Origin of the sequence: Bradyrhizobium genosp. SA-4 str. CB756, assembly GCF_000473125.1 — a bacterium.
In the GTDB taxonomy this organism is placed as follows: domain Bacteria; phylum Pseudomonadota; class Alphaproteobacteria; order Rhizobiales; family Xanthobacteraceae; genus Bradyrhizobium; species Bradyrhizobium arachidis.
This window is the reverse complement of record NZ_KI421499.1, coordinates 7,293,706-7,347,028: the sequence shown is the minus strand read 5'-3', so window position 1 is coordinate 7,347,028 and position 53,323 is coordinate 7,293,706. Positions and strand designations below refer to the sequence as shown.

Annotated in this window: 60 protein-coding genes, 2 tRNA genes and 1 pseudogene (2 of these 63 running past the window's edge); 46 read left to right on the top strand and 17 right to left on the bottom strand. The window is 65.0% G+C overall.

What is annotated here, in order from left to right:
* The 3 genes from phnD to phnE (BRAGE_RS0135590) form a co-directional block, all read left to right on the top strand.
* A protein-coding gene (phnD, locus tag BRAGE_RS0135600) for a phosphonate ABC transporter substrate-binding protein (RefSeq protein WP_027561490.1) crosses the window boundary here: on the top strand, positions 1-517 show its 3' portion. The gene continues 419 nt to the left of window position 1, outside the view; 517 of the gene's 936 nt are visible here — the last part of the coding sequence; the start codon falls outside the window, past its left edge; the stop codon is at positions 515-517.
* Between the two features lie 80 nt (positions 518-597).
* Positions 598-1,482: a phosphonate ABC transporter, permease protein PhnE gene (phnE, locus tag BRAGE_RS0135595; protein WP_027561489.1), complete on the top strand. Its 885-nt coding sequence runs from the start codon at positions 598-600 to the stop codon at positions 1,480-1,482.
* 26 nt (positions 1,483-1,508) lie between these two features.
* Entirely contained in the window at positions 1,509-2,324 is an 816-nt protein-coding gene (gene phnE / locus BRAGE_RS0135590; protein WP_035731913.1) for a phosphonate ABC transporter, permease protein PhnE, read from the top strand.
* A gap of 129 nt (positions 2,325-2,453) precedes the next feature.
* Here phnE (BRAGE_RS0135590) and phnF read toward each other — a convergent pair whose 3' ends face one another.
* The gene (phnF, locus tag BRAGE_RS0135585; protein ID WP_027561487.1) at positions 2,454-3,182 is read right to left on the bottom strand and encodes a phosphonate metabolism transcriptional regulator PhnF; all 729 of its coding nucleotides are present in this window, start codon (positions 3,180-3,182) and stop codon (positions 2,454-2,456) included.
* A 120-nt stretch (positions 3,183-3,302) separates the two neighbouring features.
* Between phnF and phnG the strand changes: the two genes are divergently transcribed.
* From phnG to BRAGE_RS0135540, 9 genes are read left to right on the top strand one after another with little or no spacing between them, the layout of a single operon-like run.
* Positions 3,303-3,767 (top strand): phosphonate C-P lyase system protein PhnG, encoded by a 465-nt coding sequence (gene phnG / locus BRAGE_RS0135580; RefSeq protein WP_027561486.1) that lies wholly within the window; start codon positions 3,303-3,305, stop codon positions 3,765-3,767.
* A gap of 4 nt (positions 3,768-3,771) precedes the next feature.
* On the top strand, positions 3,772-4,380 hold the full coding sequence (gene phnH, locus BRAGE_RS0135575) for a phosphonate C-P lyase system protein PhnH (RefSeq protein ID WP_027561485.1): 609 nt from the start codon (positions 3,772-3,774) through the stop codon (positions 4,378-4,380).
* 3 nt (positions 4,381-4,383) lie between these two features.
* Entirely contained in the window at positions 4,384-5,487 is a 1,104-nt protein-coding gene (locus BRAGE_RS0135570) for a carbon-phosphorus lyase complex subunit PhnI (RefSeq protein WP_027561484.1), read from the top strand.
* Positions 5,484-6,380 (top strand): alpha-D-ribose 1-methylphosphonate 5-phosphate C-P-lyase PhnJ, encoded by an 897-nt coding sequence (locus tag BRAGE_RS0135565; RefSeq protein WP_027561483.1) that lies wholly within the window; start codon positions 5,484-5,486, stop codon positions 6,378-6,380. The genes BRAGE_RS0135570 and BRAGE_RS0135565 overlap by 4 nt, the downstream gene beginning before the upstream one ends.
* Positions 6,373-7,170, top strand: a complete 798-nt coding sequence (gene phnK, locus BRAGE_RS0135560; RefSeq protein WP_027561482.1) for a phosphonate C-P lyase system protein PhnK — start codon at positions 6,373-6,375, stop codon at positions 7,168-7,170. Before BRAGE_RS0135565 ends, phnK begins: the two co-directional genes overlap by 8 nt.
* Before the next feature lie 22 nt (positions 7,171-7,192).
* Positions 7,193-7,891 (top strand): phosphonate C-P lyase system protein PhnL, encoded by a 699-nt coding sequence (gene phnL / locus BRAGE_RS0135555; protein ID WP_027561481.1) that lies wholly within the window; start codon positions 7,193-7,195, stop codon positions 7,889-7,891.
* A 5-nt stretch (positions 7,892-7,896) separates the two neighbouring features.
* Positions 7,897-9,054 (top strand): alpha-D-ribose 1-methylphosphonate 5-triphosphate diphosphatase, encoded by a 1,158-nt coding sequence (locus BRAGE_RS0135550; protein WP_027561480.1) that lies wholly within the window; start codon positions 7,897-7,899, stop codon positions 9,052-9,054.
* Entirely contained in the window at positions 9,051-9,647 is a 597-nt protein-coding gene (gene phnN / locus BRAGE_RS0135545) for a phosphonate metabolism protein/1,5-bisphosphokinase (PRPP-forming) PhnN (RefSeq protein WP_027561479.1), read from the top strand. The genes BRAGE_RS0135550 and phnN overlap by 4 nt, the downstream gene beginning before the upstream one ends.
* A gap of 26 nt (positions 9,648-9,673) precedes the next feature.
* Positions 9,674-10,285, top strand: coding sequence for a pyridoxamine 5'-phosphate oxidase family protein (locus BRAGE_RS0135540; protein ID WP_027561478.1), 612 nt, complete (start codon positions 9,674-9,676; stop codon positions 10,283-10,285).
* A gap of 339 nt (positions 10,286-10,624) precedes the next feature.
* Here BRAGE_RS0135540 and BRAGE_RS0135535 read toward each other — a convergent pair whose 3' ends face one another.
* Positions 10,625-11,356 carry an SDR family NAD(P)-dependent oxidoreductase gene (locus tag BRAGE_RS0135535; RefSeq protein WP_027561477.1) on the bottom strand — a complete coding sequence of 244 codons (732 nt, stop codon included), beginning with the start codon at positions 11,354-11,356 and terminating at the stop codon, positions 10,625-10,627.
* Between the two features lie 390 nt (positions 11,357-11,746).
* Here BRAGE_RS0135535 and BRAGE_RS0135530 point away from each other — a divergent pair, with 390 nt between their 5' ends.
* Together BRAGE_RS0135530 and BRAGE_RS0135525 are read left to right on the top strand one after the other, a co-directional pair.
* Entirely contained in the window at positions 11,747-11,968 is a 222-nt protein-coding gene (locus BRAGE_RS0135530) for a hypothetical protein (RefSeq protein WP_027561476.1), read from the top strand.
* A 21-nt stretch (positions 11,969-11,989) separates the two neighbouring features.
* Positions 11,990-12,943, top strand: coding sequence for an aliphatic sulfonate ABC transporter substrate-binding protein (locus tag BRAGE_RS0135525; RefSeq protein ID WP_027561475.1), 954 nt, complete (start codon positions 11,990-11,992; stop codon positions 12,941-12,943).
* 236 nt (positions 12,944-13,179) lie between these two features.
* On the opposite strand, the gene BRAGE_RS0135515 is transcribed toward BRAGE_RS0135525, so the two are convergent.
* From BRAGE_RS0135515 to BRAGE_RS0135500, 4 genes are all read right to left on the bottom strand, one after another.
* Positions 13,180-13,683 (bottom strand): DUF6496 domain-containing protein, encoded by a 504-nt coding sequence (locus tag BRAGE_RS0135515; protein ID WP_027561473.1) that lies wholly within the window; start codon positions 13,681-13,683, stop codon positions 13,180-13,182.
* 64 nt (positions 13,684-13,747) lie between these two features.
* Positions 13,748-14,533 (bottom strand): alpha/beta fold hydrolase, encoded by a 786-nt coding sequence (locus BRAGE_RS0135510; RefSeq protein WP_027561472.1) that lies wholly within the window; start codon positions 14,531-14,533, stop codon positions 13,748-13,750.
* Between the two features lie 4 nt (positions 14,534-14,537).
* Positions 14,538-15,833, bottom strand: a complete 1,296-nt coding sequence (locus BRAGE_RS0135505; protein WP_027561471.1) for an O-acetylhomoserine aminocarboxypropyltransferase — start codon at positions 15,831-15,833, stop codon at positions 14,538-14,540.
* A 228-nt stretch (positions 15,834-16,061) separates the two neighbouring features.
* Positions 16,062-16,853, bottom strand: a complete 792-nt coding sequence (locus BRAGE_RS0135500; protein WP_027561470.1) for an IclR family transcriptional regulator — start codon at positions 16,851-16,853, stop codon at positions 16,062-16,064.
* Between the two features lie 128 nt (positions 16,854-16,981).
* Here BRAGE_RS0135500 and BRAGE_RS0135495 point away from each other — a divergent pair, with 128 nt between their 5' ends.
* The 7 genes from BRAGE_RS0135495 (at position 16,982) to BRAGE_RS0135465 (ending at position 23,527) form a co-directional block, all read left to right on the top strand.
* Positions 16,982-17,947, top strand: coding sequence for a Bug family tripartite tricarboxylate transporter substrate binding protein (locus tag BRAGE_RS0135495; protein ID WP_027561469.1), 966 nt, complete (start codon positions 16,982-16,984; stop codon positions 17,945-17,947).
* A gap of 4 nt (positions 17,948-17,951) precedes the next feature.
* The gene (locus BRAGE_RS0135490; RefSeq protein ID WP_027561468.1) at positions 17,952-18,569 is read left to right on the top strand and encodes a flavin reductase family protein; all 618 of its coding nucleotides are present in this window, start codon (positions 17,952-17,954) and stop codon (positions 18,567-18,569) included.
* Between the two features lie 53 nt (positions 18,570-18,622).
* Complete coding sequence (locus BRAGE_RS0135485) at positions 18,623-19,483, top strand: fumarylacetoacetate hydrolase family protein (protein WP_027561467.1); 861 nt, start codon at positions 18,623-18,625, stop codon at positions 19,481-19,483.
* A 3-nt stretch (positions 19,484-19,486) separates the two neighbouring features.
* Positions 19,487-20,290, top strand: coding sequence for a 2-oxo-hept-4-ene-1,7-dioate hydratase (gene hpaH, locus BRAGE_RS0135480; RefSeq protein ID WP_027561466.1), 804 nt, complete (start codon positions 19,487-19,489; stop codon positions 20,288-20,290).
* Positions 20,291-20,315: 25 nt separating this feature from the next.
* Positions 20,316-20,699, top strand: coding sequence for a RidA family protein (locus BRAGE_RS0135475; RefSeq protein ID WP_027561465.1), 384 nt, complete (start codon positions 20,316-20,318; stop codon positions 20,697-20,699).
* Positions 20,700-20,712: 13 nt separating this feature from the next.
* A complete protein-coding gene (locus BRAGE_RS0135470) occupies positions 20,713-21,588 on the top strand; it encodes an amidohydrolase family protein (protein WP_027561464.1) in 876 nt (291 codons plus the stop codon).
* Positions 21,589-21,817: 229 nt separating this feature from the next.
* The gene (locus tag BRAGE_RS0135465) at positions 21,818-23,527 is read left to right on the top strand and encodes a methyl-accepting chemotaxis protein (RefSeq protein WP_051378256.1); all 1,710 of its coding nucleotides are present in this window, start codon (positions 21,818-21,820) and stop codon (positions 23,525-23,527) included.
* A 144-nt stretch (positions 23,528-23,671) separates the two neighbouring features.
* Here the strand turns inward: BRAGE_RS0135465 and BRAGE_RS0135460 are convergent, their stop codons facing one another.
* Entirely contained in the window at positions 23,672-24,685 is a 1,014-nt protein-coding gene (locus BRAGE_RS0135460; RefSeq protein WP_027561462.1) for an LLM class flavin-dependent oxidoreductase, read from the bottom strand.
* Positions 24,686-24,940: 255 nt separating this feature from the next.
* On the opposite strand from BRAGE_RS0135460, the gene BRAGE_RS56210 reads away from it, so the two are divergent.
* From BRAGE_RS56210 to BRAGE_RS0135440, 4 genes are all read left to right on the top strand, one after another.
* Positions 24,941-25,117, top strand: a complete 177-nt coding sequence (locus tag BRAGE_RS56210; RefSeq protein ID WP_167336542.1) for a hypothetical protein — start codon at positions 24,941-24,943, stop codon at positions 25,115-25,117.
* A 200-nt stretch (positions 25,118-25,317) separates the two neighbouring features.
* Positions 25,318-25,806: a twin-arginine translocation pathway signal gene (locus BRAGE_RS0135450; RefSeq protein ID WP_027561461.1), complete on the top strand. Its 489-nt coding sequence runs from the start codon at positions 25,318-25,320 to the stop codon at positions 25,804-25,806.
* A gap of 12 nt (positions 25,807-25,818) precedes the next feature.
* A complete protein-coding gene (locus BRAGE_RS0135445) occupies positions 25,819-26,451 on the top strand; it encodes a ferric reductase-like transmembrane domain-containing protein (RefSeq protein WP_027561460.1) in 633 nt (210 codons plus the stop codon).
* Positions 26,452-26,581: 130 nt separating this feature from the next.
* Positions 26,582-27,055, top strand: coding sequence for a Crp/Fnr family transcriptional regulator (locus BRAGE_RS0135440; RefSeq protein ID WP_027561459.1), 474 nt, complete (start codon positions 26,582-26,584; stop codon positions 27,053-27,055).
* 1,758 nt (positions 27,056-28,813) lie between these two features.
* Here BRAGE_RS0135440 and BRAGE_RS0135425 read toward each other — a convergent pair.
* Positions 28,814-28,888: transfer RNA gene (locus BRAGE_RS0135425), tRNA-Thr, on the bottom strand.
* A gap of 316 nt (positions 28,889-29,204) precedes the next feature.
* Between BRAGE_RS0135425 and BRAGE_RS0135420 the strand changes: the two genes are divergently transcribed.
* From BRAGE_RS0135420 to BRAGE_RS0135400, 5 genes are all read left to right on the top strand, one after another.
* Positions 29,205-29,393 carry a hypothetical protein gene (locus tag BRAGE_RS0135420; RefSeq protein ID WP_027561458.1) on the top strand — a complete coding sequence of 63 codons (189 nt, stop codon included), beginning with the start codon at positions 29,205-29,207 and terminating at the stop codon, positions 29,391-29,393.
* Between the two features lie 24 nt (positions 29,394-29,417).
* Complete coding sequence (locus BRAGE_RS0135415; RefSeq protein WP_027561457.1) at positions 29,418-31,124, top strand: FAD-dependent oxidoreductase; 1,707 nt, start codon at positions 29,418-29,420, stop codon at positions 31,122-31,124.
* Positions 31,125-31,450: 326 nt separating this feature from the next.
* The gene (locus BRAGE_RS0135410) at positions 31,451-31,759 is read left to right on the top strand and encodes an EthD family reductase (RefSeq protein ID WP_027561456.1); all 309 of its coding nucleotides are present in this window, start codon (positions 31,451-31,453) and stop codon (positions 31,757-31,759) included.
* 189 nt (positions 31,760-31,948) lie between these two features.
* Positions 31,949-32,458 (top strand): hypothetical protein, encoded by a 510-nt coding sequence (locus BRAGE_RS0135405; RefSeq protein WP_027561455.1) that lies wholly within the window; start codon positions 31,949-31,951, stop codon positions 32,456-32,458.
* A gap of 128 nt (positions 32,459-32,586) precedes the next feature.
* The gene (locus tag BRAGE_RS0135400) at positions 32,587-33,411 is read left to right on the top strand and encodes an alpha/beta fold hydrolase (RefSeq protein ID WP_027561454.1); all 825 of its coding nucleotides are present in this window, start codon (positions 32,587-32,589) and stop codon (positions 33,409-33,411) included.
* A gap of 163 nt (positions 33,412-33,574) precedes the next feature.
* Here BRAGE_RS0135400 and BRAGE_RS0135395 read toward each other — a convergent pair whose 3' ends face one another.
* Positions 33,575-34,216: a TetR/AcrR family transcriptional regulator gene (locus BRAGE_RS0135395; RefSeq protein ID WP_027561453.1), complete on the bottom strand. Its 642-nt coding sequence runs from the start codon at positions 34,214-34,216 to the stop codon at positions 33,575-33,577.
* A gap of 85 nt (positions 34,217-34,301) precedes the next feature.
* Here BRAGE_RS0135395 and BRAGE_RS0135390 point away from each other — a divergent pair, with 85 nt between their 5' ends.
* From BRAGE_RS0135390 to BRAGE_RS0135325, 13 genes and pseudogenes are all read left to right on the top strand, one after another.
* The gene (locus tag BRAGE_RS0135390) at positions 34,302-35,240 is read left to right on the top strand and encodes an SDR family oxidoreductase (protein ID WP_027561452.1); all 939 of its coding nucleotides are present in this window, start codon (positions 34,302-34,304) and stop codon (positions 35,238-35,240) included.
* A gap of 26 nt (positions 35,241-35,266) precedes the next feature.
* Positions 35,267-35,927: pseudogene (locus BRAGE_RS50805) on the top strand (epimerase).
* Between the two features lie 80 nt (positions 35,928-36,007).
* Positions 36,008-36,457: a DUF2948 family protein gene (locus tag BRAGE_RS0135380; RefSeq protein ID WP_027561451.1), complete on the top strand. Its 450-nt coding sequence runs from the start codon at positions 36,008-36,010 to the stop codon at positions 36,455-36,457.
* A 145-nt stretch (positions 36,458-36,602) separates the two neighbouring features.
* Positions 36,603-37,898 carry a histidinol dehydrogenase gene (gene hisD / locus BRAGE_RS0135375; RefSeq protein ID WP_027561450.1) on the top strand — a complete coding sequence of 432 codons (1,296 nt, stop codon included), beginning with the start codon at positions 36,603-36,605 and terminating at the stop codon, positions 37,896-37,898.
* On the top strand, positions 37,895-38,392 hold the full coding sequence (locus BRAGE_RS0135370) for a UPF0262 family protein (RefSeq protein WP_027561449.1): 498 nt from the start codon (positions 37,895-37,897) through the stop codon (positions 38,390-38,392). Before hisD ends, BRAGE_RS0135370 begins: the two co-directional genes overlap by 4 nt.
* A 72-nt stretch (positions 38,393-38,464) precedes the next feature.
* On the top strand, positions 38,465-38,932 hold the full coding sequence (locus BRAGE_RS0135365) for a low molecular weight phosphatase family protein (RefSeq protein ID WP_027561448.1): 468 nt from the start codon (positions 38,465-38,467) through the stop codon (positions 38,930-38,932).
* A 154-nt stretch (positions 38,933-39,086) separates the two neighbouring features.
* Positions 39,087-39,716: a Maf-like protein gene (locus BRAGE_RS0135360; RefSeq protein ID WP_027561447.1), complete on the top strand. Its 630-nt coding sequence runs from the start codon at positions 39,087-39,089 to the stop codon at positions 39,714-39,716.
* Positions 39,717-39,862: 146 nt separating this feature from the next.
* Complete coding sequence (gene yacG, locus BRAGE_RS0135355; RefSeq protein WP_027561446.1) at positions 39,863-40,045, top strand: DNA gyrase inhibitor YacG; 183 nt, start codon at positions 39,863-39,865, stop codon at positions 40,043-40,045.
* Positions 40,046-40,230: 185 nt separating this feature from the next.
* A tRNA-Phe gene (locus BRAGE_RS0135350) sits at positions 40,231-40,306 on the top strand.
* A 251-nt stretch (positions 40,307-40,557) separates the two neighbouring features.
* On the top strand, positions 40,558-41,778 hold the full coding sequence (locus tag BRAGE_RS0135345; protein ID WP_027561445.1) for an ABC transporter substrate-binding protein: 1,221 nt from the start codon (positions 40,558-40,560) through the stop codon (positions 41,776-41,778).
* 307 nt (positions 41,779-42,085) lie between these two features.
* A complete protein-coding gene (locus tag BRAGE_RS0135335) occupies positions 42,086-42,334 on the top strand; it encodes a hypothetical protein (RefSeq protein WP_027561443.1) in 249 nt (82 codons plus the stop codon).
* A 109-nt stretch (positions 42,335-42,443) separates the two neighbouring features.
* The gene (locus BRAGE_RS0135330; RefSeq protein WP_027561442.1) at positions 42,444-43,763 is read left to right on the top strand and encodes an aminotransferase class V-fold PLP-dependent enzyme; all 1,320 of its coding nucleotides are present in this window, start codon (positions 42,444-42,446) and stop codon (positions 43,761-43,763) included.
* Between the two features lie 235 nt (positions 43,764-43,998).
* The gene (locus BRAGE_RS0135325) at positions 43,999-44,502 is read left to right on the top strand and encodes a hypothetical protein (RefSeq protein ID WP_035730446.1); all 504 of its coding nucleotides are present in this window, start codon (positions 43,999-44,001) and stop codon (positions 44,500-44,502) included.
* 155 nt (positions 44,503-44,657) lie between these two features.
* On the opposite strand, the gene BRAGE_RS0135320 is transcribed toward BRAGE_RS0135325, so the two are convergent.
* Positions 44,658-45,050 carry a RidA family protein gene (locus tag BRAGE_RS0135320; RefSeq protein ID WP_027561440.1) on the bottom strand — a complete coding sequence of 131 codons (393 nt, stop codon included), beginning with the start codon at positions 45,048-45,050 and terminating at the stop codon, positions 44,658-44,660.
* Positions 45,051-45,346: 296 nt separating this feature from the next.
* On the opposite strand from BRAGE_RS0135320, the gene BRAGE_RS0135315 reads away from it, so the two are divergent.
* The 3 genes from BRAGE_RS0135315 to BRAGE_RS0135305 are packed head-to-tail and all read left to right on the top strand — an operon-like array spanning position 45,347 to position 48,035.
* The gene (locus BRAGE_RS0135315; protein WP_027561439.1) at positions 45,347-46,006 is read left to right on the top strand and encodes an FABP family protein; all 660 of its coding nucleotides are present in this window, start codon (positions 45,347-45,349) and stop codon (positions 46,004-46,006) included.
* A gap of 22 nt (positions 46,007-46,028) precedes the next feature.
* Positions 46,029-46,754 (top strand): RibD family protein, encoded by a 726-nt coding sequence (locus BRAGE_RS0135310; protein WP_027561438.1) that lies wholly within the window; start codon positions 46,029-46,031, stop codon positions 46,752-46,754.
* Positions 46,755-46,763: 9 nt separating this feature from the next.
* On the top strand, positions 46,764-48,035 hold the full coding sequence (locus tag BRAGE_RS0135305) for a flavin monoamine oxidase family protein (RefSeq protein WP_027561437.1): 1,272 nt from the start codon (positions 46,764-46,766) through the stop codon (positions 48,033-48,035).
* A 78-nt stretch (positions 48,036-48,113) separates the two neighbouring features.
* On the opposite strand, the gene BRAGE_RS0135300 is transcribed toward BRAGE_RS0135305, so the two are convergent.
* From BRAGE_RS0135300 to BRAGE_RS0135270, 7 genes are all read right to left on the bottom strand, one after another.
* A complete protein-coding gene (locus BRAGE_RS0135300) occupies positions 48,114-48,434 on the bottom strand; it encodes a hypothetical protein (protein WP_027561436.1) in 321 nt (106 codons plus the stop codon).
* Between the two features lie 164 nt (positions 48,435-48,598).
* Positions 48,599-49,168, bottom strand: coding sequence for a cysteine hydrolase family protein (locus BRAGE_RS0135295; protein ID WP_027561435.1), 570 nt, complete (start codon positions 49,166-49,168; stop codon positions 48,599-48,601).
* 108 nt (positions 49,169-49,276) lie between these two features.
* Positions 49,277-49,624: a DUF3088 domain-containing protein gene (locus tag BRAGE_RS0135290; RefSeq protein WP_027561434.1), complete on the bottom strand. Its 348-nt coding sequence runs from the start codon at positions 49,622-49,624 to the stop codon at positions 49,277-49,279.
* A 22-nt stretch (positions 49,625-49,646) separates the two neighbouring features.
* Positions 49,647-51,497: a sensor histidine kinase gene (locus BRAGE_RS0135285; protein WP_027561433.1), complete on the bottom strand. Its 1,851-nt coding sequence runs from the start codon at positions 51,495-51,497 to the stop codon at positions 49,647-49,649.
* 154 nt (positions 51,498-51,651) lie between these two features.
* Positions 51,652-52,236, bottom strand: coding sequence for a hypothetical protein (locus tag BRAGE_RS0135280; RefSeq protein WP_027561432.1), 585 nt, complete (start codon positions 52,234-52,236; stop codon positions 51,652-51,654).
* A 200-nt stretch (positions 52,237-52,436) separates the two neighbouring features.
* Positions 52,437-53,180 (bottom strand): CoA transferase, encoded by a 744-nt coding sequence (locus BRAGE_RS0135275; RefSeq protein WP_027561431.1) that lies wholly within the window; start codon positions 53,178-53,180, stop codon positions 52,437-52,439.
* Positions 53,180-53,323, bottom strand: partial view of a CoA transferase subunit A gene (locus tag BRAGE_RS0135270; RefSeq protein WP_027561430.1) — the final stretch only. 675 nt of this gene lie beyond the right edge of the window; the window shows 144 of its 819 coding nt (coding positions 676-819); the start codon falls outside the window, past its right edge — the gene reads right to left on this strand; its stop codon occupies positions 53,180-53,182. The genes BRAGE_RS0135275 and BRAGE_RS0135270 overlap by 1 nt, the downstream gene beginning before the upstream one ends.

The following is a 53,323-nucleotide window of genomic DNA, read 5'->3' as shown; positions in this document are numbered from 1 at the left end:
GAACCTCGGCCTCGTCGACCCGAACTCGACCTCCGGCAACAACGTGCCGCGCTTCGAGCTCGACAAGATGGGCATCGTGGATGCCGACAGCTATTTCAGCAAGGTCGTCTTCACCGGTAGCCACGAGAACGCCATGCTGGCGCTGTCGCAGGGCACGGTCGATGTTGCCGCCAACCAGTGGACCAGCGACGACGATTCCACGCTGGCGCAGATGCTGACCAAGGGCATGCTGAAGAACGCCGATGGCTCGGCGATGAAGAAGGACGACTTCCGTATCATCCACAAGTCGGCGCCGATCATCAACGGCCCCTATGCCTACAACTCCGACCTGCCGGAAGACGCCAAGGCCGCGATCGCCAAGGCGTTCTTCGAGGCGCCGACCAAGGACAAGGCCGCGTTCGACCGTCTCTCCGACGGCCAGAAGAAGGGTTTTCATCCCGCCACCACCAAGGACTGGGATGGCACGATCGAACTGATCAAGTTCGTCGATGCGCTGCGTAAGAAGAAGGCGTCCTGAGCTTTCGGGACGAGCTACTCGAGCCGGGTCGACGGACCCGGCTCTTTCTCTTTTTTTGACCGACCACTGTTCCTGATCCGATGACCGTCGCGGTTTCGATCCTCCCCGAGCAGCAGCTCGCCGCGCTCAACGCGGCCTACCGTCAGGCGGTCGCACGCAAGCGGCTTCGCCTTCTGTTGGGAGTCGTGATCTTCGCCGCCGCGCTGGTTCTCGCCGCCATCGGCGCCGAGGTGAACCTGCGCACGCTGTTCACCTATTTCGGCAACTTCATCAGCTATTTCGACCGCATCCTCACGCTCGACAACGGCCAGCGGGTCTGGACCGATTTCGGCGAGTGGCTCTGGGGTTGGCGCAAATGGCTGAAGATGCTGGGCGAGACCCTGCTGATCTCCTATGTCGGCACGCTGATCGGCGCGACCTTCGCCTTTGGCCTGAACTTCTTCGCCGCTGAAAACACCTCGCCGTCGTCCTGGCTGCGCTTCGCGGTCCGCCGCCTGCTCGAATTCGCGCGCACTGTGCCCGGCATCGTGTTCGCGCTGGTCTTCGTGATCGCCTTCGGGCTCGGACCAATGGCCGGCGTGCTCGCGATCGCGATCCACTCCACCGGCGCGCTCGGCAAGCTGTTTTCCGAGATCGTCGAGAACGCCGACATGAAGCCGGTCGAAGGCATCCGCTCGACCGGCGCGAGCTGGCTCGCCTGCATGCGGTTTGCGATCCTGCCGCAGGTCACCGCGGGCTACGCCAGCTATGCGCTGCTGCGCTTCGAGATCAATGTCCGCGAGGCCTCGGTGATGGGTTTCGTCGGCGCCGGCGGCATCGGCCAGGAACTCGTCGTCGCAATCCGCAAGTTCTACTACTCCGACGTCAGCGCGATCCTGCTGTTCATCATCATCACCGTCTTCATCATCGACATCTCCACCGGCTGGCTGCGTGGCCGTCTGTTCGGCAGGGAGGCGCGGACGTGACGCCGCAGGAGGTCGATACGCGCGAGATGCGTGCGCGCTACCCCGACGTGTTCGACCGGCCGGCCTCGGCGCGGCTCGCGATGCCGGCGATGATCGTCGCGGCGTTCGCGATCCTGATTTACGGCCTCGTCGATCTCGATTTCTCGCCGTCGCGGTTCTTCGCAGGCCTGAGCCAGCTCGGCTGGATCAGCCTCATGATGATCCCGCCGGATCCGGGCTCCTCGCTGCCGATCTATCTGAAGGCGCTCGGCGAGACGCTCTCGATCGCGCTGCTCGGCACCACGCTGGCGGCAGTGTTCGCGCTGCCGGTCAGCCTGCTCGCCGCGCGCAACGTAATACCCTCGCAGATCCTGCGCTTTCCCGTGCGCCGCTTCCTCGATTCGATCCGCGGTGTCGATACGCTGATCTGGGCGCTGGTGTGGATCAACGTCGTCGGGCTCGGTCCGTTCGCCGGCGTGCTCGCCATCGCCGTGTCGGATTTCGGTGCGTTCGGAAAACTGTTCTCGGAAGCGATCGAGGGCGCCGACCAGAAGCAGGTCGAGGGCATCCGCGCCTCCGGCGGCAGCGCGCTGCACGAGATCCGTTTTGGTCTGTTGCCGCAGGTCCTGCCCGTGATCGCCGGCCAGGTGCTCTATTTCATCGAATCCAACACCCGCTCGGCCACCATCATCGGCATCGTCGGCGCCGGCGGCATCGGCCTCCAGCTCGCCGAGCAGATCCGCGTCCTGGAATGGCAGAAGGTATCGTTCCTGATCCTGATGATCCTGGTCGCCGTCGCCGCGATCGATTTCATCTCGGGCAAGCTTCGGTTTGCGATCATTGGGCGAAGGGCGGTCGCCTGAGCACAGGTGCCGTAGGGTGGGCAAAGCGAAGCGTGCCCACCACTTTTCGCGAATCTCGGAAAGATGGTGGGCACGGCGCGATCGCGCCTTTGCCCACCCTACGGGTCCGGTTTCGTGGAGAGAGACCCCCTACGACTCCACCAAGAACTCCACCCGCTCCGCCGCAAAGCGTGAGTGCTTGGTCACCAGCGGCTTACCGGCGAGATCGTGGTCGGTGGCGTCGACCACCAGGATCGGCCGGCCCAGCGGCAGATCCAGCCGCGCCGCATCGGTGGCATCGACGATGCCGGCGGTGATCCGCGTCGCGCCGCGGCGATAGTCGCGCACGCCAAAATGCTCGAGCAGCTTCGTCATCGAGCGCGTTTCGGCGAACACCTCGCCGGCGCCGGGAAACAACTCCGCTGACAGCCAGGTGGTGGAGACGCAGATCGGCGTGCGGTCGGCGAGCCGGATCGCCTCGATCCGCACCAATGGCGCGCCGGTCTTCAATCCCAGCTCGCGCGCCAGCTCCCGCGTCGCGACGTCATCGGTCGCCTCGATCAGGCGGCCATGCGGCTCGCGGCCGTCAGCGCCGACGATCTCGGAGAAGCGCGTGCGCGAGCGCAAGGGATAAGCGAGCTTCTGCGCCTCGACATAGGTTCCGCTGCCGCGCTCGGCTCGCACCAGGCCACGCTCGGCAAGCGCCGCCAGCGCCCGCCGCACGGTGTGGCGGTTCACGCGATAGGTTTCGGCGATCTCGATCTCGCCCGGCAGTTTGTCGCCGGCCGCAAAGCGGCCGTCGGCAATGCCGCGTTCGATGCCATCGGCAACGAGGCGCCACAGCGCGACGCCCGAGGAGGCGGTGTCCTGCATACTCATGTCGCTGGAAAGCCTACTCCAGAAATCACACGTTTGTCACGAAACAGTCATGGCGCTTCCGTATCAAGTTGTCTATTATCATAGACAACTTGGATTCGGCAAGTTGTGTCGAAAAGCTCGGTGGATCAGGTGACCCAGCACAACAACCAGCAAGCCCAGCGCAAGGCCGCGATGGCCGTGCTGGCGCATGCGGAGGCGGGCGAGATCGCCGCCCGCCTCCGCGCTATCGCACTGCCCGATCATCAGGATCTGCGCACGCCGGAGAATGGTCTCGTGATGCTGCGCGGTCGGATCGGTGGCGACGGCGCGCCGTTCAATCTCGGCGAAGCCACGGTGTCGCGTGCTGCGGTGCGGCTTACGAGCGGCGAGGTCGGCTTCGGCTATACGCTCGGGCGCGATGGCGAGAAGGCGCGGCTGATCGCGCTGTGCGATGCGCTGGTGCAGTCGCGGGATTTCGGCGCCGCCGTCGAGCGCGACGTAATCGCGCCGTTGCGCGAGCAGCTTATGGTCGAGCGCAAGCAGGTGGCGGCGGAGACCGCCGCGACGAAGGTTGATTTCTACACCATGGTGCGCGGTGAGGGGTGAGGTCATGACCACGATTGCGGAATTGCCGCCGGGGTTCGCCGACAAGGTGTTGTCGGCGCAATCGACCTTTCGCTCGGTGATGGACGCGATGGCGCGGCCGGGCTCGGTCCAGCGTATCGTGCCGATGGCGGGCGCGCCCGACATGATGATGCGCGGCACCGCCGCGATCGCGCTCACGCTGTTCGATCACGACACGCCGCTCTGGCTCGATGCGCGGATCTCGGAAAGCTCTGACGTCACGAAATGGCTGAAGTTCCACACCGGCGCGCCGGTGATCCAGGATTCCTCGATCGCGAGCTTCGCGCTGATCAGCGACGGTGTCCTGCTGCCGGCGCTGGAGCGCTTCGCGCTCGGCACCAATGAATATCCGGATCGTTCGACCACGGTGATCATCCAGGTCGAGAGTCTCGATGCCGGCCGCGGCTTCGAGCTGCGCGGCCCCGGCATCGACGGCGTCGCGACGCTCCAGGCCTCGATCAAGCCGGCCGATTTGTTCGAGCGTCTGAAGTTCAACGAGACGCTGTTTCCGCGCGGCATCGACGTGGTGCTGGTCGCCGATGATGCCGTGGTTGCGATCCCGCGCACGACGCGTGTCGCGAACAAGGGAAGCTGAAGCATGTATGTCGCAGTCAAAGGCGGCGAACGCGCCATCGAGAACGCCCATCGCCTGCTCGCCAATGCCAGGCGCGGCGATCAAAGCGTTCCGGAGGTCACCCTCGACCAGATCTCGGAGCAGCTCGGCCTCGCCGTCGACCGTGTCATGAGCGAGGGCTCGCTCTATGACCGCGAGCTCGCGGCGCTCGCGATCAAGCAGGCCCGCGGCGATCTGATCGAGGCGATCTTCCTGGTCCGCGCCTTCCGCGCCACCTTGCCGCGCTTCGGTACGAGCGAGCCGGTCGATACCGGCGCCATGCGCGTGCAGCGGCGGGTGTCCTCGACCTTCAAGGACATCCCCGGCGGCCAGATCTTAGGGCCGACCTTCGACTATACCCACCGCCTGCTCGATCCCACGCTCGCCGAAGGCTTCGTGCCGGAGGCGCCCGCGACGGCCGAAGCCTCGAGCGCGGCGACGCCGCGCGTGACCGACATTCTCGGCCGCGACGGGCTGATCGAATCCTCGCCGCAGGCCGAGGAGGGCGCCAGCGTGGGCGATCTCACCCGCGAGCCGCTGAACTTTCCGGCTGATCGCGATCTGCGCCTGCAAAACCTCGCGCGCGGCGATGAGGGCTTCCTGCTGGCGATGGGCTATTCGACGCAGCGCGGCTATGGCCGCAACCATCCCTTCGCCGGCGAGATCCGCTTCGGCGAGGTCGAGGTCGAATTCTTCGCGGAGGACATCGGCTTCGCGGTGCCGCTCGGCTCGATCGAGCTCACGGAGTGCCAGATGGTCAACCAGTTCAAGGGCTCTGCGACGGAAGCGCCGTGCTTCACCCGCGGCTATGGCCTTGCCTTCGGCCAGAGCGAGCGCAAGACCATGTCGATGGCGCTGGTCGACCGCGCGCTGCGCGCCCGCGAGCTCGGAGAAGAGGCCGTGGCCCCCGCGCAAGATGAAGAATTCGTGATGTCGCATTCGGACAACGTCCAGGCGACCGGCTTCGTCGAGCATCTGAAGCTGCCGCATTACGTCGACTTCCAGTCCGAGCTCGGCCTGCTCCGCAAGCTGCGCAAGGAATTCGCTGATGCCAACGCGCCCGATGCCATGAAGGAGGCCGCGGAATGAACGCGCCCGCCTACAACTTCGCCTATCTCGACGAGCAGACCAAGCGGATGATCCGCCGCGCGATCCTCAAGGCGATCGCGATCCCCGGCTATCAGGTGCCGTTCGCCAGCCGCGAGATGCCGATGCCCTATGGCTGGGGCACCGGCGGCGTGCAGGTGACGGCCGCGATCCTCGGTCCCGCCGACGTGCTCAAGGTGATCGACCAGGGCTCCGACGACACCACCAACGCGATCTCGATCCGAAAGTTCTTCGCCAAGACCGCGGGCGTCGCCACGACGACGGCGACCGACGAGGCGACGGTGATCCAGACCCGTCACCGCATCCCGGAGACGACGCTGCACGCGAACCAGGTGCTGGTCTACCAGGTGCCGATCCCGGAGCCCTTACGCTTCCTCGAGCCGCGCGAGACCGAGACGCGGCGCATGCATGCGCTTGCCGAATACGGCCTGATGCATGTGAAGCTCTATGAGGACATCGCCCGCTTCGGTCACATCGCGACCGCCTATGCCTATCCGGTGAAGGTCAACGCACGCTATGTGATGGACCCGTCGCCGACGCCGAAATTCGACAATCCCAAGATGGACAATTGCGCGGCGCTGCAATTATTCGGCGCCGGCCGCGAGAAGCGCATCTACGCGATCCCGCCTTACACGCAGGTGGTGTCGCTCGATTTCGAGGATCACCCGTTCGAGCCTTACCGCTTCAACGCGCCCTGCGCGCTGTGCGGCGCCGAAAATTCCTATCTCGACGAGATCGTCACCGACGACAAGGGCGGGCGCATGTTCGTCTGCTCCGACACCGACTATTGCGAGGGCCGCCAGGGCGCGGGCCATCACGGCAGCCTCAGCGCCGCGCCGTACAAGGAGAAGGCGCAGGGGAGTTCACATGGCTGATCTCGATACGCTCGAAAGCGACCAGCCGCTGCTGGTCGCGGAGACCCTCAGCAAGTCCTATGGCCGCATCGCCGCGTGCCGCGACGTCTCCTTCGCGCTCTATCCCGGCGAGGTGCTGGCGATCGTCGGCGAGTCCGGCTCGGGCAAGTCGACACTGTTGCAGATGCTGTCGGGCCAGCTCGCGCCGACCGCGGGCCAGGTGTCGTACCGGATGCGCGACGGTGTCACCCGCGATCTCACGACGCTGGGCGAAGCCGAGCGGCGCTTTTTGTTCCGCACCGATTGGGGTTATGTGCACCAGGATCCCGCGCAGGGCCTGCGCATGGCGGTCTCGGCCGGCGCCAATGTCGGTGAGCGGCTGATGGCGGTGGGCTGGAATCACTATGGCCGCATCCGCGACACTGCCTCCGACTGGCTCACCCGCGTCGAGATCGACACAGCGCGCATCGACGATGCGCCGCGTACCTATTCCGGCGGCATGCGCCAGCGCCTCCAGATTGCGCGCAATCTCGTCACCGAGCCACGGCTGGTGTTCATGGACGAGCCGACCGGTGGCCTCGATGTTTCCGTGCAGGCCCGCCTGCTCGACCTTCTGCGTAGCCTCGTCGCCGAGCTGCATCTCGCGGTCATCATCGTCACCCACGATCTTGCGGTCGCGCGCCTGTTGTCGCACCGCGTGATGGTGATGAAGGGCGGCCGCGTCATCGAGACCGGCCTCACCGACCAGGTGCTCGACGATCCCCGCGAGCCCTATACCCAGCTCCTCGTCTCCTCGATTCTGCCGCCATGAGACTTCCAACAAGAGCCAGCCTATGACCGCCATGATCGACATCACCGACGCCGGCAAGACCTTTACGATGCACCTGCAAGGCGGCATCGAGCTGCCGGTCGTCAGCGGCGTGACGTTCCAGGTCAACCCCGGCGAATGCGTCGTGCTGTCGGGCCCATCGGGGGCGGGCAAGTCGTCGATCCTGAAGATGATCTTCGGCAATTACCGCTGCGATAGCGGCCGCATCGGCATCCGCCATCGCGGCGCGGTGGTCGATCTCGCCACCGCCGAGCCGCGCCAGGTTCTGAACATCCGCCGCTCCACCATCGGCTATGTCAGCCAGTTCCTGCGCGCCGTGCCGCGCGTTGCGACCATCGACGTCGTCGCCGAGCCGCTGATCGTGAACGGCATGAGCCGGCCTGACGCGCAGGCCCGCGCCGGCGAGCTGCTGCATCGTCTCAACATCCCCGAGCGCCTCTGGCAGCTGCCGCCCGCGACCTTCTCCGGCGGCGAGCAGCAGCGCGTCAACATCGCGCGCGGTTTCATCTCGGACCTGCCGATCCTGCTGCTGGACGAGCCGACGGCCTCGCTAGATGCCGCCAACCGCGCCGTCGTGGTCGAGCTGGTCGCCGAGAAGAAGTGCCAGGGCGTCGCCATGGTCGCCATTGTCCACGACGACGAAATCCGTCATCTGATTGCCGACCGCATCGTCGACGTCACCAGCTTTGCCGCCGCGGCCTGAAGGGAATGGAAATGAAGCCGAAGGAAACTGTGGTCGCCAACGCCAGGATCGTGCTGGCTGACCGGGTGATCGAGCAGGGCTGGCTCGCTCTTGCCGACGGACGCATCGCCGAGATCGGCGATGGGACTGCACCCGCGGGCGCGGAAGATGCCGGCGGCGACCTCATCATGCCCGGCCTGATCGAGCTCCACACCGACCATCTCGAAGCGCATTACGTGCCGCGCCCAAAAGTGTTCTGGAATCCGGTCGCCGCCGTGATCTCCTATGACGGCCAGCTCGCGACGTCAGGCATCACCACGGTTTTCGACTCGCTCCGGGTCTGGCGCGAGGACGGCGCCGAGGAGGTCGATGGCCGTGCCGGTGTGCTCGCCGCCGCGATCACGACTGCGCGCGAGGCCAGCCTGCTCCGCGCCGACCACTTCCTGCACCTACGCTGCGAGATCCCGATGCCGAGCGTGGTCGAGGAGGCCAAGGAGCTGATCGACCGTCCCGACGTCAAGCTGATGTCGCTGATGGACCACACGCCCGGCCAGCGCCAGTTCCGTGACGAGGTCAAGCTGCGCGACTATTACCGCGGCAAGGGCGGCGGCAAGACCGATGCCGAGCTCGACGAGCTGTTCGCAAAGCGTTTCGAATATCAGAGGCTCTATGCCGCGGCCAACATGCGCGAGATCGTGGCGCTGGCGCACGAGCACAACATTCCGCTCGCAAGCCACGACGACACCACCGAGGAGAACGTCGCCGACGCCGTGCGCGATCGCGTGTCGGTGGCGGAATTCCCGACCACGCTGGAGGCCGCGCGCGGCCTGCACCAGGCCGGCATCGACATTTTGATGGGCGCGCCGAACGTGGTGCGCGGCGGCTCGCACTCCGGCAACATCGCCGCGGTCGATCTCGCCCGCGAAGGCCTGCTCGACATCCTCTCGTCCGACTACATTCCGTCGAGCCTGTTGATGGCCGCGCTGCAATTGCCCGAGCATGTGCCGGCGATCAGCCTGCCGGCCGCGGTTCGCACCGTGACCAAGGCGCCGGCCGAGGCGGTCGGCCTCACCGACCGCGGCGAGATCGCGACCGGCAAGCGCGCGGACCTGATCCGCGTGCATGTCGCCGGCCACGTTCCCGTCGTCCGCAGCGTCTGGCGCGAAGGACACCGCGTCGCATGAGCGAGACGATGGCCATGGCGCAGGATGAGGCGGGCGCGATCGGCCCCGGGCGGCTCGTGCTCGTGGTCGGTCCCAGCGGCGCCGGCAAGGATACCTTGCTGCGGCTCGCACAGGCGGCCTGCATCGAGGATCACGACATCGTCTTCCCGCGCCGCGTCGTGACGCGCGAATCCTCCGCGGCCGAAGACAACATCGCGATGAGTTTTGACGACTTCCGCCGCGCGCTCGATCACGGCGATTTTGCCGTGCACTGGGAGGCGCACGGGCACTCCTACGCGCTGCCGCTCGAAATCAACGACGACATCCGCGCCGGCCGCGCCGTCGTCGTCAACGTCTCGCGCACGGTGATCGGCGCGCTGCGCAAGGCCTATGCAAACGTCGTCGTGGTCGCGATCACGGCACCGCCGGACGTGCTGGCGCAGCGGCTTGCCGCGCGGGCGCGGGTGAGTGACGGCAATATCGCGGACCGCCTCGCGCGCAGCGTCGACGATGCGGCTACGCTGGCCGATGTCACCATCCTCAATGCCGGCAGCGCGGACTACCATAGCCGCCAGCTCGTGCGCATCATCAGGAACGAATGCTGGCACGAGTAACCGCCGGCAGAACAGGAGAGAGTGGAATGTCGGTGATCGAAACGGTCGAACAGCTTGAAGCCATCTACGGCGTCACCAACGACGCCTCGACCGTGAAAGTCGCCGACCACGTCACCCCGCTCTACCGCATCTTTATCGAGAAGGCGCCGTTTGCAGCGCTCGCGACCATCGGCCCCGAGGGCATCGATTGCTCGCCGCGCGGCGATCTCCCCGGCTTCGTCCGCATCCACGATCCGAAGACGCTGATGCTGCCGGACCGCCGCGGCAACAACCGGGTCGATTCCTTGCGCAACATCGTGCGCGATCCGCGCGTGTCGCTGATGTTCCTGATTCCCGGCTCCGGCAACGCGATCCGCGCCAATGGCCGCGCCCATCTCTCGGTCGATTCCGAGCTGCTCGATTCGTTCAAGGTCGACGGCAAGGCGCCGCGCAGCGTCATGGTGATGGCGGTCGACGAGATCTACTTCCAGTGTGCCCGCGCCATCGTCCGCTCCGACCTCTGGAATCCCGACAAGCGCATCGACCCCAGGACGTTGCCGACGCCGGGCCAGATCCTTGCCGAGATGAGCGAGAACAAGGTCGGCGGCGAGGAGTACGACCGCATCTGGCCGGCGCGCGCTGCCGCCACGATGTGGTGATCTCGCTCTCTCTTCTCCCTCGCCCCGCTCTTGCGGGGAGAGGGCGGGGTGAGGGGCCTCTCTCCACACGTGAGATCGTCGTGGGACCTGTACCCCCTCACCCGGATTGCATCTTCGATGCAATCCGACCTCTCCCCGCAAGCGGGGCGAGGTGAAGAGAGAGATTCGTAGGGTGGGCAAAGGCGCATTTGCGCCGTGCCCACGAATTCTCACCAATCACACGCAAATGATGGGCATGCTTCCGCCTTCGCTCTTCGAGCTACGGCGGACAAGTCGCTTTGCCCACCCTACGATATTCCCCGAGTTGGAAGAGGGCGTGCGTCACGGGTGCTAGGCGCTCTAGTTAAACGCCATCCCGCCGCTCAGCGCGATGGTCTGCCCGGTCATGTAGGCATTCTCCACCAGCAGCATCACGGCTTTCGCCACCTCGTCCGCCGTGCCGAAACGGCCGAGCGGGATGCGGCTGACGAGTTGCGGTTGCCCGCTCATCATGTCGGTCTCGATCAGCGACGGCGCCACCGCGTTGACGGTGATGCCTTCCTTGACCAGCCGCGCGGCATAACCCCGCGTCAGGCCCTCCATGCCGGCCTTGGATGCATTGTAGTGCGGGCCGATCGAGCCGGCGCCGCGCGCCGCGCCCGAGGAGATGTTGACGATGCGGCCCCATTTGCGCGCGCGCATCGACGGCAGCACCGCCTGCGTGCACAGGAACACCGATTTCAGATTGACCAGGATGGTACGGTCGAAATCGTCCTCGGTGAGGTCGTCGACGCCGCGCGTGATGGCGATGCCGGCATTGTTCACGAGGATGTCGATGGGTCCGAGCCCGCCGCTGACGCGCTCGATCATGTCGGCCACGGCCTCGCGCTGCGAGACGTCGGCGGCAACGACGATGGCACGGCCGCCCTGCCTGCTGATCTCGCCGGCCAGCTGCTCGGCCTGTCCAATCTGCTCGCGGCAATTGATCGCCACGGCAGCGCCTGCGTCGGCAAGCGCACGACAGACGGCCGCGCCGATCCCGCGCGAGCCGCCGGTCACGAGCGCGGTGCGCCCTTTCAGATCATTCGCCATAGCCGTATCTCCCGATTTTCTCTTGTGTCCAACGGAAGCGTAGCATGCCCGCCGCTCCCGCGCGTTGAACTCATCGCGAGATGAATCCGGCTGCCGGTGCTTGCCGCGGGAGAAGCGCTCCAGCGCGCTCTCGACAAATATGGATAGCCATTTCATTGACCAATCGCACCAACCGCTCGATATTCGAAGCGTCGAAACTGCTCCTTGAGCCCTTAAGCCGTACCGTGAGAATCGATCACCAGCGCAATCCGAACGACATGCACGCTTGCATGACGCGGCGCTGTTTCTCGGCGGCAACCGGCGCCTGTTGTTGCTCCTGACCGCCGTCTAGCAGCTCCCACACCGCAAATCCCAAGACAGGAACGCCGAGACTTCGGCGAACGAGCAGCCATGTTCCAGATCCAGCCGAACGCCTACATCATCGAGATCCACGACCGTGCCGCCGGCATCATCACCCGCGATGAACGCGGCTTCCGCTTCTTCTCCTCCGAGCGCCTGTTCGACAGTCTCGAGGGCCGGCAGTTCCGCTCCGCGCGAGATGCGGAGCGCGCTGCCCGCGCCGTGTTCTCCGAGCGGAGCCGCCGCGCCAATTCCCAACTGTTCGCCACCTGATCTCATCGAAAGGACCACGATATGATTACCAGGCGCCACATCCTCGCAACGACTCTCCTGCTCGCCACCGTCCTGGCCGCCCCCGCGCACGCCGAGGACAAGCCGGCGGAAATCCGCATCGGCACGCAGAAGGGCGGCTTCTTCCCCGCGGTGCGCCAACGCCAGACGCTCGAAAATGCCTTCAAGCCGCTCGGCATCGAGATCAAATGGATCGACTTCCAGTTCGGCCCGCCGCTGCTGGAGGCCATCAATGTCGGCAGCGTCGACTTCGGCTTTGTCGGCGATACGCCGCCGATCTTCGCGCAGGCCGGCGGCGCCAAGATTCGTTACGTTGCCGCGGTGAGGTCCGAAGGCGACAACCAGGCCATCATCGTGCCGAAGGACTCGTCCATCAAGACGCTTGCCGATCTCAAGGGCAAGCGCGTCGCCTTCGGCAAGGGATCGAGCGCGCATAACCTCCTGGTCGCGTCACTCGAAAAGGCCGGCCTGTCCTGGTCCGACATCATCCCGGCGCCGCTCGCGCCGGCGGATGCGACGGCGGCCTTCGTGAAGGGCTCGGTCGACGCCTGGTCGATCTGGGATCCGTATCTGGCGCTCGCCGAATTGAAGGAGGGCGCGCGCGTTCTCGTTTTCGACAAGGACGTGCACAAGCCGAACGCGTTCTACATTGCCAACACGGATTTCGTCGAAAAATATCCGTCGCTGGTCGCCAGGCTCAACACGACCTTCGCCGCGGAAGGCGTGTGGGCGGAGGCGCACCACGAGGAAGTCGCGAAGGCGCAGTCGGAGGCGACCGGCGTCGACATCGAAGCTGTCCGTCGTTTTGTCAATCGCTCGACCTATAGCGTGGTGCCGCTCGACGCCGAGGTCATCAAGATCCAGCAGGCCGTCGCCGACCGCTTTGCAAAGCTCGGCCTGATCCCGAAACCGGTCAATGTCTCCGACATCGTCTGGAAATGGACGCCGGGTTCGTGAGCGGTGCTGTTGCAGACGGGCTCTCGGCGACTTTCCGTGCGCGCGCCTCGTCCTTCGAGACGGCGCTGACGCGCCTCCTCAGGATGAGGCTAAGCAGCAGCGGTGCTGCCGAGAATGCGGTCGCGAACTCCGACCTCATCCTGAGGAGCCCGCCAAAGCGGGCGTCTCGAAGGATGCGGCGCGGGGGAACTGTTTCTCACATGCGGCCGCGCCGGCTCCGGAATCAGCGAGGCTGATCAACCTTTGCGGCGCGCCCTGGTGCGTGCCGCCTTCTTTGCCGCAGCGGAGCGGACCTTCGCTCCCTTGGTATGACTGGCCTTCCGCGCGGCGGCCGAACGTGACGCTGCGGTGCGCTGGCTGGCGGCGCGTTTGCCCTGCTTCGACAGCGCGCTCCGGGACGCGGTCGAGCGCGGCTCCTTCTTCATGACGCCCTCGACAGCGCGCGACACTTTTGGCCGGCGCTTCGGCGTTCGTTTGCCCTGACCGACCTCATAGGCGTATTTGGCGCTGCGGCGGGTCGATTTCTTGGTGCGGCCCTTGCGCGGCGGCGGCAGGTCGACGCCGGCGCGGCGCGCCTCCGACAGGCCAATGGCAATGGCCTGTTTCGTCGAGCGCGCGCCGTGCTTGCCCTTCCTGATCTTGTCGATCTCGTCCTTGACGAACTCGCCGGCCTGCGTGCTCGCCGATTTGCCGGCACGCTTGTCCTGCTTCGCTTTGCGAATGACTTCCCGTCTTGGCATGGGTCAGAATCCCGTCTCAGTCACAGGGGTATCTGACCGCAACGCACGACGCGGAAGATTGATCCTATCGGGCCCTCAAGGCCGCCAGCAGTTCGTCAGGCCGCTCGGCCATGATCATGTGGCCCGCGCCCGGCACCACGACGGTCTTCGCATGCGGGATCGCGGCCGCGAGCGCCTTGCCCGCCTTCGCCGGTGTCATCATGTCCCGCTCGCCGAGGATCAGCGTCGTCGGTACCTTGACGCTCGCGGCGGCGGCAAGCGCGTTCGCATAAGCATTGCACGCCGACAAATCCCTGAACAGCACGCCCGGCTCGCAATGCTTCAACACCGCCTGCGCGCCGCCATGCATCCACAGACCCGGCGCGAGGCTGCCCCCGAGCTCGGCCTTGAAGCCGAGTCCCCAGATCGAGACCATGTCGTTGGCATCCTGCGAATTGGCTTCGGCAGCCTTGAGCAGATCCGGGCCGACCGTCATGGTCGCAGCCGTGCCGATCAGGCTCAGCGCGGAGACCTTGTCGGGGTGCCGTGCCGCCGTCTCCAGCGAGATCAGCGAGCCCATGGAATGTCCGATCAGATGCGCCTTCGCAGCACCCGTTGCATCGAGCAGCGCAGCCGTCCAGTCGGCCATCTCCGCAATGCTTGAAAGCGAGGGACCGGGCGAGCGGCCGTGGCCGGGCAGGTCTGGCGCCAGCACGCCATAACCGTGATGGGCGAACCAGCGTGTGTGCAGCGCCCAGCTCGAACGGTCGAAGCCGGCACCATGGAGGAAGACGACCGTAGGCAGCGACTTGTCGAAATCGCGGCCGCCGGTCGCAACAAAGACCTCGGCGCCGTTGACGGAGAGCTTCATGGTGTCAGACCTTTTGCGAGATGCGCAGCGCCTGCGCGAGATCGTCGATGATGTCGCTTGCCGTCTCGATGCCGACCGAGAGCCGCACCAGCTCTTCGCCGATGCCGGCCGCCCTGAGCTGTTCGGCGTCCATCTGTTGATGCGTGGTCGAAGCGGGGTGGATCACCAGCGTCTTGGCGTCGCCGACATTGGCAAGGTGGCTGATCATGCGCAACGACTCGATGAACTTGCGCCCCGCGGGCCGGCCGCCCTTGATGCCGAAGGAGACGATCGAGCCGGCGCCGCGCGGCAGCAGTGTCTTTGCGAGCTGGTAGTCCGTGTGATCCTCCAGCGAGGGATGCAGCACCCAGTCGACAGCCTTGTTCGACTTCAGCGCCTCCAGCACGAGATGCGTGTTCTGCATGTGCCGATCCATGCGCACGCCGAGCGTCTCGACGCCCTGCAAGAGCTGGAACGCGTTGGTCGGCGACAGGCAGGCGCCGAAATCGCGCAGCCCTTCGGTGCGGGCACGCATGATGAAGGCCGCCGTGCCGAACTGTTCGTCGAAGACGATGCCGTGATAGCCGCCATAGGGCTCGGTCAGCACGCCGAACTTGCCCGATGCGCGCCAGTCGAAGCGGCCGCCGTCTACGATCGCGCCGCCGATCGCGATGCCGTGGCCTCCGATCCATTTTGTCGCCGAATGCATGACGATGTCGGCGCCCAGCTCGATCGGGCGGCTGAGATAGGGCGTGGCAAAGGTGTTGTCGATCAGCAGCGGGATCTTTGCCTCATGCGCGATCGCCGCGACCTTGGGAATGTCGAGCACCTCGAGGCCGGGGTTGCCGATGGTCTCGCCGATCACAAGCTTCGTGTTCGGCTTGATCGCCGCGCGGAACGCATCGAGATCGCGCGGCTTCACGAACGTGGTCGTGATGCCGAAGCGCGGCAGCGTGTGCGCCAGAAGGTTGATGGTGCCGCCATAGAGCGAGCTCGACGCCACGATGTGGTCGCCGGCATTGAGCAGCGTCGCGACGGCCAGATGCAGTGCGGCCATGCCGCTCGCAGTGCAGATCGCGCCGACCCCGCCTTCGAGCGCCGCAAGCCGCTCCTCCAGCACGCCTGTGGTCGGGTTGGAGATGCGCGTATAGATGTGGCCGGCGCGCTCCAGGTTGAACAGCGCGGCGGCGTGGTCGGAATCCTGGAACACGTAGGACGTGGTCTGGTAGATCGGCACCGCGCGGGCGCCGGTCGCGGGGTCCGGATGCTGGCCCGCATGCAGGCTCAGGGTCTCGAAGGCAGGCGGTTTCGGCGCGGGCATGCGTGGCCTCGTTGGTCAGTCGGCGAGGCGGCTCTTGTGCCATAAAACGGAGCGGCACGTCAGCCCATTGACAGCGGTGATGCGCCCCTCGCCCCGCTTGCGGGGAGAGGGTTGGGGTGAGGGGGAGCCTCCCCGGGGAAGGTGAGAGTTCGATTCGCGGAGACTCCCCCTCACCCGGAATTTGCTACGCAAATTCCGGTCTCTCCCCGCACGCGGGGAGAGACGAAGCTACCCGCCGATCGCCTGCTCGATGATCCGCGCCTCCCGCAGCAGGATCTCCGCGACCTCCTGCTCACGCCTTGGCCCGAGCCTCGTCCGAACGGCGGAGACCGTCATCGCTGCCGCCGGCTGGCCATCCGGCGTCTTGATCCAGGTCGAGATCGATTTCGTGCCCTGCACGAGACCGATCTCTCTCATGTAGTAGCCGCGCTTGCGCGCCGCGGTGACCTCGCCCAGCACGGTCGCGACGTCGGTGTGATAGGCCTCGAACCGCTTCTCGTTGGCTGCGACGATTTTTCGCGCGTCCTGCGCCGGCATCGCGGCGAGGATCGCGACGCCGGCGCTGGAGACGCCGAGCGGCCGGCGCGCGCCGATCTCGATCGACAGCACCTGGATCGGATAGACCCCGATCCTGCGATCGACGCACAGCGTGTCGTTGCCGGTCCGCACCGTCAGGAACAGCGTGTCGCCGATCTCGGCGGAGGCGCGCCGCAGGGATGGATTGGCGGCCACCAGCAGCCGCGACGGCCGCGGACGCGCGAGCGCCAATTCCGGCACCTGGTTGCCGATCGCGTAGCGGCCGCTCTTCTCGTTGCGCTCGACGATGCCTTCCTCGATCAGCACATGGACGATGCGATGCACGGTCGGACGGGTGAGGCCAGTCGCCCGCACGACTTCTGTCAGCGGCACGCCGTCTTCGCGGCCTGCGGCAAGAATGCGCAGCACTGCGAGCGCGCGCCGGATCGTTTGCGCGCCTTGCCGTGGTTCCATGGCGCTGCGGGCGGATTTTGCTCTGTCCATAATATGGACAAGAACGCCACAATTCGCTCGACAGGTAAAGCGCGCATCTGGAGATTGCGCTTCCGTCGGGATGCCTTGCCACGTCGGGGCAACCGACCTGAAATTGGAAGCGCCGCCGGGAGGTTAACATGAGATTAATCTGGATTGCCATAGCTGCCGCAGCCGCGATGCTGGCGGGGCCCGCATCAGCCGAGCAATGGCCGGCGCGCAACGTCAAGCTGATCGTGCCCTATCCAGCCGGCGGCAATGTCGATAGCGCGGCGCGCATCATCGCCGACAAGCTCCAGGAAAAGCTCGGCCAGCCCTTCATCATCGAGAACAAGGCCGGCGCCGGCGGCATGATCGCGGGCGAAGCCTTCGCGAAGTCGGCACCCGACGGTTACACGCTGTTCGTCGGCGCCAACGGCCCGGTGCTGTTCGCGACCGAGATCAACAAGCGCGAGGCCTATAACTGGAAGAAGGACTTCCTCCCCATCTCGACCATCTCGATGACGCCGCTGGTGCTCGAAGTGCATCCGTCGGTGCAGGCCAACACGTTCAAGGAATTCATCGAGCTCGCCAAGCGCGAGCCCGGCAAGCTGACCATGGCCTCGCCCGGCCCCGGCACCACCAACCACCTGCTCAGCGAGCTGATGCAGTCGAACCTCGACCTGCAATGGGTCACCGCGCACTACCGCGGCAACGCGCCGGCGATCAACGACCTCCTGGGCGGCCAGGTGCAGTTCGCATTCGACCAGCTCACGGTCAGCCTCCAGCACATCAAGGCCGGCCTGTTCCGCGCACTCGCGGTCACCAGCCCGCATCGCCTGAAGTCGCTGCCTGACGTGCCGACCTTCATCGAGCTCGGCTACAAGGATTTTGACGGCCAGACCTTTACCGGCCTGTTCGCACCGGCCGGCACTCCGGCGCCGATCGTGGACAAGCTGCACGAGACGCTGGTTGCGATCCTGAAAGACCCCGGCGTGGTCGACAAGTTCGAGAAGCTCGGCGGCGAAGCAACAGCGATGACGCCCGCGGAGTTCAGGGCTTATCTCGAGCGCGAGGACGCCAAGTGGATTCCGGTCGTGCGCAAGGCCAACATCAAGGCTGACTGATCGCATGCGGATCGATCCCATCGAGCTCGGCGCGGAGCGCATCTACCGCCTGATGACCGGCATCGTGGTGCCGCGCCCGATCGCGTGGGTGACGAGCCTCTCGAGCAAGGGCGTGCTCAACCTCGCGCCGTTCAGCGCCTTCACCTTCGTCTCTCAGAAGCCGCCGATGCTGGCCATCAGCGTCGGCCGCAAGGGCGCCGACTACAAGGACACCGCGCACAACATCCTCGACACCGAGGAATATGTGATCCACATCGCCGATACCCCGCTGATGTCTGCGGTGCACGACAGCTCCGTCGAGCACCCGCCTGAAATCAGCGAGGTCGAGCATCTCGGGCTGGAGACGGTGCCATGCGAGCGCATTAGGGTGCCGCGGCTCGCAGCGGCGCCGGTCGCGATGGAATGCCGCTTCCGCCAATGCCTCGAATTCGGCGACGCCAAGAGCCGCCTCATCGTCGGCGAGGTCGTGATGTTCCATTTGCGCGACGGCCTCGTCAACGACGGCAAGGTCGAGACCAAGGCGCTCGATCCGATCGCGCGCATCGGCGGGCCGCGCTACGCCCGCCTCGGCGAGATCGTGACGCTGAACACCGTGTTCCAGACGCCCAAATCGAAAGACTGAGCGCGCGGCCAAGCGCGGCGGCCTGCGGCTGAAAATCATTGGAGGAAACGACAATGCGACTCGTAAGCTATCTCCTGGACGGAGAGCCGCGCTATGGCGCGGCCGTTGAAGGCGGCGTGGTCGATCTGACCAAGCGCATCGGCCGCGACTTTTCCGACGTGAAGGCGCTGATCGCCGCGAACGCGCTGGCCGACGCACAAGAGGCCGCGGCCGGACAGAAGCCGGATCACGCGCTGGAAGATCTCGTGCTGCTGCCGCCGGTGCTGGCGCCGGAAAAGCTCTGGTGCATCGGCGTCAACTACGCCGAGCGCAACGCCGAATACAAAGACAATTCCGACCTGCCCAAATATCCCAGCCTGTTCGTGCGCAGCATGTCGTCGATGACGGGCTCCGGCCAGCCGCTGGAGAAGCCTGACGTCTCCGACCAGCTCGATTACGAAGGTGAGCTCGTCATCGTGATCGGGCAGGGCGGTCGTCACATCCCGCGCGAGAAAGCCTGGGCGCACATCTTCGGCATGACACTGTGCAACGAGGGCACGATCCGCGACTGGCTGCGCCACGGTAAGTTCAACGTCACGCAGGGCAAGAATTTCGATCGCTCCGGCAGCATCGGGCCGTGGATCGTCACCGCGGACGAGCTCGACCCGCGCGGGCCGCATGACATTATCACCCGCGTCAACGGCGAGGTGCGGCAGCAGGACACGACCGAGCGGCTGATGTTCCCGTTCGACTTCCTGATCTCCTATCTCTCCACCTTCGCTACCCTAAAGCCCGGCGACATGATCGTGACGGGCACGCCGACGGGCGCCGGCGCGCGGTTCGACCCGCCGCGCTGGCTCAAGGTCGGCGATGTCGTCGAGGTCGAATCGACGCACCTCGGCGTGCTGCGCAACACCGTCGCCGCGGAGAGTTAAATCATGCTGGATACCGCGACGATCGAACGCCTAGCCGCGCGCCTCGACGAGGCTGAGCGCACCAAGGCGCTGATCCCGATGTTCTCGAAAGAGTATCCCGACTTCAGCATCGAGGACGCCTACGCCATCCAGCGCGCCTGGACCAAACTCCAGCTCGGCCGTGGCCGCGTCATCAGGGGGCATAAGATCGGCCTGACCTCGAAGGCGATGCAGAATGCGGTCGGCATCAACGAGCCCGATTACGGCGTGCTGTTCGCCGACATGTTCTATGCCGATGCGACGCCGATCCCGTTCGACCGCTTCCATGCGCCAAGAATCGAGGTCGAGCTCGCCTTCGTGCTGAAGGCGCCGCTGCGCGGACCCGACTGCACCATCTTCGACGTGCTCAACGCCACCGACTACGTCACGCCGGCGCTGGAGATCCTGGAGACCCGCATGCATCGCGTCGACCCCGAGACGGGCAAGACGCGCAAGGTCATGGACACGATCTCGGACAATGCGGCCAATGCCGCGCTGGTGCTCGGCGGCCGGCCGATCCGCCCGATGGATGCGGACCTGCGCTGGATCGGCGCGCTGCTGTTCCGCAGCGGCGAGGTCGAGGAGACCGGCCTTGCCGCCGGTGTGCTCAACCATCCCGCCAATGGCATCGCCTGGCTCGCCAATCGCCTCGCGCCGCATGACGAGCATCTCGCGGCCGGCGAGGTGGTGCTGGCAGGATCGTTCACGCGGCCCGTCGACATCCGCCGCGGCGACACGTTCCACGCGGACTACGGCGCGTTCGGCTCGGTGTCGTGCCAGTTCGTCTGAACCAACAACAAGCAGGGAGCGCATCATGACACGGCGCAAGAGCATCCATATCGGCGGCTTCAAGCACGCCAATCCGATCCCGAACGCCTGCCGCATCGGCAATCTCGTGATGTCCGGCGTCATCCTCGGCCGCGATGCGGCCGGCGTGATGCCCGAGAGTCTCGATGCGCAATGCGCCAACATGTTCGCGCATATGAAGGCGACGGTGGAAGCCGCCGGCGGCACCACCGACGACATCATCAAGATGACCGTGTGGCTGAAGGATCGCACGCAACGCGGCCCGGTCAATGTCGAGTGGCTGAAGATGTTTCCGGACGAGCATTCGCGCCCGGCACGCCACGCGCTGCCGATGGACAACATGGATGGCGGCGCGCTGGTGCAGTGCGACTTCACCGCCGTGATCGACTGAGGAGTTTTTGCGCATGCCGACCTATCTGCCGTTCGATCCCAATCCGCGCCGCCCGGTGAAGGCTCCGCCGCCGAAGACCGTCGACAGCCAGTTCCACGTGCTCGGTCCGATCGACAAATATCCGGAGCGTCCCGGCGCCGCCTATCGGATGCCGACGGCCACCTGGGAGGCGGCGCTCCGCATGCACAAGACGCTCGGCATCGAGCGCGGCATCATCGTGCAGACCACGACCTACGGCGCCGACCATGCCGTCGTGCTCGACGGCCTCGCCGCGATGGGCCCGAACTATCGCGGCTGCGCCAACGCGCTGGTGTTCGCCGAGGCGAGCGACTCGTATCTCGCCAAGCTGCATGACGCCGGCGTGCGCGGCGCGCGCTTCAGTTTCCGCCAGGAGCTCGGCGCCGTGCTGTCGGATGCCGACTTCGCCCGCGCCATCGCCCGGATCCGCGAGCTCGGCTGGTACGTCAAGATCCAGCCGGAGAAGGACGGCATCGTCTCCAGCGTCGCCAAGTACGAGAATCTCGACGTGCCCGTGCTGATCGACCACATGGCGCGCCCTGACCCGGAAGCCGGCAAGAACGATCCGAACCTGCGCAAGATGCTGGAGCTGCTCAAGAAGGGCAATTTCTGGGTCATGCTGTCGCTTGGTGAGAAGACCTCGAAGGCCGGCGCTCCCTACGACGACGTGATCCCGATCGCGCGCACCTATATCGAGGCGGCCATCGACCGCTGCGTCTGGGCCAGCGACTGGCCGCACCCGGTCTCCGTCAAGCAGCCGCCGAACGATGCCGATCTGCTCGAGCTGATGTACCGCTATGCGCCCGATCAGGCGGAGCTGGAGAAGATTCTGGTGCACAATCCGGCCAAGCTGTTCGGGTTTCCGGACTAGCGGTTGGACCACCGCGCTTCGCCTCGTGCCGGCCTGCGCCTGACGACGCGGAGCCGGCACGATCATTTTGGCCGGCATCTCCGTATTAATCCCGAGATAACACCCGCGGCCCATTCGTGGCGTAAATGAGTTCCTTAACAGATTTGCTCTAATTTTCGGCATTCCCACCTCGTGACGGCAGCCGCCCTGTTTTTTCGAGCGCGGCGCCCAACAACACCGAAGAGGCAGAATGCCGGCTCTCAAGAAGCTGATTTCCCTTCGTTCGATTGGCGCCAAGCTCGCTCTGATGACCATGGTCGCCGCCATCTGCATGGCGCTGGTCGCCTCGACCGTACTGTGGATCGCCCGCGGCCAGCTTGTCACCGAGCGCGTCGAGAAGGCGCACGCCGCTGTCGATATCGTGTGGAACCTCGCCGACGGCTATTACAAGACCTACAAGGCCGGCCAGATGACCGAGGAAGAGGCCAAGAAGCGCTTCCTCGAAGCCAATAATTACGTCTGGTACGAAGACCACACCAACTACGCGTACATCTACGATTACGAGACAGGGCTCTGCGTCTCCAATCCCGGCATTCCGCAATTCGTCGGCAAGGACATGCGTCCGAACAAGGATGCCAACGGCATGCTGTTCGCGGTCGCGCTGATGGACATTGCCAGAAAGGGCCAGGGCACCCTGCGCTATTCGTTCCGGCGCAGCGGCAGCGATGCCACGCCCTTGGACAAGGTCGCGTTCACGCGCGGTTTCGCGCCGTGGAACCTGATGATCGGCTCGGCCGAATACATGTCGGAGGTGGATAATTCCTTCTGGTCGATGGTGCAGACCGCCTCGATCGTCATCGCCGTCCTGATGTTGATCTCGATCGCGATCGCCTGGGCCGTCGGCCGCAGCGTGGTCAAGCCGCTGTCTGCCCTGAAGGAGCGCATGGCCTCGCTCAGCGCAGGTCAGCTCGAGGCGCCCGTCGCGCATGCCGACCGCCACGACGAGATCGGCGAGATGGCGCGGACCGTTGAAGTGTTCCGCGACGCCATGATCGAGACCGGCCGCCTGCGCGAGGAACATGCGCTCGCCGAGCAGCGTCAAGTCGAAGCGCGCAAGGCCGACATGAACCGGCTGGCCGATCAGTTCGAGCGCGAGGTCGGTGAGATCATCGAGCTCGTCTCGGTCGCGGCCGGCCAGCTCGAGACGTCGTCGACCACGTTGTCGAAGACCGCCGATACTGTCTCGCAGGTCTCGAACCGCGCCTCCACGGCGTCGGGCGAGGCGTCGTCGAACGTGCATTCGGTGGCCGCGGCGAGCGAGGAGCTTGCCTCCTCGATCGGCGAGATCAGCCGTCAGGTCGAAACCTCCGCGCGGATCGCGGGCGAGGCCGTCAGCCAGGCGCAGAAGACCGACGCGCGCATCAGCGAGCTGTCGCAGGCCGCGGGCCGGATCGGCGACGTCGTCGATCTCATCCAGACCATCGCCGGCCAAACCAATCTGCTGGCGCTCAATGCCACCATCGAGGCCGCACGCGCCGGCGATGCCGGCCGTGGCTTTGCCGTGGTCGCCTCCGAAGTGAAGTCGCTCGCCGAGCAAACCGCAAAAGCGACCGACGAGATCAGCCAGCAGATCGCCGACATCCAGTCCGCAACGCGCGATTCGGTCACGGCGATCAAGGAGATCGGGACGACCATCGGACGCATCTCGGAAATCGCCGCGGCGATCTCGACCTCGGTCGAGCAGCAGGGCTCGGCGACGCAGGAGATCTCCCGTAACGTCCAGCGTGCAGCCGCCGGCACCTCGCAGGTCGAAGCCAGCATCGCCGACGTCCAGCGCGGTGCCTCCGAGACCGGCGGTGCCTCCGCGCAGGTCCAGGCGGCCGCGCAATCGCTCGCAGGCGAAAGCGCACGCCTCAAGCGCGGCGTCGCCGGCTTCATGAACTCGATCAGGGCGGCGTGAGCGGCTTCAACGCGGCCATCCTTCGAGACGCCCGCTACGCGGACTCCTCGGGATGAGGTCCTGTGTTGCTGTTAGACCCTCGTGGTGAGGAGCCCGCCAACGGCGGGCGTCTCGAACCATGAAGGCCAAGAACTCTCACAGTGCTCAGGCACTCACCGCCGGCTGCTGCGTCAGCCGATCCCGCACCTCGGCTGCGATCTCGAACGAGCGCAGCCGGGCGGCGTGGTCGTAGATCTGGCCCGTGGTCATCAATTCGTCCGCGCCGGTCTCGGCGATCAGCGCCCTCAATTTCTCTTCCACCACGGCGGGCGAGCCGACCGCGGAGCAGGACAGCGACTGCCCGACGCCGGCCTTCTCGGCCGGCGACCACAGCGTATCCATGTCTTCGACTGGCGGCGGCAGAGGTCCCGGCGTGCCGCGGCGCAGGTTGATGAACTGCTGCTGCAGTGAGGAGAACATGCGCTGCGCCTCCGCGTCGCTGTCGGCGGCGAACACGTTGACGCCGATCATCGCATAGGGCTTGTCGAGCTGCGCCGACGGCTCGAAGCGCGCACGATATTCGCGCAGCGCCGGCATCATCATCTGCGGCGCGAAATGCGAGGCGAAGGCGAAGGGCAGGCCGAGCATGGCCGCAAGCTGCGCGCCAAACGTGCTCGATCCCAGGATCCAGAGCGGCACCTTCGTCCCCATGCCCGGCACGGCGCGGATCGCCTGGTTCGGCTGCACGTCACCGAGCAGCGCCTGCAATTCCAGCACGTCATGCGGAAAATTCTCGGACGTGGTGGCGAGATCGCGCCGCAGGGCCCGCGCCGTGAACTGGTCGGTGCCCGGGGCGCGGCCAAGGCCGAGATCGATCCGCCCGGGATAAAGCGATTCCAGCGTGCCGAACTGCTCGGCGATGACAAGCGGTGAATGGTTCGGCAGCATGATCCCGCCGGACCCGACGCGGATGGTTTTAGTGCCGCCCGCGACATGCCCGATCACCACCGATGTCGCCGCGCTCGCGATCCCCGTCATGTTGTGATGCCCGGCCAGCCAGAAGCGCTTGAAGCCCCAGCGTTCGGCGTGCTGGGCAAGGTCGAGCGAATTGCGGAACGCCTGCGCCGCATCGCCGCCCTGGCGGATGGGTGCGAGGTCGAGCACGGAGAAGGGAATCATGCGAGAGGTCCGGTGAGGGGCGCAGCGCGCCGGGGCTCCATATGTAGTACCGTCCCGGGCAGATGTTAGCGTTGCAGTGCGATTGGACACGCAACGATACCATTCGGAATTGTCGTAGGTGACCGGCGAACTGCCCGGCCGACGTTTTCGATCCAGCGGACTTCCGCGCAGGTTTGACCTACGTCAACATTCGGAACCTGGCTTCATTTTCATTGCCGGCATTGGCTGCTTCGATTTTCTTCCAGGAGAGATGTCATGGCCGATTCGACCAAGCTCTCGGTTGAGAAAGCGCTCGAAAAGATACGTCAGCGCGACGAGCCGAAATCAGAGAATTCACGCCTCGATGAAAAAACCGACGCTCTCAACGAAGAGATCAAGCGCATGAGAGCACAAAGGCTCCGCCTTGAACGAGGACAGGGCAAGCGTGGCTGAACGGCGCCTTTCTTGGTAGATGGATAAGGGCAAGACCCGCGGTCGCCATGTCGTTTGGCGTCCGTTTGCGACGACGCGGCCTTCGTTCACAACCCTGTTATTGCGACCTATGGCGCCCTTTGTCTCAACTGGGCGTTTTGCGCCTGTTGTTGTACCCTTGCCGGAGCCAAGCCATTGCACGGTCGCCCGGAGGACCTGACATGACCACGGTCGTCTTTAACCGCCGCACCCTCCTCGCCGCCGGCGGCACTCTCCTTGCAGCCGGCGCATCCGGGCTTTTGGTGCCCGCCCGTGCCGAAGGCCTCGCGCCGACCGAAACCATGTCGGGCGGGGCGAACAATTATCGCAGGGGCGCGCCGATCGTGGAGCGGATCGGCAAGGGCGGCTTCTGGATGAGCGGCACCGTGCGCCGCGCCGGCGACGGGGCGCCGCTCGCCGGACAGCGCATCCAGATCTGGGCGCACACGGTCGAAGGCCAGGAGCACGAGCCGCAAAGTCACGGCGCCACGCTCACCGACAAGGATGGCAAGTTCCGCCTCGAGATGCCGCAGATCATTCCGATCTTCGGCCAGCCGCACGGTCACCTCGCCTATGACAGCGGTGAATTCAAGACCGTGTTCCTGCGGCCGGTGATGCGGAGCCCGAAGGAAACCAGCCTCGAGGCGCACTTCGTCCTTCAGTCCGCCTGAGCGAACCAGCGAATGACGGGGTGGAAGCTCGCCCGGGTGATCCTGATCTGGGTTGCCCTTGCTTTAGTCATTGGCGTGCCGATCGCCGCCGCCGCAACAAGCGAGCAACTCGCATGGCGCGGTCCGGTCTACATCCTCGCCGGCTTCGCCGGGATCGTTGCCCTCGCGCTCGTGCTCGTTCAGCCCCTGCTGATCGGTGGATATCTGCCGGGGTTCTCGGCCTATCGCGGACGGCGTGCGCATCACTGGATCGGCGGCGCGCTTGCGCTGGCGATCGTGATCCACGTCGCCGGCCTCTGGGTCACCAGTCCACCTGATATGATCGACGCGCTGACCTACACATCGCCGACGCCATTCTCTCCCTTTGGCGTCACCGCCATGTGGGCCATCTTCGCCGTCGCGCTACTGGCCCTCCTGCGCCGGCGATTGGGCCTGCGGCCGCGAACCTGGCGCTTCGTTCATATGCCGCTGGCGGTCGTCATCGTCGCCGGCAGCGTCGCCCATTGCCTGCTGATCGAGGGGACGATGGAGACGATCTCGAAGGCGGCGTTGTGTGCGCTGGTGCTTGCGGCGACCGTCAAGGCCATGATTGATCTTCAGGTGTGGCGAAAGCGAAGGACGCTGCGCGGCAGTGAGCCCGCATAGGTTGGGTAGAGCGAAGCGAAACCCATCGCACTTTGTCCGCGCGGAAGCATGATGGGTTTCGCTTCGCTCTACCCATCCTACGAGCTGCGCTTTGCTTGCCGCAGATTGCGGCGGGGCGTATCCTCGCGCAATGGCTGTCACTGCCCCCGACCTGAAAGCGTTCCTGCTCGCAACGCCATTCTTCGGCGGTCTTGCGGACCCCAGCCTCGAGCTCCTGATGTCGATGCTGGTCGAGCGCCGCTTCGGGGCCGGCGCAATTGTCGTCGCGGAAGGCGAGCCGGGACGCTCGATGTTCATCGTCAAGTCCGGTCGCCTCGCGGTGAGCAAACGAGCGACTGCAGGGAGCGTCGTCCCGATCTCCGTTCTGGAGCCTGGTGATTTCTTCGGCGAGATGACGCTGATCGAAATGCAGAACCGCTCCGCCACGGTGATCGCGGAGATGCCGACGGTGCTGTACGAGCTGACCGCCCACAATCTCTACGCCTGCTACAAGGCCGACATCCACGCCTACGTGATCGTTCTGCAGAACATCAATCGCGAGCTGTGCCGGCGGCTGCGAAGGGCCGATGATCGGTTCGCCGGGCGGGTGGGTGATGGCAATTGATCACTCGTAGGACGGTTAGAGCACTTGCGAAACCCATCCTGCTTCGCCACGGAACCGTTTCATCACCCAGCAAGGCGTCGACGACACTCGCTTCCGCCTTCGCTCGTTGAGCTCCGGCGGGCAAGTCGCTCCGCCCGTCCTGCTAGCTGGAAGTCACGACTTATCGTGCGCGTACTTCTCCAGGAGCAGCCGATTATATTCGTCTCTCACGGCTCTCTTCGAAACATGCCCTTTTCGGTCTTTGGCAATCTTCAGAAGATCAGGATCAGTTGGTGCCCGTGATTTCCGCCTGAATCTCGCAAGGAGTGGGGTCGCAGGCGCCGACGTCCTTCCAAACAGCCCGTCAAACCATCCCATTGTGTCCTCCCGGACAGACCGCGAAACACGACACTATCACTACGAATTTGGAGGGCAAACGGACAGTGCGGCTGCATATTTCAAATGCTCGTCACCACATGGTCCGTGGCGGGGGCGCGCCTCAAGCGGCGCAGTTCAAATGCCGGTAAGGGGCCAGGCCACAGCTCGCGCGCGTCGATGGGCCGCAACTCCCTGCTTCGCGGATTCGTGCAATATATTCCAGGTTGTGGTGCAGGAGATGCGTTGGAGACGCGCTCATGCGCGCCCGTTCCTTGATCCTCGCCTTGATCATGCAAAGCGTCGTGACGGTGTCTTTTGCGCAGGACGCCAAGAGAGCCGTGGACATCAATGAACCTGCCAGTGCGTAGGATGGGTAGAGCGAAGCGAAACCCATCATTTTGCATGTTCGCACGAGCCCTTGATGGGTTTCGCTTTGCTCTACCCATCCTACGAGCGGCGCCGGGACGATGATCGGTTTGCCGGACATCAAATCGGCGAAGCGGATTGATCGTGCGTAGGAGCCGGTTCTCTGATGCGATTACAGCAACGCCAAGGAGTGCAGCGAATTTCTATGAAAACCGAAGGCAACTATGCCGGACAGAAGCAACGCAATCCCAGTCACGATCAGGCAACACGCAAACACTATCGACGCCTCTTGCTCGTCATCCACGGCAAGGACGATAATGGATAAAATTTTACCGACAATCGAAAGGAAGAATTAACCTTACCTGCGCGGTGCAATCTCGACCCGTCGGGCAACACATCCCCTGCGCGCCAAAACCCGTCAATCCCCTCCTGCGAAAATATTCCACTTTACCGAAATTCGGATTTGCGGCAATATCTCGCCATCCCGATCCCCGGAGAGGGGCGATCGTACGTCGTGTCGAACGTGGATCGGGGTGCGGTGGACGCGGCAGCGCCAGGCATGGGTATGCGGGACCAGGGCGAGATGAACCTCGTGAGGTCTTTGCTCCGTGCAGACGGACGGCGCTGTGTCCGGCGAAGCTACTCAAGCCAAGCCGGGCCAGCTGCGTACGGCGAAAGCGCGTGGTTCTGACCGTCGTTGCTACGGTCAAGCCTTGCGGAGATGGATCGAGGCTCAACCGGGCCTCTAGACATCGCCAATTCGCGAGGTGACGGAGGCCAGAAGGAACTCGGCTCCGGGGAGAGCGCGTATAAGCCGTCAGACCATCGCGCAGGGAAGGCCGGGTGTTTTCCGGCCCACCTGTTTCCCGCCTGCGCATTTGCGTGTGCAAATTCTTCACGCAGCGGATCATGGGTGCCAGCCGGCACCCGGCCTTCCCTGCGCCCTCTTCAGTTCAGGAGGGCGAAAGAGGAGAGCAAAACTCGGGCATTTGGTGCCGCGAGAATGCTGATCTGCGCGTGATTGTACCGAAGAAATGGTGCTGCCAGACAGGATTGAACTGTCGACCTCTCCATTACCAATGGAGTGCTCTACCACTGAGCTACGGCAGCATGTGCTGGGATCAGAATCGGCCGCCAAGGGGGCCTACCAAGCGGGCCGATATCTGCCACAAGCCCCCCTCCTGTGCAAGCTTGCTAGTCCCGTCAAAACGAGAAAATCGGTCCGATATCAAGGCCAAAATGCCCGTTTTGGCGCGAAACCGTCGACTTTCTGCCGATTCGGGTTCCGATATCCCCGCCCAACTGGCCAGTTGGCCCACTTGGCGGATTCGACTCATTTGGAGTTTCGCACGATCGAATTGCGCGCGCCTCTTGAGCTGCCACGTTGATGGGGCATGTTATCGCCGATCCCGTGAATGGAGCCGTGATGGCTGACGAGAACGACAAGCGCGCACAGCAGGCGAAGACGTCCCGGGACGACCGGCTGAAATCGGCGCTGCGCGAAAATTTGAAGCGGCGCAAGCTGCAGGCGCGCGAACGCGCCGCAGGCACCGAGCCCGCGCTAAACGACGATGGTTCCCTCGACGAGGGAGCCGCCGGAAAGGCCGGCGGCTAGATTTTGCAATGAGCGAGAATGACGATGGCCCAGGACGAGGTGCAACGAACCGACAGGAACGCGCTTATGGCGCAGTTCACGCGTCCCGAGCAGACCTTTCCGGCGCTGGCGCCTGCCGAGATCGAGCGCCTGCGCCATTTCGGCGAGCTGAGGCGCTATAAGGACGGCGAGCTGCTGTTCGAGACCGGCAAACAAGGGCCGGGCATGTTCGTGGTGCTGGCGGGCCACGTCGCCATCACCCAGCGCGACGGGCTCGGCCACGTCACGCCGGTGATAGACCAGGGGCCGGGACAGTTCCTGGCCGAGCTCGGCCAGCTCTCGGGCAGGCCGGCGCTGGTCGACGGACGCGCGGAGGGCGAGGTCGAGGTGCTCCTCGTTCCGCCGAACCGGCTGCGTGCGCTGCTGGTGGCCGAAGCCGAGCTTGGCGAGCGCATCATGCGCGCGCTGATCCTGCGCCGGGTTAATCTGATCCAGGGCGGCATCGGCGGGCCCGTGCTGATCGGGCCGTCGCACTCCGCCGGCGTGGTGCGCCTGCAAGGCTTTCTCACCCGCAACGGCCAGCCGCATCATCTGCTCGACCCCGACAGCGAGCATGACGCGGCCGAGATCATCACGCGCTATTCGCCGAAGCCGGAGGATTGGCCGCTCGTCGTCACCGCCGACGGCACCGTGCTGCGCAATCCCAGCGAAACCCAGCTCGGCCGCGCGATCGGCATGATCGGCGGCGCCAAGGACGATCGCATCTACGACGTTGCGATCGTCGGCTGCGGACCGGCGGGACTTGCAACCGCGGTCTACGCGGCGTCCGAAGGTCTGTCGGTCGCGGTCGTCGACACCCGCGCTTTCGGCGGCCAGGCCGGCGCCAGCGCACGCATCGAAAACTATCTGGGCTTTCCCACCGGCATCTCGGGCCAGGCGCTGGCGGGGCGCGCTTTCACCCAGGCGCAGAAATTCGGCGCCGAGATCATGATTCCGATGTCGGTGAAATCGCTGGACTGCTCGCGCGCCCACGGCGCCTTCGCGCTGGCGCTGGATTGCGGCGACACCTTGCGCTCGCGCGCGGTGGTGGTCGCGAGTGGCGCGCGCTATCGACGGCCTGACATCGCCAACCTCGACAAGTTCGAGGGCCGCGGCGTCTGGTACTGGGCCTCGCCGGTCGAGGCGCGGCTCTGCGCCGGCGAAGAGGTGGCGCTGGTCGGCGCCGGCAATTCGGCGGGGCAGGCGGCCGTGTTCCTGTCGGGCCACGCCAAGCGCGTGCTGATGATCATCCGCGGCGGCGGCTTAGGGGCCAGCATGTCGCGCTATCTCATCGAGCGCATCGAAGCGACGCCGAACATCGAATTGATGTTCAACACCGAGATCACCGCGCTCGAGGGCGACGAGACCTCGCTGTTGCGGCGTATCCGCTGGAAGAGCCGGCTGTCGGACGACGAGGATGAAACCGAGATCCGCAACCTCTTCCTGTTCGTCGGCGCCGATCCCGCCACCGGTTGGCTCGACGGCTGCGGCGTGACGCTCGATCGCGGCGGCTTCGTCGTCACCGGCGCGCAGTCCGAGCTGAACCAGGGCAAGCTGGTGGCGCCGCTCGAGACCTCGGTGCCGGGCGTCTACGCGGTCGGCGACGTCCGCTCCGGCTCGGTCAAGCGCGTCGGCGGCGCCATCGGCGAGGGCGCACAGGTCGTGGCCTCCCTGCACGGCTATCTCGGCGACGCCGCAAAACCGGCGCTTTAGAGCACGATCCGGACCCGAAGGGCCGGGTTAGCGAAAAGTGTGAAGCGGTTTTCCGAAAAGATCGTGCTCAAACAATAAGTCAAGGACAAGACAAGCAAATGGCAAGTCGAATGAGGCTTGCCATTTTGCCGCGTCATGCGTGACTATCTCCCCTCATCCTGAGGAGCGCGCAGCGCGTCTCGAAGGATGAAGGCCCGGAACGACGCCCCGGGCCTTCATGGTTCGCGCGGCGATGCGAAGCATCGTCCGCACGGGTGCTAACGCGCCTCCTCACCATGAGGATCGAAGGCTGAACGAGCGAACAAGAGATTCAACGGGAGGACTAAATGGCTGAAATCGTCGTGCTCTACAAAACGCCCAAGGATGCCGCGGCCTTCGACAAATACTATGCCGAAACCCACATTCCACTCGCCAAGAAACTTCCCGGCCTGAAGAAATACGCCGTCAGCAAGGGACCGGTCGCATCTCCCGGCGGCGCGACCGGAATCCATCTTGTCGCCATTCTCACCTTCGACAGCGTTGCCGACATCCAGGCGGCATTCGCCAGCCCGGAAGGCAATGCGACCGGCGCTGACGTGCCGAAATTCGCCAGTGGCGGCGCTGACATCCTGATCTTCGACACCAAGGAGGTGTGAACGATCGCTTCGACTTTCGTCGAAAACCTGCTGTCGTTTGTGACAGCGCTGCAAAAAAATCAGCCATGCGTTTGTCGATTCGCACGATGACGCATGGCCGCGCACATGCATGTGACGACAACGTATGTGGCAATCCCATGAGGAGCGTAATACTACTCTGATCTCAATGCAGAGCGTAGGAGAGATGCCATGGTCCTTGGGTTGAGCCTGCCCGCCTTCACACTGGTCCATGTCATCATCAGCCTGATCGCCATCGCCGCCGGCCTTGTCGTGATGTTCGGCCTGCTCGGCTCGAAGTCGATGCCGGGCCTCACCGCGATCTTCCTGCTGTTCACGATCCTCACCAGCGCCACCGGCTTCCTGTTTCCGTTCAAGGAGCTGCTGCCCTCGCACATCATCGGCATCATCTCGCTGGTGCTGCTCGCGATCGCCTGCTTCGCGCTCTACGGCATGAAGCTCTCCGGGGTCTGGCGTCCGGTCTACATCGTCACTGCGATGATCTCGCTCTATTTCAACGTCTTCGTGCTGGTGATCCAGTCGTTCCTGAAGGTGCCGGCGCTCGCCGCGCTCGCGCCCGCCGTGCCGCCGGCACCGCCCTCGGGCCCGGTGTTCGCAGTGGTGCAGGGCATCGTGCTGGTGTTCTTCGTGCTGCTCACCATCGGCGCCTGGCGCCGCTACAAGCCGATGACGTTTGCTTGATCGTTATTCGCTCGTCATTCCAGGGCGATGCAACGCATCCAACCCGGACTCCCGCGCAGCAATCTCCGGATCCCGGGTTCGCGCTTCGCGCGCCCCGGAATGACGTTTCTCACTAAAGGAGCCCCACCATGCCCACCATCACCACCAAAGACGGCGTCGAGATCTTTTTCAAGGATTGGGGCTCGGGCCAGCCGATCGTGTTCAGCCATGGCTGGCCGCTGTCGTCGGACGATTGGGACGCGCAGATGATGTTTTTCGTCACGCGCGGCTATCGCGTCATCGCTCATGACCGCCGCGGCCACGGCCGCTCGTCGCAGGTCGCCGACGGCCACGACATGGATCATTACGCCGACGACCTCGCCGCGGTCACCGCGCATCTCGACCTCAAGAACGCCATCCATGTCGGCCATTCCACTGGCGGCGGCGAGGTCGTGCACTACATCGCGCGTCACGGCGAGAGCCGGGTGGCGAAGGCCGCGATCCTGTCCGCGGTGCCGCCCTTGATGGTGCAGACCGCGGCCAATCCCGGCGGCCTTCCGAAGAGCGTGTTCGACGACCTGCAGAAGCAACTCGCGGCCAGCCGCACGCAATTCTATCGCGACCTCCCGGCCGGCCCGTTCTACGGCTACAATCGTCCCGGCGCAAAACCGTCCGAAGCGGTGATCCAGAACTGGTGGCGCCAGGGCATGATGGGCGGCGCGAAGGCGCATTACGACGGCATCGTCGCGTTCTCGCAGACCGATTTCACCGAAGACCTCAAGAAGATCAACGTCCCCGTGCTGGTGATGCACGGCGACGACGACCAGATCGTGCCTTACGCCGATTCCGGCCCGCTGTCGGCCAAGCTGCTGAAGAAAGGCACGCTGAAGACCTACAAGGGTTTCCCGCACGGCATGCCGACCACGCACGCCGAGACCATCAACGCGGACCTCCTGGCGTTTTTTAAGGAGTGACGAGTCTTCCTTCTCCCCTTGTGGGAGAAGGTGGCGCGAAGCGCCGGATGAGGGGTTCTATCCGCCGAATTCAGTTGCGAGTGAGTAAGCAGAGACAACCCCTCACCCGTCTCGCCGCTCAGCGGCGAGCCACCCTCTCCCACAAGGGGAGAGGGGAAAAGCGCTACTTCAATATCGCCCGGATCGTTTCGAACGTCCGCTTCACGAAAACCTCCGGCTTCTCCCGCGCGCCTTCGCCCATCCAGCTCTCGCCACCGACGCGCATCGCGCCGGTGGCGATCATGGCGACGAGCCGGGCCTTGGCCTTGTCCGATTTGCTTTTCGCGCGCTGGGCGAGCCCGTCAGCCAGCGCGCGCTCAAGCTTCTCGTATTTGAGCTGGTCGCGCGCGTGAAGCGCGGGGTTGTCGCGCTTGAGCCGCGACATCGCCGCTGCCTCGGCGGGATCGACGCGCTTGACCGCTGCCGTGATTGCATTCTCCGCCGCGGTTAGCATGGATTCATCCGCAGGCCGTGCGAGGATCTCGGCGACCAGCGCGCTTGCCGCATCCTCCTGCCAGGCGGTGACCACGTCCTCCTTGGACGCGAAATAATGGAAGAAGCTGCGGCGCGACATATCCGCTTTGGCTGCGATGTCGTCGATGGTGGTGGCCTCGAAGCCGCGCTCGCGGAACAGCGCCATCGCCGCGCGGGTCAGCCGCTCGCGGGTCGCCTGCTGCTTGCGTTGTCGCAGGCCCGCAGACGACGGCGATTTTCCTTCCGTCGGCAATGACTTGGCACGCTTTTCGATGGCCTTCGAAACCTTCAAATCATTTCACCTCTTGCAAACTTGCACTCAGTGCACATTTAGAGCCGTCGCGGGCCTCATTCCAGCCCCCGAACGGAGACATGGCATGACCGACTGGACGACGGCAGACATCCCCTCTCTCAGCGGCAAGACCGCCGTCGTGACCGGGGCCACGGGCGGCCTCGGCTACGAGACGGCGATGGCGCTGGCGGGCGCCGGCGCCATTGTCATACTCACCGGGCGCAGCGACGCAAAGGGCCTGCGCGCGATCGAGGGCATTTGCGAGCGTTTTCCCAATGCGTTGATTGCCTACGAGCATCTCGACCTCGCCAGCCTTGCCTCCGTCGCCGATTTCGCCAGGCGCTTTGCCGCCGGCAACGAGCAGCTCGATCTCCTCGTCAACAATGCCGGCGTGATGGCGCTGCCGAAGCGGCAGCAGACCGAGGATGGTTTCGAGATGCAGCTCGGCACCAATTATCTCGGCCATTACGCGCTGACGGCACGCCTCCTGCCGCAGCTTCGCCGCGCCAAGGCCGCGCGCGTCGTCAATCTCTCCAGCCTTGCGCACCGCTCCGGCGCGATCAATTTCGACGATCTCCAGAGCAAGCGCTCCTATCGTCCGTGGCGGGCCTACTGCCAGTCCAAGCTGGCGATGCTGATGTTTGCGCTGGAATTGCAGCGCCGCAGCCTTGCCGCCGGCTGGGGCATTACGAGCCTTGCCGCGCATCCCGGCTACGCGCGGACCGATCTCATTTCGAACGGGCCGGGCGCCAACACGTTCCAATGGCGGGTCGGCCGGTTGCTCCAGCCGCTGATGAGCCAGTCCGCGGCCGAAGGCGCGCTGCCCACATTGTTCGCCGCGACCTCGCCCGGAGCAGAACCGGGCGGCTATTACGGTCCGAACGGATTCTATGAATTGAAGGGCCCGCCGGCGCCCGCGAAGATCATGCCGCAGGCGAAGGACTTTGCCGCGGCGGCCATGCTGTGGGATGTCTCGGCACTGCTGACCGGTATATCCTTCGACGACATCGCGGTCGCCGCATGAGCCGTGACATCGGTGGGGACGTCGCGATGCGAGTGATCATCTTCGGTGCGACCGGCATGGTCGGGCAGGGCGTCTTGCGCGAGTGCCTGATCGACCCCGGCGTCGCGCGCGTGCTCGTGATCGGCCGCAGCCCGACCGGCGTGCACGACGCCAAGCTTACCGAGATCATCCACGATGACTTCCTGAATTATTCGGCGATCGAAGCCCGGCTCACTGGCTTCGACGCCTGCTTTTTTTGCCTCGGCGTCTCCTCGATCGGCATGAGCGAGGAGCGCCACCGCCATCTCACCTACGACCTCACGCTCGCCGCGGCGACGACGCTGGCGCGGCTCAATCCGCAGATGACCTTTACCTATGTCACCGGCGCCGGCACCGATTCCACCGAGCAGGGCTCGCGGATGTGGGCGCGGGTCAAAGGCAAGACCGAGAACGATCTCTTAAAGCTGCCGTTCAAGGGCGCCTACATGTTCCGGCCCCGGGGCGATCCAGCCGCTGCACGGTGCCCGTTCCAAGACCGCCTGGGTGCAGGCCGTGTATACCGCAACCTGGCCGCTCTGGTCGGTGCTGCGCCGGATCTCGCCTTCGCTCGTCACCTCGACCGAGCAGATGGGCCGCGCCATGATCCATGTTGCCCGGGACGGGTATCCGCGGAAGGTGCTGGAGATGGAGGATATCAATAGCGTCTAGCCGGCCGGCCCGTTAGTTGTGGGGAAATTTCGGCGCCTGCGCGCGTTGACTCTGTCCGTCCTGAAGGAGAAGCGCCCGCGATGTCTCCCCAGCTCAAGATGATCGCGCTCGATGCCGACGATCTCGCCGTGATCTCGACCCATGTCCAGGATGCCCGCGTGCAGGCCTCCGACATCATTTGGCGGCAGAGCGAGAAGCGGCTGGTGGTCGGCATGCACCGGCTGGACTGGGAGCAGACGCTGGCGGGCGAGGCCGAGCCGCGCCGGCTGGTCGCCGCGCTCCGCTTCGACCGCGTGCTCGCCTGCAAGTCGCGCAACATCGATCTCGACGCGCCGGACAAGGTTTTGGACCTTGTCGGCATCGAGTTTCACCCCCAGGACGGCCGCGCCGAGGAGCCGGGCGGTAGCGCCCTGCTCTTGTTCGCCCAGGGCGGCGCCATCCGCCTCGATGTCGAATGCCTGGAATGCGAGCTGACCGATCTTGGGGCGGACGAACTGGGAACGGGACTGGAGATCGACGGGGAGGGGTGAGGTCGCCTGTATACCAGCCGGCCCGGCTCAGGCCGTCGCCAGAGCAGCACCCGCCAAGGGTTGACGCCGCTTTCCCGCCGCGCCATTGAGCAGGGGGCCGGGTGAGCCAATCCGCCCCAAAGACCAGCCGGAAGCCAAGCCAAAAATGCCCGTTCGTCTCGACCGCAGCAGCGCCGATTTTGACCAGCGATTCGCGGCCTTCCTCGCCGCCAAGCGCGAGGTCTCCGCTGACGTCGAGGCCGCCGCGCGCGCGATCGTCGACGACGTCGCCAAACGCGGCGACGCGGCCCTGCTCGAAGCCACCGCCAAGTTCGACCGCTTGACGCTGGATGCATCCGGCCTGCGCGTCACCGCCGCCGAGATCGACGCCGCGGTGAAGGCCTGCGATGCCGCGACGCTGGATGCGCTCAAGCTGGCGCGTGATCGCATCGAGACCTATCACAGCCGCCAGCTGCCGAAGGACGAGCGCTTCACCGACCCACTCGGCGTCGAGCTCGGCTGGCGCTACACCGCAATCGAATCCGCCGGCCTCTACGTGCCCGGTGGCACCGCGGCCTATCCATCCTCGGTGTTGATGAACGCTGTGCCGGCAAGAGTCGCGGGCGTCTCGCGCCTGGTGATGGTGGTGCCCTCGCCCGACGGCAAGCTCAATCCGCTGGTGCTGGCGGCAGCGCATCTCGGCGGTGTCTCTGAGATCTACCGCGTCGGCGGCGCGCAGGCCGTGGCGGCGCTCGCGCACGGCACCGCGACGATTGCGCCGGTCGCCAAGATCGTCGGCCCCGGCAATGCCTATGTCGCTGCCGCAAAGCGGCTGGTGTTCGGCAAGGTCGGCATCGACATGATAGCCGGCCCTTCCGAAGTGCTGGTCATCGCCGACGACACCGGCAATGCCGACTGGATCGCCGCGGATCTCCTCGCGCAGGCCGAGCACGATGCCAGCGCGCAATCGATCCTGATCACGGACTCGGCGCGTCTGGCCGCCGATGTCGAGAAGGCCGTTGAAGCGCAGTTGAAGACGCTGCCGCGCACCGCGATCGCCAGCGCCTCCTGGGCCGATTTCGGCGCCATCATCATGGTGAAGACTCTCGCTGACGCCATCCCGCTCGCCGACGCCATCGCGGCCGAGCATCTCGAGATCATGACCACCGATCCGGACGCGCTCGCCGCAAGGATCCGCAATGCCGGCGCCGTGTTCCTCGGCGCGCATACGCCCGAGGCGATCGGCGACTACGTCGGCGGCTCCAACCACGTGCTGCCGACAGCGCGCTCGGCACGGTTTTCCTCAGGCCTCTCGGTGCACGATTTCATGAAGCGCACCTCGATCCTGAAATGCGGTCCGGACCAGTTGCGTGCGCTGGGACCTGCCGCGATGACGCTCGGACAAGCGGAGGGCCTCGATGCTCATTCGCGCTCGATTGGATTGCGCCTCAATCTGTCATGACAAAGCCGCCCGAACAGGACGACTCGCAGAACCGCATCGTCGGCGTCACGCTCGACGAGGACTCGATCGGCCGTTCCGGGCCCGACATCGAGCATGAGCGCGCGATCGCGATCTACGACCTGATCGAGCAGAATCTGTTCGCGCCCGATGGCGCGGACGGGCAGGGCCCGTTCACGCTGCATATCGGCATCACCGGCAATCGCCTGATGTTCGACATCCGCCGCGAGGACGGCACGCCTGTTGTCGCGCATCTGCTGTCGCTGACGCCGTTCCGGCGGATCGTGAAGGACTATTTCATGATCTGCGACAGCTATTACCAGGCGATCCGCACCGCGACGCCGGACAAGATCGAGGCCATCGACATGGGCCGCCGCGGTATCCATGACGAGGGATCGCGCACGCTGCAGGAGCGGCTGAAGGGCAAGGTGCGGGTCGATTTCGAGACCTCGCGCCGGCTGTTCACGCTCATCACCGTCCTTCATTGGAAGGGGTGAACGCGCATGATCCCGAAAAGTGGGAACCGGTTTTCGGATCGGATCATGCGCAAAACAAAAAGAGCGTAAGCGATGGCTGCGCCCTCACGCGCACGCGATCCGCAATCGGTGCTGTTCGCCTGTGCGATGAACAGTGTGCGCTCGCCGATGGCCGAGAGCCTGTTGCGGCACATGTTTCCGCAGGGCCTCTACGTGAAGTCGGCCGGCGCCAGAAAGGGCGAGCTCGATCCGTTCGCGATATCCGTGATGGCCGAGCTCGGCCAGGATATCTCCACGCACAAGCCGCAGACCTTCGAGGAGCTGGAGGATTGGGAGGGGCTCAATTTCGACCTCATCATCACGCTCTCGCCCGAGGCGCACCACAAGGCGCTGGAACTGACCCGCACGCTCGCCGCCGACGTCGAATACTGGCCGACGCACGACCCCACCACCATCGAGGGCAGCCGCGACCAGAAGCTTGCCGCCTACCGCGACGTCTGCGACCAGCTCCTGATGCGCATCCGCCGGCGGTTTGCCAAGGTCGGCGCGGCGAGCGGGTAGCGTCGAGGGCCCGTAACACCCGCGTCACAGAGCGCAGGCACACGCTTATCGGAAGCCTCGAATCACCTAAGCTCGGGTTCCCGGTTGTGAAATCAGCCCCCTTCCGATAGGTTCCGCGCGCAATTCACCCCCGCTTCATCCCCCAAATCACCTGATGCTCGGCCGCCCCAAATTCGTACTTGCCTCCGGTTCGCCGCGGCGCCTGTCGCTGCTCAACCAGGCCGGCATCGAGCCGGATGCGCTCCGGCCGGCCGACGTCGACGAGACGCCGAGGCGGGGCGAGCTGCCGCGCGCCTGCGCCAACCGCCTTGCCCGGGCCAAGGCCGACGCGGCGCTGAAGTCAGTGCAGCTCGACGACGAGCTGCGCGGTGCCTTCATCCTCTCCGCCGACACGGTGGTGGCGGTCGGCCGCCGCATCCTGCCCAAGGCCAATCTGGTGGACGAAGCCGCGCAGTGCCTGCGGCTGCTGTCGGGCCGCAACCACCGCGTCTACACCGCGATCTGCCTGGTGACGCCGCGCGAGGCGTTCCGCCAGCGCCTGGTCGAGACCCGCGTCCGCTTCAAGCGCCTCTCCGAGGACGATATCCAGGCCTATATCGGCTCCGGCGAATGGCGCGGCAAAGCCGGCGGCTATGCCGTGCAGGGCATCGCCGGCTCGTTCGTAGTGAAGATGGTCGGGTCCTACAGCAACGTGGTCGGCCTGCCGCTCTACGAGACCACGACCCTGCTAGGCGGCGAGGGGTTCCCGATCCGCTTCGGCTGGCTCAACGCCACCGCCGTTTGACCCGCGCCGATAAAAATCTCGAAAACAACCCCATGCACAGTAGAATGGCCCGGCCGGGCCCGACTGGGGCACATGCGCCGCTGCTCCCGAAACCTGTTTGCGGACCGGCGCTTAAAATCCTTCACCCCGTGTAAGCTGCGCCCGTCATGGACGACCTGGTCAAAAAGCCCACCGGCCCGCTCAAAACCTGCCCGATCTGCGGCAAGCCCACCGAGCATGCCACCCGCCCGTTCTGCTCCTCGCGCTGCCGCGACGTCGATTTGAACCGCTGGCTGAAGGGCTCCTACGTCATCCCCGGCCGCGACGACGAGGTCGATGACGTCGAATAGATAAGCAATATCAACGCCTTGGTCGGATGTCCGCCGCGCCGCGCGCCAGCCGCGGCTAGCCCGCCCCAGCTTGTGCACAGCCGGGCCGCGCCCGGCGAAGCCTCTTGGCGAAGCCGGGTGGACAGGCCGCTCTCAGCCCACTATAAACCGCCCGCTCGATGGGCCTTGGGTCCTTCGCTCAGCACGCCCAGGTAGCTCAGTTGGTAGAGCATGCGACTGAAAATCGCAGTGTCGGTGGTTCGATTCCGCCCCTGGGCACCATAGCTCGTCAACGCCACCCCGCCCCAACGCTGCTGGCTGTTGCCGATTGTAGGCTTGCCGAACATCAGGAAAATTTCCTAGCGCACTGCGGGCAGGGCTCGTTGGACGGCGCTTGCCTGCTCTGATCCCATCCGGCTGAACAGCTTTCTCGCCACCGGCGCGATGAGTGCGCTCTCCAGTCAGCGAAGAAGCATGCATGTCGTGAACGGCGCCCGGATCCGCGAGCTCCGCTCCAGCGATGGGTTGCAGCGATGAGCAAGAGCTTGCGCACGAATGCTGCCAGAGCGGCAATCCTTGTGGCCGGACTTTTCATCACGCCGCCTTTGCTCGCGGGTGATCGTCAATATGGTCCAGGCGCTAGTGATACCGAGATCAAGATCGGCCAGACGATGCCCTATAGCGGTCCGCTTTCGGCATCCTCCGTGATCGGCAAGGTGCAGGCAGCCTATTTCCGCATGATCAATGATCATGGCGGCGTCAATGGACGCAAGATCACGTTGATTTCCTACGACGATGCGGCGACGCCGTCCAAGACCGTCGAGCAGGTCCGCAAGCTCATAGAGAGCGACGAAGTGTTGTTCACATTCGAGACGCTCGGCAATGCCTCGAACATCGCGGTCCAGAAATATCTCAATGACCGCAAGATCCCTCAGCTTTTCGTGGCCGGGCGGTCGACGCGTTTCGAGGATCCGGTCAACTTCCCTTGGACGATGGGATTTGCGCCCAATCTGCGCACAGAGGTTCGCGTTTACGCGCGCTTCATCCTGGATAACTATCCGAATGCCAGAATCGGCCTGCTTTACCAGAATGATGAGAGTGGCAGGGATTATCTGACCGGCTTGAAGGAAGCACTCGGCGCAAGGGCAGCCGAACTCATCGTCAGTGACGCTTCATACGATGTGGCGGACCCGACCGTTGACTCGCAGGTCGTGCGCCTCAAGGCGGCCGGTGTCGACGTTCTCGTCAACATGGCTGCCTCGAAGTTCGCCGCCCAGGTCATCAGAAAGATGGCCGAGCTGGATTGGAAGCCCGTTCACCTCCTTGGCGTCGGCTCGTCCTCGATCGACGCAGTTCTGATTCCCGCAGGCATCCAGAACGCAAAGGGCATCATCTCGGCGAGCTCATTCAAGGAGGCCACGGACCCAACCTGGCGTGATGACGAAGGCATGAAGCGATGGAGCGCCTTCATGGACGGCTACTATCCGGGAGGCGACCGGAAAAGCATCTTCACGGTCTATGGCTATAGCGCCGCCGAGCTGCTGGTCGAGGTCTTGAAGCAATGCGGCGACAATCTCTCGCGCGAGAATGTCATGGCGCAAGCGACGAACCTGAAAGGCGTGAAACTTGATCTGCTGCTCCCGGGGCTCTCCGTCAACACCGGCGTGGCCGACTATCGTGTGGTCAAGGAGTTCCGAATGATGCGCTTCACTGGCGACCGATGGGAGGCGTTTGGGCCGATTGTCGCCGATTGATCCCGCTCACGGCACCATATTAAGGATAAACAGCAGCTCGTTAAGGATAGACAACAGCTCGCTGTGTCGGTGGTTGTGTGTGATTCCCTCCCTGGGCACCATCGCTCGTTCGCTGAACCTCACAGACCTCCCCGGAACCTGAAAGGCGGCTCCGCCATCCGCCCGCGCAAAGGTGCGCGCCAGCGCCCGCTGACACGCAGCCAATTCCGCAACCCGATGGCGTCCGACCATTCCTGGCACTCCGCTTGCTCAGTCAGGGCCAAAGCTCGGTCCCGGCATGGAGACCGTTTCAGGTTGAGGCAAAGCGATGCAGGAAGTGTCCCGTTCTGGTGCTGCCGATGAACTTCGGCTCGATGGGTTGATCGCCGATCTGTGGTGGCGCGTTCGGCTGCTCAACACCGACATTCTCGAGGAAGAGGCGAAAGCCGGGGTGTTCGACGCGCAGCAGCCGACCTATCCGCTGCTCGCGGCGACCCTTCGCGCGCGACGTGACAATCTGGTCGCGACGATCGGCGTGCTCGAGCAGCGTGCGAAATCGATGTCGGAAGCCGCCTGAGCGGTCTTCGGTCGAAGGGCAGCGCCCGGCATCGTCAGACTGTCGTCGCCCTGTCATTGGCGTTCCATGGATTGCTGCTCCCTTCGCCGCGCATCGCGGAGGGCGGGACATGCATCTGATCAACACAATTTCTTCCAACCGCCGGTCGATCCTGAAGGGCCTCGCGGCCGCAGCCGTTGCGCCGCTGGCGGCGCCGGTCATGGCGGCCGAGGGCCTGCCGGTGCAGCCGGCGGGACCTGTGGCCGCGATCGCCACCGACAAGGCCTATTGGACGGCCGTGAAGGGGCTCTATGCGGTGACGCCCGACGTCGTCAATCTGGAGAACGGCTATTGGGGCATCATGGCCGAGCCTGTCAGGCGCGAGTTCATCGGCCTGTCCGAGATGATCAACTATCAGAACACCTATTACGCGCGGCAGCGGGCGGGTGCTGATTTCGAGGCCGTGCGGGCCAGGGTGGCGGAGGCGGTCGGAGCTGCGCCGGAGGAAATCGCGCTTACCCGCGGCGCGACCGAAGCGCTGCAGCTTCTGATCAGCGGCTACAACAGACTGAGGCCTGGCGACAGCGTGCTTTATGCCGACCTCGACTATGATTCGATGCAGTATGCGATGAACGCGCTGAAGGCGCGCCGCGGTGTCGACGTGGTCAAGTTCGAGGTGCCGGAGCCGGCCACCCGTCAGGCCGTGCTCGACGCCTATGCCCGCGCCCTCGAGGCAAATCCGAAGACGAGGCTCCTCCTCCTCACCCATGTCAGCCATCGCACCGGTCTCATCATGCCGGTCACGGAGATCGCTCGCATGGCCAGGGCGAAGGGCGTCGACGTCATCGTCGACGCCGCGCATTCCTGGGGCCAGCTGGACTTCAGGGTGGGCGAGCTCGAGGTCGATTTTGCCGGCTTCAACCTGCATAAATGGATCGGCGCGCCGCTCGGCGTGGGTTTCCTCTACATCAAGAAGGGGCGCTTCGCCGACATCGATCGCGACCTCGGTGACGAGGATTTCCCGGAAACCGACATCCGCTCGCGGGTGCACACCGGCACGGTCAATTTCGCGACGGTGCTGACGGTGCCCGCGGCCGTCGAGCTCCATCAGCAGATCGGCGCGGCAGCGAAACAGGCCCGCCTGCGCTATTTGCGCGACTACTGGGTCAGTCGTAGCAGGGGCTTCAAGGGCCTCGAGATCCTGACGCCGGATGAGGCTGGCCTCTATGGGGCGATCACGTCCTTCCGCCTCGCCGGCAGGACCAGCAAGGCCGACAACGACGCCACCGTGGCGACGCTCAGGGACACCTACCAGGTCCTGACGGTTCGCCGCGCGGGCGTCGCCAAGGGCCAATGCATCCGCGTGACGCCGGCGCTCTACACCGAGGAGGCCGATCTCGACCGGCTCGTCGAGGCGCTTGCTGCGATCACCGGTTCGAAAGCGGGCTGAATCCGCGCGAAGCGGAATGCACACGCCAGCAATCGGTATTGCACATCGCAAATCCGCTTATTGGTGCGCTGTCACCGCAATCGCCTGATTAAAACTGTGGCACGTGCATCGTTGATTCCGCGCAGCCCGATCCGTAGCTAGTTGCAAGATTCAGCGATGCAACTGCATTTCGCGTGTGATAACTTTCCATCTGGGGGATGGAATTGACTGTCCCCACATTTGGAAGGACAGGTCCATGAGAATCTCGTCCCGCTTCCTTGCGCGTCCCGCTGTCGCCATCTCGTCCATTGCACTGCTGTGCGCCTTCGGCGGCCCGGCAATGTCGCAACCGACCCCCGCAGACACTCAGCTTCCCGGCGTCATGGTCGAAGCGCCGAAGCAGGTGGCGAGGCCGCACAGGCCGACGCATCACGTGGCCATCCGCAGCACCAGGTCTGTCGCCACGCCCCGAGCTGCCGCAGCGACCCCCGCCGCACCGATGTCGGACGCCGCGAAGCTTGCCAAGCTCGAGCGCGAAACGGGGAGCTGCGCCGGCGGCTGCCAATCGAGCTTCAAGACAGGCGACAAGCCCTGGGTCGGCTGCAACGCCTCGGGCGGCGTGTACTCGGCCACATGCCGAAACGTCGGCAACTACAAGAGCTACGACGAATGCAAGGAGGCCGGAAGGGTCACCGGCTGGCGCACCGGTGAGACTTCAGCATATTGCAGCAGCGTCGCGTTGGCAGCGGGCTGGCGCTGAGGGAGCTGGCATCAACTCAGGGCGCACCCGCATGAGTCGCTCATGCGGGCCTAAAGCGCGATGAGATTAGGATGAATCGTCATCGCGCTTTAGGTTGTTGTTTGAGCATGATCTTTTCGGAAAACCACTGCGCACTTTTCCGGATCATGCTTTAGCTAAACTCCGGCGACACAATCGACTTCGACGTCAAATGGACCATGCCAGCCTGAAACAAAGATGAAGCTCCGGGCCGGCGGGTCAGCTGGAAAATAGCGCGCGTATACGGCATTTATCGTTTGGAAGTGCGCCGGGTCATTGCAATAGACGTGGCACTTAATGACCTTTTCGAGCGATGTGCCGGCTGCCTCCAGGCACAATTTCATCTGGTCAAGAACGATTTCCGTCTGCCGCTCTACCGATACGCGCTTGATCTCGCCCGTTGCGGGGTCATAAGGTGGCTGTTGGGATACATAGACTAGGTTTTCATGCCGGACGACCGGAGAGACCGGAACGCCCCGCGCCTCGATATAGGTCGACAAAGGCTCCACGCGGAAAGTCTGCCTGTTCACGATGACTTCTCCTGCCAGTTGCCGCGATCTCAAGGTCACACTGTTTCTCATGGATACTGCCAGCGTGGTGTCAGCAGTGCTCGTTTCGTGGCTTGGCTTCCCCTCCGAACGGACCACGCTCGGCTGCCCGTTGTCAGGTGGTTCGCGGTGATCCACCAGGCGACGGATCAGGCGGGACGCCCGGCGATCACCTGCGCATAGCGCCGACGTCCATTCGCGATTGTGAGGCTTGAGTACGCGCCAGGTTCCCGCCTCCGTGCTATTGCTTGCTCCGCGCAACGACGCGAGGCCCCCCAATGCTCCCCATTCCCGCCGATATCTTCACCGAGCCCGAGGACGTCTCGCCTGACGCCCTCGCCAATCTCGGCCCGCTGCGCCGTCTGGCCGGCACCTGGCAGGCGGACAAGGGCATCGACATCAATCCGAAGGCGGAAGGGCCGGAGCGGCGGACCTTCATCGAGCACATCCGGATGGACCCGATCGATCCGCAGGCCAACGGCCCGCAGCTGTTCTATGGCTTGCGCTATCACATCCACATCAACACGCCCGAGGAAGACATCACCTTCCACGACCAGGTCGGCTACTGGCTGTGGGAGCCCGCGACCCGGCTGATCCTGCAGACGCTGGCGATCCCGCGCGGGCAGGTCTTGCTTGCCTCCGGCAAGGCCGGGCCTGATGACAGAAAGATCTCCGTCACCGCGAAGCGCGGCGACGCCGCCTACGGGATCTGCTCGACCGATTTCCTGGAACAGGCCTTCCGCACCGATTCCTACCGCTGCGACATCACCTTCAACGAGGACGAAAGCTGGACCTATCTGATCCAGACCGAGTTGTTCGTGCGCGGCGCGCCGTTCAATCATCACGACAGCAACACGCTCAAGCTGGTCGCGCCGCCCAAGCTCAATCCGCTCGCCGTGATCGTGAACGATCGCGCCAAGGGCGGCGGGGCGGTCTGACAAGCGGGTACGGAGAATTTGCATGAAGCCCTACGTCATCTGTCTGATGCACTCGAGCCTCGATGGCCGCACGCATCCGAGCCGCTGGCGTCCGAAGGGCGCGGGCACAGACTGGTTCGAGACGATTCACGAGGAGCTCGGCGGCGATGCCTGGGTGATCGGCCGCGTCACCGGCTCGGAGTTTGCCAAGGGCAAACTCTATCCCGCGGCGTCCAGCGAGACCTTTCCACGCAAGAGCTGGTTCGCCTGGGGCGATGGCAAAGGCCCGGATGTGAAGAGCTATGGCGTCGTGCTCGATGCCCAGGGCAAGATCGGTTGGGGCCGTTCGGATATCGGCGGCGATCCGATCGTCGTCGTGCTGACCGAGGGCGTGCCGGATTCGCATCTAGCCGGGCTCCGCAGCGAGGGCGTGTCCTACATCTTCGCCGGCACGTCCGAGATCGACCTGACGCTGGCGCTCGACATCCTCAACCGCGACCTTGGGGTGAAGCGCCTGCTGGTGGAGGGCGGTGGTGTCGCCAATGGCGCGTTCCTGCGCGCCGGTCTCATCGACGAATTCAACCTGATCCTCAGCCCCGCGATCGATGGCGCGAAGGGGGCGCCCTTCGTGTTCGATTCGAACGAGGCGGATAGTGACAAGCGCGCGCCGCTCACGGCGATGACGCTGGAGAGCACGCGGGAGCTCGGCGGCGGTGTGCTGCTGCTGCGCTATCTGATCAAGAACGATCCGCAAGCCGCAGCTCAGTAAAGCGCCGGCATGTCGGACAGATCGGAGCACATCATCATCGTCGGCGCCGGCGCGGCCGGGTTGATGGCGGCGCGCGCGCTCGCACGTGCGGGCCGGGCGGTGACGATCCTGGAGGCGCGCGAGCGCTGCGGCGGGCGCATCCATCCGCTGCCGGCGTCGGAATTCGGCTACCCCGCCGACGGCGGTGCCGAATTCGTCCATGGCGAGGCGCCGGTCACACGCGCTCTGCTGGGCGAGGCCGGACTGTCGTTGCAGGAGATCGCGGGCACGCAGTGGAGTCTTGACGGCACAAAATTGTCGCGCGAGGATCGCCGCAATCCGCATCAGGCGGAGCTTCATGCGGCGCTCAGCCAGCTGAAGAACGATCTCACCGTCGCCGAATTCCTGCGCCGTCACTTCGCCGGGGAGCAATATGCGCGGCTGCGCCATTCGATCGAGCGGATGGTCGAAGGCTATGACGCCGCCGATCCCGAACGCGCCTCCATCCTGGCGCTACGCGAGGAATGGATGGACGGCGGCCACCATGCGCAGGCGCGCATCAAGGGCGGCTATGGCGCGCTGATCGATTTTCTGGCGGCCGAGTGCCGCCGGCATGGCGCGGCGATCCGCTTCGGTTCCGTGGTATCGGCCATCGAGGAGGAGGGCGGCGTATTGGCCGTTCGCTGCACCAGCGGCGAGGTGCATGGCTGCGATCGCGTGATCATCACCGTGCCGCTGCCGCTGCTCCGCGACATCGCGCTGCCGGCGAGCGCGCGCGCGAAGGCTGCGGCTGCCGACGACATCGGTTTCGGCAGCGTCATCAAGATCGTGCTGCGTTTCGCGCGGCCGTGGTGGCGCGAGCGCAAGCAGGATCTCGCGGACATGACTTTCCTGCTATCTGGCGAAACGATCCCGGTGTGGTGGACGCGATATCCGGATCAGCATCCCGTGCTCACAGGCTGGTTCGGCGGCCCGCGCACGGCGGAGCTGCAAGGTCTCGATCCGCAGGGACTGATCAATGCTGGCATCGATTCGCTTGCCGCCATTTTCGGCCTGTCGCGCGAGGAGATTGCGCGCGACCTCGTCGCAGCCGCGGCGATCAATTGGGCGCACGATCCCTTCGCTCGGGGTGCCTATTCCTGGGCGACGCCGCGTACGCGCGCGGCGCAGGCGATGCTCGCGCGCGCCGATGGTCCCGTGCTGTTCTCCGGCGAAGCGCTCTATCGCGGCCGCGACATGGGCACGGTCGAGGCGGCGCTGACGAGCGGGCTGGAGACGGCGGGGATGATCCTGCGGGCATAGTTATTTCGTCAAGCCCCCGCTATGACGATCAGACCATCATTGAGAAAGAGAGGCCCGCATCGCTGCGGGCCTTTTACGTTACCAGCGGCTGCCGCCGAAGCTGAACGTCACGCCGGGACCGCCACCGCCGTAATATCCGTAGGGTCCGCCACCGTAATAGCCGTGGTGCCGCGGATAGTATCCGTAGCTCCTGTAGTGCGGGCGATAGTAGCCATGGTGGTGATGGCGCCAGTGATGATGGCGGTAGCCATGATGATGGTGCCGGTGCTGTGCGCTGATGTCGGTCGATTGGCTTCCTCGCGCGCTTTGCTTCGCGCTTGTGTTGTTGGCCGCGTGCGCCGCAGATCCGCCGGCAACCGCCGCAGCCCCGACCGCCAGCGCGACAAAGAGATACTTCATGTCATCACTCCAGTTGAATGTCGTGTGACAACAGATGGAGGTCGGCTGCGTTCCGTCCAGTGCGGGCGTCGAAACGACGCAGCGCGCGCAGTCTCATTCTGCGCGAGTCGTCGAGTCTCGTGAGATGTATTGTCGCATCGGCGATGTCGATCACGCCGCCGCCATCACTCCGCCGCGAATGACGCGACCACGTCACCGGTGGTGACGATGCGCGCGAATTCGCCGTTCAGATTCGATAGCGTCATCGCATGGATCGCCTCGGCGGAATGCGCGTCGCCGTCAGGTCCGATGCGGTCGAAGGTCCAGGTCGCGTCGCGAACGAGACGCGCATCGAAGCCGAGATTGCCGGCCATCCGCGTCGTGGTCTCGACGCAATGATTGGTGGTGGCGCCGCAGATCACGAGCGTGGTGATGTGACGAGCGCGCAGGCGCTGCTCGAGATCGGTGCCGATGAAGGCGCTGTTGACGCGCTTGACGATGACGGGCTCGCCCGGCAGCTCGCGCGCCTCGTCCTTGACGGCGTAGCCGGTACGCGACGGCAGGAATGTCGAGTTCGGCTTGGTCCCCTCATGGCGGATGTGGAAGATCGGTGCGCCATTGGCCCTGAACGCCTTCAGCAGGTCGGCGATACGCTTAACCGCGTCCGGATTGTTGCGCCGCTTGCCCGCGGCTTCCCATTCGTCGAATGCGCGCTGGACGTCGACGACGATGAGGGCGGGGAGGGGGCTGGTCATGAGGCGCGGCTTTCAGGATTGTCGTCGAGACGAATATGCGGGCTATGCGCGCGCAGGCAATGTCGATTTTCCCTCGTTTCACGACGGGGGCTGCGGGACATCTTCCGCTCACGGATGCGGATCGGGGAATCCATGGCGTTCGGATAGCGCCGCGAGGATCGCGTCCTTGTCGGCGATGAAGGCGCGGCCCTGATGGCTGCCGGTCTGGTGCCGCGATGTCGCTCCCTCCGCCAGCACGAGCAGCGGCAACGACTGGTTCTCCTCGCCGACCAGCGCGATCACCGCCTGCCGCGGCCGCGGCCAGGCGATGCGCGCGACGTCGAGCTGTTCGGCGAGCGCCGGAAACGAGGCCAGCACGCCCTCGATCAGTGCGCAGTGCCAGCAATAGAAGCGCTGGTTCGGAAACGCCGGGTCCTCGAAACCGGGGCGCAGCAGGAACAGACGGTCGCGCGTCATGGTCGCTCCATAAGAGGACTGCCTACGCTGCCAGCGGCAGGCTGATGTGAAAGACGGCGCCGCCCGTCGGCGCGTTCTCGGCCCAGATCCGGCCGCCATGGGCTTCGACGATGGTGCGCGCGATCGACAGGCCGATGCCCATGCCTTGCGCCTTGGTCGTGAAGAACGGCTTGAAGATCTCGGTCAGCTTGTCCGCAAGGATGCCATCGCCCGCATCGGCAATGGAGACGACGGCCTGTTTGCCGTCGACGAGACTGGTTCGGCCGACGATGCGGCGCCGCTCGTCGGGAAGATGGGCGACTGCATCCATGGCGTTCACGACCAGATTCAGGATGGCTTGCTGCAGCTGGACCTTGTCGGCTTTCACGCGAATGTCGGCGGGCGCCGGCTCCGTCGCAAGCCCGACATCGTGGGTCAGGGCCTGCACCGACAGGAATCGAAACACCTCGCCGACCGTCGCGTTGAGGTCGAGCTCGCGCCGCTCAGTCGGATCCCTCTTCAGGAACATCCGGAGCCGGGCGATGACCTCGCTTGCGCGCTGGTCGTCGTGGCGGATGTTGTCCAGGATGTTTCCGACTTCGCCGAGGTCCGGCGTGGAATGCCGCAACACCTCCCTGGCGGCCTCGGCATTGATCATGATGGCGGCCAGCGGCTGGCTCAATTCGTGCGCGATCGAGGCGGACATCTCTCCCACCGTCGCGCGGCGATTCAGATGGGCAAGCTCAGACATGCGCTGGCGTGCCTCGATCTCCGCCAGGAATCGCAAGCGGCGTTGGTGCAGCAGGCCGGTGATCAGCAGTGCCTGCACCAGCACCACGCCGGCGACGATGGTCGAGTGCCAGTAATATTGCTGCCAGAAGCTCGCTTCCCGGAAACGCACCTCGCTGCCCGGCGGAAGGTTGGCTTCATCCACGTTCCAGTGTTGCAGCTGCCGCCAGTCGAAGATCGGCTTCACGTTGTTCCCTGTAACGGGCGGGATGCTCGACGGCGCTTCTCCGTTGAGAATCCGCATCGCCACTTCGCCGGTTTCCCGTCCGATGATTTCGGGCAGCAGCAGGAAGCCGCCGACTCCCGACCGGCCGAGGAACGTATCGGAGGTAATGACGATCGGGCGGTTCGCGGTCTCGGCGACGCGTGCGAGGGCCGAGGCCGGCGCATAATAGGTGCCTTCGCCGTCGGAATACATCGCCGAGGTCAGGATCGCGGAGCGGTCGGGCAGGGAGGCGACCCGCTCGCGCACCTCGCGGAGCACCAGGCCGGACAAATCGGTGACCTCGAGATCGGGCATCGCCGCCGCGAAGTCCTGCTTCCAGTATCCGTAGACCAGCGGATTCTTCCAGGCGTCGCCGACGAGGACGACACGTGTCAGGTCGGGAACGATGGCGCGCGCCGCAGTCAGGAGATGTGCCGGCCTCACCCTGGCGAAGACGGCCGTCGAGTCGGGCAGGAACAGCGCGCGCGTCTCGGGCAGATCGGGCACGAAGCCGTACACGACGGGGGCGCCGGGCCAGATCTGCTGCTTCCGTTGCTGAAGGAATTTCGCCGATGCGACACCGATCGAAACGATCACGTCGATCGGCCGGCGCGCATATTTGGTCTTGAGGTGACCGACCAGGCTCTCCTCATAGTCCGGTCCCGGGAAGCGGGCGAGGTCGAGGCTCTCGCCGTAGATCACCGTGTGCGCCTTGCCGTTCTGCTTGGCGGCGGCGCGGATGCCGGAAAAGATCTCCGAGTAGAACGGCGAGCGAAAATCGGCTTCCTCCAGGACCACGACCGAACGCTGCCGCGGACCCTCAGTCGCGATGCATTGGTGCGACAGGCTGGCAAACAGGCAGAGGATCAGGACGCGCGCGAGCCCGGTGATCTGACGCATTGCTGGAGTCTCGGTCCCGCCTCCGGTTGCAATCCGGCCTCCTCCATGAGGACGCGCGCCGGAAGCATACCCGCAAGACCCGGAGTTTCAACGGAAGGATGCGGGTCGGCCCGCGACAAGCGGGGCGAGCCTAGGGATCGCTAGCCAAGGATCGCTACTTGAACGGATCCTGGATCGACGGCGCCGATTGCCGGATGCGGCGCACGCTCACCGGCTTGCCGTCGGAGACGAACAGCAGCTCGTAGGTCCGGCCTTCGCTGTCGGTTGCCGAGCAGGTGATGTCGTTGACCTTCCTGGCGGCGAAATTGCCGGTCTGGCGGCAGACGCCTCTGGAGACCTGCTCGGCCGGCACCGGCAGGCCGTCGACCTTGGGCCGGTCCTTGGAGTTGAGCAGCATGCGGTCGACCGGCAGCTCGTAGGAATTGTCGTCGGCGCGCTTGCCGTTCTCCCCCGAGAAAGACACCACGTGATTCGCATCAGCGGGATCGTCGACCGCGACCGCGAAATTGACCCGGCCCTTGTCACCATGGGCGTAGGCCACCGTCTTGCAGGCGAGGGTGCGGCCGGCGACCTTCAGCGTCTTGCAGTGTCCGGAGATCAGCGCCAGCAGGTCGATATAGGCGTTCTGCTGGGGCTGCGGATTGTTGACCGGGATCGGCGCGGAAGACTCGGCGAAACAAGGACTTGCGCATGCCAGCGCGAGGAGCGTTGCGGCCAGAACCGGTTTTCGGAGGCGCATCGTCAGGCTCGTATGCCAAGGGGCCACGGAATCATCCCGTCCAACAACCATCGAAGCCGGAATTGGTTGCGATCCCGTTTGCGCCGTCAAACCCGACTGGAATACCACCGCACCACCCATCGGCGATTCGCCCCATCACCCAAACCCGTCCCGGCGGACACTTGCCGTCAGGCCGGTGTTTTTTTCGTGGCAAAGAAGGGTCATGCCGCCTGTCTCATGGCCCGCGCAAAGGCCGGATAAGTCTCGGCGAGCTCGTCGAAAATCCGTCCGCGCAGCAGCGAAAGCGTCGCTGCGTCGGGCCGCGGCGTTTCGCGCACGACCTCCGGCTCGTCATAGTCGAAGCCGGTATTCTCCCTGATGTCAGCCGGCGTGAAGGGCGGGTGGACCGAGCGCAGCGCGAAGCGGCCCGCTTCGCGGTCGAAGTCGAACAGCGCCATGTTGGTCAGCAGCGCATGCGGGCCGCCGCGGCGAGGCACTTCCGGCGTGATCGCCCGGGCGCTGACGAAATCGACCTTGGGCACGAACACGCGCGGCGAATGCTCCTCGCGAAACAGGATCACGCGCGGAATGAGGTGATAGAGATAGGCCGAGCCGAACGAGCCGGGCCAGCGCACGCTGCTGGCCGGATAATCGCCGGTGCCGACCAGGTTGATGTTGCCGTCGCCGTCGATCTGGCCGCCGCCGAGGAAGAAGGCGTCGACCCTACCTTGCGCGGCGCAGTCGAACAGCTCGATGCCGCCATTGGTGAAGAAATTATGCGCCTGCGAGCCCAGGATCGAGATGCGCACCGGCGGCTTGCCACAGAGCTCGTTGCAGGCGCGCAGCAGCATGGCGCCGGCCGCGGGGATCGGCGACGAGGCGCCGACCGCGACGTGACGGATGCCGTCGAGCAGATCGGCGATGGCGGCGATCAGGATCTCGCGCCGTTCGCGCTCGGCCGACATCAGGCCACCTGCTTGCGATGCGACAGGAAAGTCGAGAGATAGGCGCGGAAGCCCTCCTCGCTGCGCGCCATCGCCGCGTAGCGCGCGATCTCGGCTTCGTCGGCGGGATATTCGTCCCACAGCGCGAGCGGCCAGGCGCCGCG

What these genes read in the sequence shown, in the direction of transcription:
- BRAGE_RS0135285 (WP_027561433.1), bottom strand. Translation starts at nt 51,497, where the DNA reads ATGCGTCAGATCACCGGGCTCGCGCGCGTCCTGATCCTCTGCCTGTTT.
- BRAGE_RS0135275 (WP_027561431.1), bottom strand. Translation starts at nt 53,180, where the DNA reads ATGTCGGCCGAGCGCGAACGGCGCGAGATCCTGATCGCCGCCATCGCC.
- BRAGE_RS0135360 (WP_027561447.1), top strand. Translation starts at nt 39,087, where the DNA reads ATGCTCGGCCGCCCCAAATTCGTACTTGCCTCCGGTTCGCCGCGGCGC.
- phnF (WP_027561487.1), bottom strand. Translation starts at nt 3,182, where the DNA reads ATGAGTATGCAGGACACCGCCTCCTCGGGCGTCGCGCTGTGGCGCCTC.
- BRAGE_RS0135415 (WP_027561457.1), top strand. Translation starts at nt 29,418, where the DNA reads ATGGCCCAGGACGAGGTGCAACGAACCGACAGGAACGCGCTTATGGCG.
- BRAGE_RS0135530 (WP_027561476.1), top strand. Translation starts at nt 11,747, where the DNA reads ATGTTCCAGATCCAGCCGAACGCCTACATCATCGAGATCCACGACCGT.
- BRAGE_RS0135445 (WP_027561460.1), top strand. Translation starts at nt 25,819, where the DNA reads ATGACGGGGTGGAAGCTCGCCCGGGTGATCCTGATCTGGGTTGCCCTT.
- BRAGE_RS0135400 (WP_027561454.1), top strand. Translation starts at nt 32,587, where the DNA reads ATGCCCACCATCACCACCAAAGACGGCGTCGAGATCTTTTTCAAGGAT.
- BRAGE_RS0135460 (WP_027561462.1), bottom strand. Translation starts at nt 24,685, where the DNA reads ATGATTCCCTTCTCCGTGCTCGACCTCGCACCCATCCGCCAGGGCGGC.
- BRAGE_RS0135475 (WP_027561465.1), top strand. Translation starts at nt 20,316, where the DNA reads ATGACACGGCGCAAGAGCATCCATATCGGCGGCTTCAAGCACGCCAAT.
- BRAGE_RS0135330 (WP_027561442.1), top strand. Translation starts at nt 42,444, where the DNA reads ATGCATCTGATCAACACAATTTCTTCCAACCGCCGGTCGATCCTGAAG.
- BRAGE_RS0135280 (WP_027561432.1), bottom strand. Translation starts at nt 52,236, where the DNA reads ATGCGCCTCCGAAAACCGGTTCTGGCCGCAACGCTCCTCGCGCTGGCA.
- BRAGE_RS56210 (WP_167336542.1), top strand. Translation starts at nt 24,941, where the DNA reads ATGGCCGATTCGACCAAGCTCTCGGTTGAGAAAGCGCTCGAAAAGATA.
- BRAGE_RS0135505 (WP_027561471.1), bottom strand. Translation starts at nt 15,833, where the DNA reads ATGCCCGCGCCGAAACCGCCTGCCTTCGAGACCCTGAGCCTGCATGCG.
- BRAGE_RS0135315 (WP_027561439.1), top strand. Translation starts at nt 45,347, where the DNA reads ATGCTCCCCATTCCCGCCGATATCTTCACCGAGCCCGAGGACGTCTCG.
- BRAGE_RS0135500 (WP_027561470.1), bottom strand. Translation starts at nt 16,853, where the DNA reads ATGGACAGAGCAAAATCCGCCCGCAGCGCCATGGAACCACGGCAAGGC.
- BRAGE_RS0135565 (WP_027561483.1), top strand. Translation starts at nt 5,484, where the DNA reads ATGAACGCGCCCGCCTACAACTTCGCCTATCTCGACGAGCAGACCAAG.
- BRAGE_RS0135380 (WP_027561451.1), top strand. Translation starts at nt 36,008, where the DNA reads ATGTCTCCCCAGCTCAAGATGATCGCGCTCGATGCCGACGATCTCGCC.
- BRAGE_RS0135440 (WP_027561459.1), top strand. Translation starts at nt 26,582, where the DNA reads ATGGCTGTCACTGCCCCCGACCTGAAAGCGTTCCTGCTCGCAACGCCA.
- BRAGE_RS0135485 (WP_027561467.1), top strand. Translation starts at nt 18,623, where the DNA reads ATGCGACTCGTAAGCTATCTCCTGGACGGAGAGCCGCGCTATGGCGCG.
- BRAGE_RS0135450 (WP_027561461.1), top strand. Translation starts at nt 25,318, where the DNA reads ATGACCACGGTCGTCTTTAACCGCCGCACCCTCCTCGCCGCCGGCGGC.
- phnE (WP_035731913.1), top strand. Translation starts at nt 1,509, where the DNA reads ATGCGTGCGCGCTACCCCGACGTGTTCGACCGGCCGGCCTCGGCGCGG.
- BRAGE_RS0135290 (WP_027561434.1), bottom strand. Translation starts at nt 49,624, where the DNA reads ATGACGCGCGACCGTCTGTTCCTGCTGCGCCCCGGTTTCGAGGACCCG.
- phnE (WP_027561489.1), top strand. Translation starts at nt 598, where the DNA reads ATGACCGTCGCGGTTTCGATCCTCCCCGAGCAGCAGCTCGCCGCGCTC.
- BRAGE_RS0135515 (WP_027561473.1), bottom strand. Translation starts at nt 13,683, where the DNA reads ATGCCAAGACGGGAAGTCATTCGCAAAGCGAAGCAGGACAAGCGTGCC.
- BRAGE_RS0135525 (WP_027561475.1), top strand. Translation starts at nt 11,990, where the DNA reads ATGATTACCAGGCGCCACATCCTCGCAACGACTCTCCTGCTCGCCACC.
- BRAGE_RS0135465 (WP_051378256.1), top strand. Translation starts at nt 21,818, where the DNA reads ATGCCGGCTCTCAAGAAGCTGATTTCCCTTCGTTCGATTGGCGCCAAG.
- BRAGE_RS0135300 (WP_027561436.1), bottom strand. Translation starts at nt 48,434, where the DNA reads ATGAAGTATCTCTTTGTCGCGCTGGCGGTCGGGGCTGCGGCGGTTGCC.
- BRAGE_RS0135365 (WP_027561448.1), top strand. Translation starts at nt 38,465, where the DNA reads ATGGCTGCGCCCTCACGCGCACGCGATCCGCAATCGGTGCTGTTCGCC.
- BRAGE_RS0135570 (WP_027561484.1), top strand. Translation starts at nt 4,384, where the DNA reads ATGTATGTCGCAGTCAAAGGCGGCGAACGCGCCATCGAGAACGCCCAT.
- BRAGE_RS0135390 (WP_027561452.1), top strand. Translation starts at nt 34,302, where the DNA reads ATGACCGACTGGACGACGGCAGACATCCCCTCTCTCAGCGGCAAGACC.
- BRAGE_RS0135420 (WP_027561458.1), top strand. Translation starts at nt 29,205, where the DNA reads ATGGCTGACGAGAACGACAAGCGCGCACAGCAGGCGAAGACGTCCCGG.
- BRAGE_RS0135510 (WP_027561472.1), bottom strand. Translation starts at nt 14,533, where the DNA reads ATGAAGCTCTCCGTCAACGGCGCCGAGGTCTTTGTTGCGACCGGCGGC.
- BRAGE_RS0135495 (WP_027561469.1), top strand. Translation starts at nt 16,982, where the DNA reads ATGAGATTAATCTGGATTGCCATAGCTGCCGCAGCCGCGATGCTGGCG.
- BRAGE_RS0135550 (WP_027561480.1), top strand. Translation starts at nt 7,897, where the DNA reads ATGGAAATGAAGCCGAAGGAAACTGTGGTCGCCAACGCCAGGATCGTG.
- BRAGE_RS0135370 (WP_027561449.1), top strand. Translation starts at nt 37,895, where the DNA reads ATGACAAAGCCGCCCGAACAGGACGACTCGCAGAACCGCATCGTCGGC.
- yacG (WP_027561446.1), top strand. Translation starts at nt 39,863, where the DNA reads ATGGACGACCTGGTCAAAAAGCCCACCGGCCCGCTCAAAACCTGCCCG.
- BRAGE_RS0135490 (WP_027561468.1), top strand. Translation starts at nt 17,952, where the DNA reads ATGCGGATCGATCCCATCGAGCTCGGCGCGGAGCGCATCTACCGCCTG.
- BRAGE_RS0135410 (WP_027561456.1), top strand. Translation starts at nt 31,451, where the DNA reads ATGGCTGAAATCGTCGTGCTCTACAAAACGCCCAAGGATGCCGCGGCC.
- BRAGE_RS0135310 (WP_027561438.1), top strand. Translation starts at nt 46,029, where the DNA reads ATGAAGCCCTACGTCATCTGTCTGATGCACTCGAGCCTCGATGGCCGC.
- BRAGE_RS0135470 (WP_027561464.1), top strand. Translation starts at nt 20,713, where the DNA reads ATGCCGACCTATCTGCCGTTCGATCCCAATCCGCGCCGCCCGGTGAAG.
- BRAGE_RS0135405 (WP_027561455.1), top strand. Translation starts at nt 31,949, where the DNA reads ATGGTCCTTGGGTTGAGCCTGCCCGCCTTCACACTGGTCCATGTCATC.
- hisD (WP_027561450.1), top strand. Translation starts at nt 36,603, where the DNA reads ATGCCCGTTCGTCTCGACCGCAGCAGCGCCGATTTTGACCAGCGATTC.
- phnK (WP_027561482.1), top strand. Translation starts at nt 6,373, where the DNA reads ATGGCTGATCTCGATACGCTCGAAAGCGACCAGCCGCTGCTGGTCGCG.
- phnL (WP_027561481.1), top strand. Translation starts at nt 7,193, where the DNA reads ATGACCGCCATGATCGACATCACCGACGCCGGCAAGACCTTTACGATG.
- BRAGE_RS0135345 (WP_027561445.1), top strand. Translation starts at nt 40,558, where the DNA reads ATGAGCAAGAGCTTGCGCACGAATGCTGCCAGAGCGGCAATCCTTGTG.
- BRAGE_RS0135295 (WP_027561435.1), bottom strand. Translation starts at nt 49,168, where the DNA reads ATGACCAGCCCCCTCCCCGCCCTCATCGTCGTCGACGTCCAGCGCGCA.
- BRAGE_RS0135335 (WP_027561443.1), top strand. Translation starts at nt 42,086, where the DNA reads ATGCAGGAAGTGTCCCGTTCTGGTGCTGCCGATGAACTTCGGCTCGAT.
- phnN (WP_027561479.1), top strand. Translation starts at nt 9,051, where the DNA reads ATGAGCGAGACGATGGCCATGGCGCAGGATGAGGCGGGCGCGATCGGC.
- hpaH (WP_027561466.1), top strand. Translation starts at nt 19,487, where the DNA reads ATGCTGGATACCGCGACGATCGAACGCCTAGCCGCGCGCCTCGACGAG.
- BRAGE_RS0135535 (WP_027561477.1), bottom strand. Translation starts at nt 11,356, where the DNA reads ATGGCGAATGATCTGAAAGGGCGCACCGCGCTCGTGACCGGCGGCTCG.
- BRAGE_RS0135325 (WP_035730446.1), top strand. Translation starts at nt 43,999, where the DNA reads ATGAGAATCTCGTCCCGCTTCCTTGCGCGTCCCGCTGTCGCCATCTCG.
- BRAGE_RS0135305 (WP_027561437.1), top strand. Translation starts at nt 46,764, where the DNA reads ATGTCGGACAGATCGGAGCACATCATCATCGTCGGCGCCGGCGCGGCC.
- phnH (WP_027561485.1), top strand. Translation starts at nt 3,772, where the DNA reads ATGACCACGATTGCGGAATTGCCGCCGGGGTTCGCCGACAAGGTGTTG.
- BRAGE_RS0135540 (WP_027561478.1), top strand. Translation starts at nt 9,674, where the DNA reads ATGTCGGTGATCGAAACGGTCGAACAGCTTGAAGCCATCTACGGCGTC.